The 57671-nt window shown below is 70.9% G+C and carries 46 protein-coding genes and 4 pseudogenes (1 of these 50 running past the window's edge); 33 read left to right on the top strand and 17 right to left on the bottom strand.

Annotated elements, in window-relative coordinates; genetic code table 11:
* On the bottom strand, nt 1–3566 hold the 5' portion of the coding sequence (locus AB0959_RS44370; RefSeq protein ID WP_366832564.1) for a hypothetical protein. Its footprint begins 928 nt before the window's first position; 3566 of the gene's 4494 nt are visible here — the first part of the coding sequence; its start codon is at nt 3564–3566; its stop codon lies off the left edge, out of view.
* A complete protein-coding gene (locus AB0959_RS44365) occupies nt 3563–3868 on the bottom strand; it encodes a hypothetical protein (RefSeq protein ID WP_366832563.1) in 306 nt (101 codons plus the stop codon). Before AB0959_RS44365 ends, AB0959_RS44370 begins: the two co-directional genes overlap by 4 nt.
* 240 nt (nt 3869–4108) lie before the next feature.
* Here AB0959_RS44365 and cyc2 point away from each other — a divergent pair, with 240 nt between their 5' ends.
* The 5 genes from cyc2 (at nt 4109) to AB0959_RS44340 (ending at nt 11493) form a co-directional block, all read left to right on the top strand.
* Complete coding sequence (gene cyc2 / locus AB0959_RS44360; RefSeq protein ID WP_366832562.1) at nt 4109–6319, top strand: germacradienol/geosmin synthase Cyc2; 2211 nt, start codon at nt 4109–4111, stop codon at nt 6317–6319.
* 152 nt (nt 6320–6471) lie between these two features.
* Entirely contained in the window at nt 6472–8355 is a 1884-nt protein-coding gene (gene phsA, locus AB0959_RS44355; RefSeq protein WP_366832561.1) for an O-aminophenol oxidase PhsA, read from the top strand.
* 172 nt (nt 8356–8527) lie between these two features.
* Entirely contained in the window at nt 8528–9178 is a 651-nt protein-coding gene (locus AB0959_RS44350; RefSeq protein WP_366832560.1) for a PDZ domain-containing protein, read from the top strand.
* Nucleotides 9179–9907: 729 nt separating this feature from the next.
* A complete protein-coding gene (locus AB0959_RS44345; RefSeq protein WP_366832559.1) occupies nt 9908–10336 on the top strand; it encodes a tyrosine-type recombinase/integrase in 429 nt (142 codons plus the stop codon).
* Between the two features lie 488 nt (nt 10337–10824).
* Nucleotides 10825–11493, top strand: coding sequence for a nucleotide-binding protein (locus AB0959_RS44340; RefSeq protein WP_366832558.1), 669 nt, complete (start codon nt 10825–10827; stop codon nt 11491–11493).
* A 769-nt stretch (nt 11494–12262) separates the two neighbouring features.
* On the opposite strand, the pseudogene AB0959_RS44335 reads toward AB0959_RS44340, so the two are convergent.
* Together AB0959_RS44335 and AB0959_RS44330 are read right to left on the bottom strand one after the other, a co-directional pair.
* Nucleotides 12263–13166, bottom strand: a pseudogene (locus AB0959_RS44335) (transposase family protein).
* Between the two features lie 921 nt (nt 13167–14087).
* On the bottom strand, nt 14088–15581 hold the full coding sequence (locus AB0959_RS44330) for a recombinase family protein (RefSeq protein ID WP_366832557.1): 1494 nt from the start codon (nt 15579–15581) through the stop codon (nt 14088–14090).
* A 36-nt stretch (nt 15582–15617) separates the two neighbouring features.
* Between AB0959_RS44330 and AB0959_RS44325 the strand changes: the two are divergent.
* From AB0959_RS44325 to AB0959_RS44315, 3 genes and pseudogenes are all read left to right on the top strand, one after another.
* Nucleotides 15618–15821 (top strand): annotated as a pseudogene (locus AB0959_RS44325) (LysE family translocator); the annotation flags it as partial.
* A 118-nt stretch (nt 15822–15939) separates the two neighbouring features.
* The gene (locus AB0959_RS44320; protein ID WP_366832556.1) at nt 15940–17091 is read left to right on the top strand and encodes an aminopeptidase P family protein; all 1152 of its coding nucleotides are present in this window, start codon (nt 15940–15942) and stop codon (nt 17089–17091) included.
* A gap of 90 nt (nt 17092–17181) precedes the next feature.
* Nucleotides 17182–18114 carry an aminoglycoside phosphotransferase family protein gene (locus AB0959_RS44315; protein WP_366832555.1) on the top strand — a complete coding sequence of 311 codons (933 nt, stop codon included), beginning with the start codon at nt 17182–17184 and terminating at the stop codon, nt 18112–18114.
* A gap of 83 nt (nt 18115–18197) precedes the next feature.
* Here the strand turns inward: AB0959_RS44315 and treZ are convergent, their stop codons facing one another.
* Nucleotides 18198–19952: a malto-oligosyltrehalose trehalohydrolase gene (gene treZ, locus AB0959_RS44310; protein ID WP_366832554.1), complete on the bottom strand. Its 1755-nt coding sequence runs from the start codon at nt 19950–19952 to the stop codon at nt 18198–18200.
* 178 nt (nt 19953–20130) lie between these two features.
* On the opposite strand from treZ, the gene AB0959_RS44305 reads away from it, so the two are divergent.
* From AB0959_RS44305 to AB0959_RS44295, 3 genes are all read left to right on the top strand, one after another.
* Complete coding sequence (locus AB0959_RS44305) at nt 20131–20682, top strand: DUF1707 and FHA domain-containing protein (protein WP_366832553.1); 552 nt, start codon at nt 20131–20133, stop codon at nt 20680–20682.
* Between the two features lie 208 nt (nt 20683–20890).
* On the top strand, nt 20891–22243 hold the full coding sequence (locus AB0959_RS44300; RefSeq protein ID WP_366832580.1) for a M14 family zinc carboxypeptidase: 1353 nt from the start codon (nt 20891–20893) through the stop codon (nt 22241–22243).
* Nucleotides 22240–22755, top strand: a complete 516-nt coding sequence (locus AB0959_RS44295; RefSeq protein WP_366832552.1) for an SSI family serine proteinase inhibitor — start codon at nt 22240–22242, stop codon at nt 22753–22755. Before AB0959_RS44300 ends, AB0959_RS44295 begins: the two co-directional genes overlap by 4 nt.
* A gap of 69 nt (nt 22756–22824) precedes the next feature.
* Here the strand turns inward: AB0959_RS44295 and AB0959_RS44290 are convergent, their stop codons facing one another.
* The 3 genes from AB0959_RS44290 to glgX form a co-directional block, all read right to left on the bottom strand.
* Nucleotides 22825–24075 (bottom strand): M14 family zinc carboxypeptidase, encoded by a 1251-nt coding sequence (locus tag AB0959_RS44290; RefSeq protein WP_366832579.1) that lies wholly within the window; start codon nt 24073–24075, stop codon nt 22825–22827.
* A gap of 153 nt (nt 24076–24228) precedes the next feature.
* Nucleotides 24229–26571, bottom strand: a complete 2343-nt coding sequence (gene treY / locus AB0959_RS44285) for a malto-oligosyltrehalose synthase (protein WP_366832551.1) — start codon at nt 26569–26571, stop codon at nt 24229–24231.
* A 357-nt stretch (nt 26572–26928) separates the two neighbouring features.
* Nucleotides 26929–29049 (bottom strand): glycogen debranching protein GlgX, encoded by a 2121-nt coding sequence (gene glgX / locus AB0959_RS44280; RefSeq protein ID WP_366832550.1) that lies wholly within the window; start codon nt 29047–29049, stop codon nt 26929–26931.
* 179 nt (nt 29050–29228) lie between these two features.
* On the opposite strand from glgX, the gene AB0959_RS44275 reads away from it, so the two are divergent.
* From AB0959_RS44275 to AB0959_RS44260, 4 genes are all read left to right on the top strand, one after another.
* Entirely contained in the window at nt 29229–30044 is an 816-nt protein-coding gene (locus AB0959_RS44275; protein WP_366832549.1) for a Tat pathway signal sequence domain protein, read from the top strand.
* Nucleotides 30045–30125: 81 nt separating this feature from the next.
* Entirely contained in the window at nt 30126–31436 is a 1311-nt protein-coding gene (locus AB0959_RS44270; protein ID WP_366832548.1) for a copper amine oxidase, read from the top strand.
* A 110-nt stretch (nt 31437–31546) separates the two neighbouring features.
* A complete protein-coding gene (locus AB0959_RS44265; RefSeq protein WP_366832547.1) occupies nt 31547–32785 on the top strand; it encodes an SAV2148 family HEPN domain-containing protein in 1239 nt (412 codons plus the stop codon).
* Nucleotides 32786–32912: 127 nt separating this feature from the next.
* Complete coding sequence (locus tag AB0959_RS44260; RefSeq protein ID WP_366832546.1) at nt 32913–33638, top strand: 3'-5' exonuclease; 726 nt, start codon at nt 32913–32915, stop codon at nt 33636–33638.
* On the opposite strand, the gene AB0959_RS44255 is transcribed toward AB0959_RS44260, so the two are convergent.
* On the bottom strand, nt 33635–34621 hold the full coding sequence (locus AB0959_RS44255) for a DMT family transporter (protein ID WP_366832545.1): 987 nt from the start codon (nt 34619–34621) through the stop codon (nt 33635–33637). The two genes, AB0959_RS44260 and AB0959_RS44255, sit on opposite strands and share 4 nt — an antisense overlap.
* Nucleotides 34622–34712: 91 nt before the next feature.
* On the opposite strand from AB0959_RS44255, the gene AB0959_RS44250 reads away from it, so the two are divergent.
* A complete protein-coding gene (locus AB0959_RS44250; RefSeq protein ID WP_366832544.1) occupies nt 34713–35627 on the top strand; it encodes a LysR family transcriptional regulator in 915 nt (304 codons plus the stop codon).
* Nucleotides 35628–35656: 29 nt separating this feature from the next.
* Here the strand turns inward: AB0959_RS44250 and AB0959_RS44245 are convergent, their stop codons facing one another.
* On the bottom strand, nt 35657–36508 hold the full coding sequence (locus tag AB0959_RS44245) for an aminoglycoside phosphotransferase family protein (RefSeq protein WP_366832543.1): 852 nt from the start codon (nt 36506–36508) through the stop codon (nt 35657–35659).
* Between the two features lie 347 nt (nt 36509–36855).
* Here AB0959_RS44245 and AB0959_RS44240 point away from each other — a divergent pair, with 347 nt between their 5' ends.
* From AB0959_RS44240 to AB0959_RS44220, 5 genes and pseudogenes are all read left to right on the top strand, one after another.
* Nucleotides 36856–37752 carry a sugar ABC transporter permease gene (locus AB0959_RS44240; protein ID WP_366832578.1) on the top strand — a complete coding sequence of 299 codons (897 nt, stop codon included), beginning with the start codon at nt 36856–36858 and terminating at the stop codon, nt 37750–37752.
* Nucleotides 37749–38582 (top strand): carbohydrate ABC transporter permease, encoded by an 834-nt coding sequence (locus AB0959_RS44235; RefSeq protein WP_366832542.1) that lies wholly within the window; start codon nt 37749–37751, stop codon nt 38580–38582. Before AB0959_RS44240 ends, AB0959_RS44235 begins: the two co-directional genes overlap by 4 nt.
* Nucleotides 38582–39886: a sugar ABC transporter substrate-binding protein gene (locus AB0959_RS44230; RefSeq protein ID WP_366832541.1), complete on the top strand. Its 1305-nt coding sequence runs from the start codon at nt 38582–38584 to the stop codon at nt 39884–39886. Before AB0959_RS44235 ends, AB0959_RS44230 begins: the two co-directional genes overlap by 1 nt.
* 37 nt (nt 39887–39923) lie before the next feature.
* Nucleotides 39924–41157: pseudogene (mgt, locus tag AB0959_RS44225) on the top strand (macrolide-inactivating glycosyltransferase).
* Between the two features lie 180 nt (nt 41158–41337).
* Nucleotides 41338–42327 carry a CDP-alcohol phosphatidyltransferase family protein gene (locus AB0959_RS44220; RefSeq protein WP_366832540.1) on the top strand — a complete coding sequence of 330 codons (990 nt, stop codon included), beginning with the start codon at nt 41338–41340 and terminating at the stop codon, nt 42325–42327.
* Between the two features lie 94 nt (nt 42328–42421).
* Here the strand turns inward: AB0959_RS44220 and AB0959_RS44215 are convergent, their stop codons facing one another.
* The gene (locus AB0959_RS44215; RefSeq protein ID WP_366832539.1) at nt 42422–44695 is read right to left on the bottom strand and encodes an MMPL family transporter; all 2274 of its coding nucleotides are present in this window, start codon (nt 44693–44695) and stop codon (nt 42422–42424) included.
* A gap of 279 nt (nt 44696–44974) precedes the next feature.
* Here AB0959_RS44215 and AB0959_RS44210 point away from each other — a divergent pair, with 279 nt between their 5' ends.
* From AB0959_RS44210 to AB0959_RS44170, 9 genes and pseudogenes are all read left to right on the top strand, one after another.
* Nucleotides 44975–45526: a DUF1697 domain-containing protein gene (locus AB0959_RS44210; protein WP_366832538.1), complete on the top strand. Its 552-nt coding sequence runs from the start codon at nt 44975–44977 to the stop codon at nt 45524–45526.
* Between the two features lie 236 nt (nt 45527–45762).
* Nucleotides 45763–46020: a gas vesicle protein gene (locus AB0959_RS44205; RefSeq protein ID WP_366832537.1), complete on the top strand. Its 258-nt coding sequence runs from the start codon at nt 45763–45765 to the stop codon at nt 46018–46020.
* A 198-nt stretch (nt 46021–46218) separates the two neighbouring features.
* Nucleotides 46219–46593 (top strand): gas vesicle protein GvpJ, encoded by a 375-nt coding sequence (gene gvpJ, locus AB0959_RS44200; protein ID WP_366832536.1) that lies wholly within the window; start codon nt 46219–46221, stop codon nt 46591–46593.
* Complete coding sequence (locus AB0959_RS44195; RefSeq protein WP_366832535.1) at nt 46590–47423, top strand: GvpL/GvpF family gas vesicle protein; 834 nt, start codon at nt 46590–46592, stop codon at nt 47421–47423. Before gvpJ ends, AB0959_RS44195 begins: the two co-directional genes overlap by 4 nt.
* 3 nt (nt 47424–47426) lie before the next feature.
* On the top strand, nt 47427–47678 hold the full coding sequence (locus tag AB0959_RS44190; RefSeq protein WP_366832534.1) for a gas vesicle protein GvpG: 252 nt from the start codon (nt 47427–47429) through the stop codon (nt 47676–47678).
* The gene (locus tag AB0959_RS44185; protein ID WP_366832533.1) at nt 47675–48067 is read left to right on the top strand and encodes a gas vesicle protein; all 393 of its coding nucleotides are present in this window, start codon (nt 47675–47677) and stop codon (nt 48065–48067) included. The genes AB0959_RS44190 and AB0959_RS44185 overlap by 4 nt, the downstream gene beginning before the upstream one ends.
* Nucleotides 48060–48989, top strand: a complete 930-nt coding sequence (locus tag AB0959_RS44180) for a GvpL/GvpF family gas vesicle protein (protein ID WP_366832532.1) — start codon at nt 48060–48062, stop codon at nt 48987–48989. The genes AB0959_RS44185 and AB0959_RS44180 overlap by 8 nt, the downstream gene beginning before the upstream one ends.
* Nucleotides 48986–49198, top strand: coding sequence for a gas vesicle protein (locus AB0959_RS44175; RefSeq protein ID WP_366832531.1), 213 nt, complete (start codon nt 48986–48988; stop codon nt 49196–49198). The genes AB0959_RS44180 and AB0959_RS44175 overlap by 4 nt, the downstream gene beginning before the upstream one ends.
* A gap of 37 nt (nt 49199–49235) precedes the next feature.
* Nucleotides 49236–49514, top strand: a pseudogene (locus tag AB0959_RS44170) (gas vesicle protein K); the annotation flags it as partial.
* On the opposite strand, the gene AB0959_RS44165 reads toward AB0959_RS44170, so the two are convergent.
* Complete coding sequence (locus tag AB0959_RS44165) at nt 49442–50344, bottom strand: transglutaminase domain-containing protein (RefSeq protein WP_366832530.1); 903 nt, start codon at nt 50342–50344, stop codon at nt 49442–49444. The pseudogene AB0959_RS44170 and the gene AB0959_RS44165 overlap by 73 nt on opposite strands.
* A 60-nt stretch (nt 50345–50404) precedes the next feature.
* On the opposite strand from AB0959_RS44165, the gene AB0959_RS44160 reads away from it, so the two are divergent.
* Genes AB0959_RS44160 through AB0959_RS44150 form a run of 3 tightly spaced genes read left to right on the top strand, consistent with a single transcriptional unit; the run spans nt 50405 to nt 52744 of the window.
* Nucleotides 50405–51427 carry a 2-dehydropantoate 2-reductase N-terminal domain-containing protein gene (locus AB0959_RS44160; protein ID WP_366832529.1) on the top strand — a complete coding sequence of 341 codons (1023 nt, stop codon included), beginning with the start codon at nt 50405–50407 and terminating at the stop codon, nt 51425–51427.
* Between the two features lie 26 nt (nt 51428–51453).
* The gene (locus AB0959_RS44155) at nt 51454–52071 is read left to right on the top strand and encodes a TIGR03086 family metal-binding protein (protein WP_366832528.1); all 618 of its coding nucleotides are present in this window, start codon (nt 51454–51456) and stop codon (nt 52069–52071) included.
* A 55-nt stretch (nt 52072–52126) separates the two neighbouring features.
* Nucleotides 52127–52744: a DsbA family protein gene (locus AB0959_RS44150; protein ID WP_366832527.1), complete on the top strand. Its 618-nt coding sequence runs from the start codon at nt 52127–52129 to the stop codon at nt 52742–52744.
* 77 nt (nt 52745–52821) lie between these two features.
* Here AB0959_RS44150 and AB0959_RS44145 read toward each other — a convergent pair whose 3' ends face one another.
* The 5 genes from AB0959_RS44145 to AB0959_RS44125 all read right to left on the bottom strand — a co-directional run.
* On the bottom strand, nt 52822–53559 hold the full coding sequence (locus AB0959_RS44145; protein WP_366832526.1) for a sirohydrochlorin chelatase: 738 nt from the start codon (nt 53557–53559) through the stop codon (nt 52822–52824).
* Between the two features lie 6 nt (nt 53560–53565).
* Complete coding sequence (locus tag AB0959_RS44140; RefSeq protein ID WP_366832525.1) at nt 53566–54444, bottom strand: ABC transporter permease; 879 nt, start codon at nt 54442–54444, stop codon at nt 53566–53568.
* The gene (locus AB0959_RS44135; protein WP_366832524.1) at nt 54431–55216 is read right to left on the bottom strand and encodes an ABC transporter ATP-binding protein; all 786 of its coding nucleotides are present in this window, start codon (nt 55214–55216) and stop codon (nt 54431–54433) included. Before AB0959_RS44135 ends, AB0959_RS44140 begins: the two co-directional genes overlap by 14 nt.
* Nucleotides 55217–55250: 34 nt before the next feature.
* Nucleotides 55251–56363 (bottom strand): aliphatic sulfonate ABC transporter substrate-binding protein, encoded by a 1113-nt coding sequence (locus AB0959_RS44130; protein WP_366832523.1) that lies wholly within the window; start codon nt 56361–56363, stop codon nt 55251–55253.
* A gap of 235 nt (nt 56364–56598) precedes the next feature.
* On the bottom strand, nt 56599–57671 hold a 1073-nt coding region (locus AB0959_RS44125; protein ID WP_366832522.1), incomplete at its 5' end, for a GTP-binding protein.

The raw sequence follows: 57671 nt of genomic DNA, 5'->3' as shown, positions 1-57671 counted from the left end.
TTCTCGGCTTCGGGGAGACGACGGCTCAGATACGCGAGGGCTTCTGCGCGGCGGGGCGGGCTGTCGCCGCGTGCCAGCAGGGCGTCCCGTGCGCGCCGCACCTGCTCCACCGAAGCCAGGTCCGCGAAACGGAGAAAGTGCGCCACATCGTTCTCGCTCGCCAGCGGCATGCATGCGGCAGCCGCGGGGAGTACGTCGTCGAGGAGTCCTCCCCACCCCGCGGAGATCAGCCGCGAAACGAGCCGGCGTGCGTAGAGACCGACTTGTGCGGGGCCCTCCTCCACGCCGCGTACGGCGACCGCCCACGCCTGCGGCAAGGCCTCATCGGGCAGCACCGCGCTGAGCGCCTCGACCGCCCGCGCACCGCCACCGAGCTCGTACACCGGCCGCGCGGTCATCCGCGCACTCACCGAGGCGTCCGACGACGGTGCGGAAGACGGCTCCCATGTCGGCCGGGACCGTATCCACAGCTGTGGGGTGTCCGGCGCGGACTCCAGGATCGCCAGCGCGCTCACGGCGGCGTCCGCCGACAGAGCGGGAGACAGCTCCGCCACCGCGTCGGCCCATGCCGACGGCGCCAGGGCGTCCCGTACGAACGCCAGGCTCCGCTCCTCGATGGGCGTGCGTCGCTCCGGAGGGAGAAGCCTTGCCAGCTCGGCCAGGGCGGAGAAAGCCTGGGCCTGCCCGCGGACTGAGCGGCGGGCGCTGTCGGCGACTGCTTGCGGCAGCAGGTGGTCGGGCAGATAAGCGGCGAGCACGTCGAGGGCCATCAGGCGGGCGCCCGCCTCCCACGCGTCCTCCGTGCTCACCGCTTCCAGCGCGATGCCGAGCTCCTCCTCGTTCAGATACGGACCGATCAGGTCGAGCGTGTGCCAGAGCAGGGCGTTGCCAAAAGAGCCGCCGTACCTTCCCCACCCGCGGCTGACCTCCTTCACGTAGCGACGGCGAGACTCGGGGGACAGGTACGCCACCAGGTGCGCCCGGGACTCCCAGGCCGACGGGATCTCCGGGACGGCCGACATCTCGGTCTCGGCGTAGGTGCGGGCCTCCTCGGGCGGCAGCCGCCGGAGCAGGGCACCGAGCAGGACATGCCGGCTCTCCGTGAACAGTCGGCGCCCTTGTCTTCCCTCCGGAGGGAACAGCGCGCTCAGCCAGTCACGTACCTCGGTGGTGGACAGCCGATCGACGAGCGCGTAGTACAGCGGGCCCGGGCCCACCTGTTGCAGCCTGAGCTGGAGCGCCATGTCCAGCAGGTCGGATACATGGGGCCTGCTGAAGTCGAGGCCGGCCGCCCGGTGGAGCACGAAGGCGGCCACCCTCATGTCAACGCCGGCGTCCAGCACGGACAACAGGCGCTCGACGCGGTCCGTGGCCCCGCGCGCGCCCGGCGTGCACGTCGTGCCCCGGCCCAGTCTGCTCTGCCTGGCCTCGAGCAGGGTGAGCACGTCGTCGAACGTCTCGTCGGCAGGCACGTGCGTGAGCAGGGCGATCAGCGGCTCCGGGGACGGTACATGCCTCACCGAGCGCAGAATCCGCAGCGCCTTCCGGGCCCCGGCCCTCCGGTCAGGGTGCAGGAACAGGGCGGCAGCGGCTCGTACGTATGCCTTGTTGCCCGGCTTGTCCGCCAGAAGGGGGTGATGGGCCAGACGTCTCAGCTCGTCGTGCGGCAGCCGGGCGGCCAGCGCGACCAGTGGCCCGGGCAGCGGCAGACCGCTGTCGGTGGCGAGGACCGGCTCGAGCGTGGCCGCGACCAGCCCGTCGTCCAACAGCGGAATGATCTCCTCCAGCACTGGGGCGCGGTCCTCGTCCCCGTACGCGGCGGCGAGCGTGAGCACATCCGGATGCAGCCGCTTCGGCAGATCCGGTACGAGCAGCAACAGCGCCCGTGCCTGAAGCATGGGGTCGCCCATGCGCTCGACACGGTGAAACGCCTGCTCCGCCGTCCATAAGCCGCGCGTGACCATCTCCCTCACCAGCCCGGGAGGCAGCGCCGTGACCGCCGAGGTCACACTCGCCCGGATGAGGCGGTAGCGCAGCCGCGTGCCGAGCCCCTCGGCCGCCGTCTCCGCCAGCTCGATGTCCCGCAGATAGGCGCCGATGCCACCGGCCCGCTCGTGCACCGCGTACCAGAGATTCCTCCCGCCCCGGCTCACCGCGAGCAGCCGGTGCACTTCTGATTCCCGGCCCGCCTCCAGCAGATGGGACACCATCTGTCGTACGGGATATCCGGCGTCCGCATCGGCGAGTTCCAGATGGCCCGCCAGCGCGTCGAGCCCCGAGTCGAGGCCTCCCCACGCCGTCAGGTACCGGTCGCAGATACGGGCGTGGGCCGCACGGGTGGCCCGCCTGAGGGCCGCGTCGGACGAACTGGACAGGTACTCGCGGAGACTGGGGTGGTGGGGTGTGTAACGGGGCGGCCCGTCCGGGTCGTCCTCGGGCGTGACGACCGTGCAGAACGGCCGCAGCCCGTCCCGCATCAGGGCGTCCACGAGCGACGGTTCGTCGATCCCGGCCAGCGAGCAGAGGGTGGGGCCGTCCACGGGCTCGGCGGCCGCGCCGAGAGCGGCGAGCAGCGCGATCCGCCGCTCGTCCCATTGTTTGTCCGGGGTGAGGCAAAGGGGCAGGACGCGGTTCTTGTAGTACTCGTCCAGGCCGCGGGGCAGCTCGGGAAGGCAGCGGACCATCTGTGGGGCCTCGCCGATGGACTTCAGTACGTAATGGGCGTAGACCCAGGAGCCCCCGCTGCGTTCCAGGACCTGGGCGGCGAAGGAGCCCTCATCGACGCCGTACCGGTCCAGGGCGTGGGCCAGGCCTGAGTCGTTCCGGGAGCGGGTGCGCAGAAACCCGTCCAGCGCCTTGAGGTTGCCGGGATCGTCCGGCGGGAGCGTGACGCGGTGCGTCTGGTCCGCCGGGGTGTTTCTCAACCGTCCGGTGCGTGCGGTGACGACCACGTACACCCCGCCCGGGAGGTGCTGCGGCAGCCCGAACGGCAGCTCCAGCGCGGGGTATTCGTGCACGGCTTCCAGCGCGTCGACGACGACAACGATCGGCCGCCCCGGCCGCTGCTCGTCCCGGCGCGCCGCTGCCCTCTCGATGACGAGGGCCAGCCACTCGGGCTCTCCACTGCCGTCGGACAACAACTCGTCGGGAGCCAGATCGTCCAGCCGCCAGGTGGTGATGAGCTGGGCGCCCAGGCTGCGCACGGCCGTCGGGGTCAGTCCCGCTCGGGCCCCGTTCTGCACGAAGTGCGCGGCGTCCGTCTCCTGGCGCGCCTCCACCCACGCCGCGAAGGCCGACTTGCCCATCCCCGGCTCGGCCTCCACCGCGAAGTATCCCCGGTCCCGCTCGCCCAGGAACCTGTGGAACTCCGCGACCAGCGGGTTGTGTTCGTAATAGGTCCGGGTCAGCGCATCGACGTACCCGCGGTACGCCTGTGGGGCGTTCCCCAGCCTGGACAGCTCTCTGCCCACGGTGATGGAGCCACTGTTGTTGGGGGCATAGATGATCGGGGAGTTGGGCCCGGACGTGCTGTACGACGGGGCGCCCTTCCTGAACAGCCGGCTCATGACGCCGTGTTGCCGTCGGCTTCAGGTTCCTCGGTGATGTGCGGCGGGGTGTTGATGCCGATGGTGCCGCTGTTGTTGTCGGCGTTGATGATGGGGCTGTTGGCCCCGTGCGTCTGCGCCGTCGGCGCCGTGGGCGGCGACGAGCCGGGCTGGTGGAGCGCGGTCAGCGCGACCCAGAGCACCGCCGCCACAACAAAGCCCACGACGAGCGGCACCGTGGGACCTGAGGTGACAAGATTGGTCAGGACGGCGACGACGATCCCCAGCCCGGCCGATGTGGCAGCACCCAGTCTCTGGTTCATCTGCCCGTGCCCTCCAGTACGACGGCGACCCCGAGGGCGATCGTAACGAAGCGAACGGGCCGGCACAGTGCATCGCTCGCTTCCGGCCGACGACTTGACAGCCAAGAGGATCTGAGCCAGGACAAGGTGTGAACAGTCGAGCATACAAGCTTGGCCGTTCACGGCCGAGAAGGTAACGCGATCGTGTGATCATGCGCTGCCCGGCGGATACCCGCGGGACGCCACGGGTAGGGCGCGGCCATGACGCAGCCGTTCCAACTCCCGCACTTCTACATGCCGTACCCCGCGAGGCTGAACCCGCATCTGGAGGAGGCCCGCGCCCACTCGACCGCGTGGGCGCGGGACATGGGCATGCTGGAGGGCTCCGGCATCTGGGAACAGTCCGACCTGGAGGCGCACGACTACGGGCTGCTCTGCGCGTACACGCACCCCGACTGCGACGGCCCGGCACTCTCGCTCATCACCGACTGGTACGTGTGGGTGTTCTTCTTCGACGACCACTTCCTGGAGACCTTCAAGCGCAGCCAGGACCGCGCCGGCGGCAAGGCCTACCTCGACCGGCTGCCGCTCTTCATGCCGCTCGACCTCACGGCGGACGTGCCGGAGCCGGAGAACCCCGTGGAGGCGGGTCTCGCGGACCTGTGGGCCCGCACCGTGCCCTCGATGTCCATGGGCTGGCGCAGGCGCTTCGCGGTGGCCACCGAGCACCTGCTGAACGAGTCGCTGTGGGAGCTGTCCAACATCAACGAGGGGCGGATCGCCAACCCCGTCGAGTACATCGAGATGCGCCGCAAGGTGGGCGGCGCCCCCTGGTCGGCGGGGCTCGTGGAGTACGCGACCGCCGAGGTCCCCGCGGTCGCGGCCCGGTCGAGGCCGCTCAGGGTGCTGATGGAGACGTTCTCCGACGCCGTCCACCTGCGCAACGACCTGTTCTCCTACCAGCGGGAGGTCGAGGACGAGGGCGAGCTCAGCAACGGCGTCCTCGTCCTGGAGACCTTCTTCGGCTGTACGACGCAGGAGGCGGCCGAGACCGTCAACGACGTCCTCACCTCCCGGCTCCACCAGTTCGAGCACACGGCGCTCACCGAAGTCCCCGCGCTGGCCCTGGAGAAGGGACTCACCCCGGCGGAGGTCGCCGCCGTCGCCGCATACACCAAGGGCCTGCAGGACTGGCAGTCGGGCGGCCACGAATGGCACATGAGGTCCAGCCGGTACATGAACGACGGCGTCACGCGCGGGCCCCTGGACCTCGGAGGAACAGTGCTCTCGGGCCCGGCGACGGCCCGCCGGGCGGGGTTCGCCACCTCCGCCTCCGACATGGGCGCGCTGCTCGCAGAGGCCGCGGCGCAGCGGCTGCGCGGCCACGCCCACGTACCGTTCCAGAAGGTCGGCCCGTCCCTGCTCCCCGACTTCCACATGCCGTTCCAGGCCCGCCTCAACCCCGGTCTGGACGGGGCCCGGCAGCGACTTCTCCCCTGGATGCACCGCATGGGCATGCTGAACGAGGGCGTCTGGGACGAGGACAAGCTGGCCGCCTGCGACCTGCCGCTGTGCGCGGCGGGCCTTGACCCGGACGGCACCCCCGAGGCGCTCGACCTCAGCTCCCAGTGGCTGGCATGGGGGACGTACGCCGACGACTACTACCCGCTCGTCTTCGGCTCCCGCCGCGACCTCGCCGCGGCCAAGCTGTGCACCGAGCGCCTGTCGGCCTGCATGCCCCTCGACGGCGAGCCGCCCTTCGTCCCGGTGGGCGGCATGGAGCGCGGTCTCACCGACCTCTGGCGGCGCACCGCCGCCGAGATGAGCGAGGCCGAGCGCCACGCCATGAAGCGGGCGGTGAACGTCATGACCGAGAGCTGGCTGTGGGAGCTGACCAACCAGATCCACCACCGCGTCCCGGACCCGGTCGACTACCTGGAGATGCGGCGCGCCACCTTCGGCTCCGACCTCACCCTCCGCCTGTGCCGCAGGGGCCACGGCCCCGCCGTCCCGCCGGAGGTCTACCGCAGCGGCCCGGTCCGCTCGCTGGAGACCGCGGCCATGGACTACGCGTGCCTGATGAACGACTGCTTCTCGTACCAGAAGGAGATCGAGTACGAGGGCGAGGTCCACAACGGCATCCTCGTCGTCCAGACCTTCTTCGGCTGCGACTACCCGACCGCCCTCGGTGTCGTCCACGACCTGATGACCCAGCGCATGCAGCAGTTCGAGCACGTGGCGAAGAACGAACTTCCCGTGGTCTACGAGGACTTCGACCTCTCGGACGAGGCCCGCGCCACCATGGACGGATATGTGACGGAGCTGCAGAACTGGCTGCCCGGCATCCTGCACTGGCACAGCAACGTCCGCCGCTACGACGCCGCCTCCCTCGCCCGCCGCGCCCACGGCTTCCTCCCGGACCGGGCCCCGGCGCTGCCGTTCACCTGGGAGCCGCAGCCCGTCGCGCTCTGACCGGGCCGCCACCGAGAACAGGATTTTCCGGTTCCTTTTGGAACTTTTGCAACTTCTTTCGCTGAATCGGATATTCAGGGAACTTCCGTGGGGTGCCGGGAGTCTTCTGATGTGAGGGGAACAGACAACGAGAACACGGGGGTGTTCAAGCCTTGACCGACATCATCGAGAGGATCACCGACCACATCGCCGAGGGGGAGGCGCTCGCCGCGGGGGAGCTGGCGCCGTATGTGACACCGCTGCCCGTCCCGCCCGTCCTGCGACCCGAGTCCGGCGACGTGCTGCGCGAGACCGAGATCGCGCTGCGCCCCACCTGGGTGCGGCTCCACCCGCAGCTGCCGCCGACCCTGATGTGGGGGTACGAGGGGCAGGTGCCGGGCCCGACCATCGAGGTGCGGCGCGGGCAGCGCGTCCGCATCGCCTGGACCAACCGCATCCCGAAGGGCAGCGAGTACCCGGTCACCGCCGTGGAGGTGTCCCCGGCCGCTCCGCCCCCCACCACGGAGCCCGGCCGCGGAGACGCCAAACCGAACGAGGACGTGGCAGCCCTGCCCGCCTGGTCGGTGACGCACCTGCACGGCGCCCAGACGGGCGGCGGCAACGACGGCTGGGCGGACAACGCGGTGGGCTTCGGCGACGCCCAGCTCGCCGAATACCCGAACGACCACCAGGCGGTCCAGTGGTGGTACCACGACCACGCCATGAACATCACCAGGTGGAACGTGTACACGGGCCTGTACGGCACGTACCTCGTCCGGGACGACGAGGAGGACGCCCTCCACCTGCCCTGCGGGGAGCGGGAGATCCCGCTGCTGCTCGCCGACCGGAACCTGGACACGGACGAGGACGGCCGCCTCAACGGCCGCCTGCTGCACAAAACGGTCCGGATCCAGGATCAGAACCCCGAGACGGGCAAGCCGGTCTCGCTGCCGTTCACCGGCCCGTACACGACGGTCAACGGCCGCATCTGGCCGTACGCCGACGTGGACGCCGCCTGGTACCGCTTCCGTCTCGTCAACGCGTCGAACGCGCGCATCTACAACCTGGTCCTGGTCGACGAGGACGACAACCCGGTGCCGGGTGTGGTGTACCAGATCGGCAGCGACGGAGGACTGCTGCCGCGGCCCGTGCCGATCGACTTCACCGGGGACCTGCCCGTGCTCAGCGCCGCCCCGGCCGAGCGGTTCGACCTGCTCGTCGACTTCCGCGCGCTCGCCGGCCGGACGCTGCGGCTGGTCAACAAGGGCCGCGGGCAGGCGCCCGGAGTGCCCGACCCGGCGAACGACGTGCGCTACCCGGAGGTCATGGAGTTCCGCGTCCGCGACACCTGCGAGGAGGAAACCGGCGAGGAGGACACCTTCGAACTGCCGGAGGTCCTCTCCGGCTCGTTCCGCCCGCTGACCCACGACACCAAGCACGGCCACCGCATGATCGTGCTCACCGCCCCCGGCACCAAGGGCGGCGGCGGGCACCTGGAGATCTGGGAGATGACCGAGGTCAAGGACCCCGGTGACATCCAGGTCCCCACGGACGGCATCATCCAGATCACCGGCGAGGACGGCACCACGAAGACGTACCGCCGCACGGCGCGCACCTTCAACGACGGACTCGGCTTCACCGTCGCCGAGGGATCCTACGAACAGTGGAGCTTCCTCAACCTGGCCCCGCCCGGCGTCGTGCACCCCATGCACATCCACCTGGCGGACTTCCAGCTGATGGGGCGCGACGCGTACGACGTCTCCGGCTTCGACCCGGCCATCGGCGGCACGGTGAGGCCGATCAGGTTCAGGCCGGACACGCGCATTCCCCTCGCACCCAACGAGCGCGGCCACAAGGACGTGTTCCAGGTGCCGGGGAACCAGATGCTGCGCGTGATGGGCCGCTTCGACGGGGCGTACGGCCGGTTCATGTACCACTGCCATCTGCTCGAACACGAGGACATGGGCATGATGCGGCCCTTCGTCGTCATGCCCGAGGAGGCCCTGAAGTTCGACCACGGCACGGGCCACGGCGGCCACGAGGGACACACGGGCTGACGCCCGTCCCCTGCCTGCCCGTTCGGCTGCCCGGGGCGCGCGTGTTCCATCGCGCTCAGGGCAGCCTCTGTTCAGGCGAATCGGACGGGCCGCCCCCACGTCAGTCTCACTCTTTCGTGGATCGTCGCGCCGTCGTGCGCCGGGTAGATCGCCTCCCGGAGGAGATCTACTGATGGAACAGACTGTGTTGCGACCCAAGCCCATGCCCGGCCAGGAGCCCGGCGGCGCCGATCCGACCGACCCGATCGACGCGTCCGGCCCCGCCCGGCGCCCGCACGCCGCACCCCGCCGGGGGAAACGGCTCACCACCCTGCTTCTCGCCGGGCTCGCCGCCATGGTCCTGGTCCTGACGGGTGTCGGACTCGGCACCGTCGGCACCGCCGTCATCGCCATGAACAAGAGGGCGGAGCCGCAGCAGCGGGCGGGCGTGCCCGGAGAGTCCGGCCCGCAGTCGGGCGCACCACCCCGGTCGAGCCGCTCCGCGCTTCTGGCCGAGGCCCCCAGGCCCGTGGCCCAGCAGGGCGGTTCGGCTCCCACCGCCGTCGGCACCCCCCTGCGGACCACCCTGGGCGTCGAGGTCGTCGACTCCACCGGGGGCGCGGGCGCGCTCGTCGTGGGGGTCCACGTCCCCGGGCCCGGCTACACCGCGGGCCTCGTCCGCGGTGACGTCCTGCTGGCCTTCGGCTCCACCCGCGTCGCGAGGGCCGCCGACCTCGCACGGGCCGTCGCGTCCGCGGCCCCCGGCAGACCGGTCAGGCTCACGGTGCGCCACGCCAACGGCACCCGGCACCTGCTGACCACGGTCCCCGGCGTCGTCACCTGACGCTCGTGCCGGAAGTGCTCTGGACCTGGAACGGCACCACCCTGGGATCGACAGCCTGCAGCTGATGCCACAGGTCGCGGCAGCCTGGAAGCAGAGTCCAAGTCAGCACCACCCGCCACGGCACTCGGCCCCGAGCTGCAGCGGTCAACTGCATCACCGTCGTGCGGGCCTTCTGCCAGGACATTGCGCACTGGGCGACCGCCGACCCGGCCCGCTGGGGCCCCTGGGTCGCGCCTTGCCCGATGCGGCTCGAAGAGGCATCCCACACGAAGTGCAAGCAACACCGCAAAGCGTGCATGGACCAGCGCACCCGAGAACGGATGCCCGTCCTCCCCGTTCTGGTGGTCATCGCCGACAAGGGCCGGCGCGAGACCGCCGAGCGCCTGGCCGCAGCTCAACAATCTGCCCCTGGCCAGGAGTTCACTGGCCTGGGCGAACGGCTCCGGCGACCAGTGCTCAGCCACCGTCGCGGCGGCACCTGCATCTGGGCCGGGGACCCCGATACCGGCGAACGACGCGACCTCACTCTCGAAGAGCATCACGGATTCTGGGCCTGGGCCACCGTCGAAGTCCTCTGGCACACCGGCATCCGGATCGAGGAGCTGACCGAACTCAGCCACCACAGCTTCATCCAGTACGCACTTCCGTCCACTGGCGGACTGGTTCCGCTGCTGCACGACGTCCCGTCGAAGACGGACACGGAACGTCTGTTGGTCATCTCCCCGGAACTTGCTGGCGTGCTCAGCGCCAAGTACGCGACGACCACGGAGCACTTCCACTGGTCACCGCCTACGGCGTCCAGGAACGGGTCTGGACCCGCCGCGGCCACTGCTGTTCCAGCGCCGGCTCCGGCTGGAAGACCGACCGATCACCGAAGCCTCGATTCGGACCTTCCTCAAACGAGCGGCCGCCGCGACCGGAATCACCGACGCCAGCGGGCAACCCCTGCAGTTCGCCCCGCACGACCTGCGGAGGATCTTCGGCACCGACTCCGTGATGAACGGAATGCCGCCCCACATCGCCCAACTCATCTGCGGGAACAAGGACATCAACACGACCATGGCTACAAGGCGGTCTATCCCGAGGAGGTCATCAACGGTCACCGGGCCTTCATTACCCGCCGTCGAGCCCTCCGTCCCGCCGAAGAGTACAGAGTGACGACCGACGAGGAGTGGGAGGAGTTCCTCGGCCACTTCGAGCGGCGGAAGGCCGCCCTGGGAACCTGCGGAAGAGCCTTCAGCACCCCTGCATCCATGAGCACTCCTGCCTGCGATGTTCCCTCCTGAGACCGGACCCCGAACAACGGCACCGCCTCGTGTAGATCCGCGACAAACCCCCTCACCCGCATCGACGAAGCCCACCGCGAGGGATCGCTTGGAGAAGTGGAGGGTCTCAAGGTCAGCCTCGCAGGGGCCCAGCAGAAGCTCGTACTGGTCGACGAACGCATCTGTCGGCCCAGCACCGTCAACCTCGGCATTCCAGTCCTGCCCAGCACCACGACGGACCCCAGCAGAGCAACGATTTCATAGTTGAGTGAGAGTAGTAATCGACACAAGCCGCACCTGAATGCATGATGACCGGTAGCGTTGGGCTCGACGCATCATGCTGGCTTTAGCGGTCGTCTGTTCGGTTCAAGGGGGAGCTTGATGATTCGTCCTGCCCTGTTCATCGGGTCATCGTCTGAGGGGCTCCGGATCGCGGAGGCTGCTCAGGTCGTTCTCGACAAAGTGTGCGAGGTGGAACTCTGGACCCAGGGGATCTTCGGTCTCACTCAGGGAACGCTTGAATCGCTCGTTACGGCTCTGCCGCGCTTCGATTTTGCCCTGCTCGTGCTTACTGCCGATGACCTGACGGTATCTCGGAATACGGAGAAGCCCACAGCCAGGGATAATGTGCTCTTTGAACTCGGGCTGTTCATTGGGGCATTGGGGCGCGATCGCACCTTCATGCTTTACGATCGCACGACTCCTCCCACCCTGCCTTCCGATCTGGCTGGGATTACCGCTGCGACCTTCGCGCCCCAAGCAAGTGGGAATCTGGAGGCTGCACTGGGCGCACCATGCACGAAGATCCGCGGAGCAGTGGAGCGACTAGGGGCCAGGGCCGACAGGCAATTTAAAGATCTGGAGAAGGCCACAAGCAGTGTTGAGGGCGTCGGAGTAACCATGCAATCTCTCCTCCATCTTCTAGCCAGGTCCCGCAAAGTGGAGCTCGATATCATTGCGACGCAGTTCGGACCAATGATCGACTCCCAGAAACTTCAACAGATGAAGCAAGATCTAGCTGATCTAGAGCGGACTCTGGAACAGGATTAGATCCAGAAACTGGACAAGCAAGCGCACATCGCCTAGTTCAGAAAAGACTCCCAGAGCGTCAAGGCGTCCGAGACCGTCAGCGGAGATGACACGACGACTCACCCGGCGCAAGACCCGTCCAGCCGAACGCCGTGACGTCGCCCACGGCTATGTCATGCCAGAGGCTGCCTGATCTTCCATGATCACTGTGGCAGACCTGGCTCGACCGCCCGGCGGAAGACGTCTCCGCAGGCGGGTGACGGCGTCGGCGAGCGTTCGGCGAAGACGATCAGCGCACAGTGCAGTTCCCTGCTCATCCGCAATAGCCGGTGATTTTACTGCCCGCTCTTGTAGGTACACAAGCGGAAGACGTTGACGGCCTGTGCATCACGGTCGCGAATGTGTCCGGGAGCCCGGCGAGCAGTTCGTTGTCACGCTTGCCGGTTGCCGCGTCGGTCACGACCTTGAGGGACAGAGCGTCGATTTCCGCGGCGGACAAAGAAGCATCGAGCGCGACGGCGTGGGCGCGGCCAGAGCCGCGAAGAGCTCGATCATTCGCTCGCCTGCCGCCGTGTCGATGCCTCGCGGCCGCCATCGATCCTCTCTGCGGCGAGTGGAGGGCTCTGTGGCCGAGGACAGACTCGACGACCACCAGGCCCTCCAACTTCCCACTACGGGCAGGGAACGTACAGAACGGGGCTGTTCGCCGCGCCGTTGCCCGCGGAGCCGCCCCAACGAGTTGGTGCGTGACAGCGGGTGAGGCGTGATGAGCCCGGCTCGGGGCCTGTTTTCAGGTGGTGGTGCGGTCGGAGACGAGGCCAGCGATGGCGCGGTAGGTGTCGGGCAGGCGGTCGCGGCGGTGGGTCCAGCGCGTCAGTTGCTTCCAGCGCTTGTGGTCGGCGAGGGCGTGTTCGACGGTGATGCGGTTGGAGGGGTGGCCATGTCGGTCGCGTTCCCCCTGCTGGACTCGGCCGGGCAGTGCTCCCGGACGCGGTTTTCTTGGCGGTGTGACCGCTTGCCCGCGATGGTCGCGGCTCAGGCCGAGGTAGCCGTCGTCCAGGAGGACCTCGGCGTCAGGGAAGTGCTGGAAGCAGACGGCGATGCCCTCCTTGCGGACGGCCGTGGCATCGTGCCAGGCCGCAGGGTGTCGGTCCATAACGTGCGGCCCCGCCAGTCAGCGATGACGGTGGCCCTCATGGTGTTCTGTTTCTTTTTGCCGGAAACGAATGCGCGCCGTCCGGCGCGGCCGGCCGGTGTCGGCGGACCTGGTTCTCGGTAGCATCCAGCCGCAACTCGATGCCTTCGGCCTGAGCGTAGGCGAACACGTCGGCCAGAGTCCGTAGTCGCAGGCCGGGGCGGTCGGGGACCGCGCACCCCCGCTCGGCCAGGAGCGTATGTATCTCTGCGATCGCACGGGTGATGGTGGAGCGGTCGACGCCGAACAGCAGCCCCAGTACCGAGTGCGGCAGGTCGTGCCGCAGATGGATCAGCGTGGCCACCAGCCCGTCGACGACGACCAGTTGGTGGCGGGCGCCGGCTCCCGCGGCCCGCTTCCGGATCCCGCCTCGTGCAGCATGACGACGACCCTCGACCCCGGCCTGCCACGGCACCGCCAACTCCTCGACCAGGCACGCGAGATGACGCCGAGAGATCCCCGTGAACAGTCGATGCGCCAGCACCGCCCGATTGACCATGATCGCCACAGACGGATCATGCCACCGGCCCATCACGCTTCACCCGCTATCACGCACCAACTCGTAAGGCAGCCATCAAGGACGTCGGGGCGGTGCTGGGGGTTCTGTGTATCGACGAGCTCGAGATGTTACCGCCGCCGCCAGGGCCGACGGAGCTGAGCCGATGCCTGTCCACTGCCGTCGTGGTGGGACTCATGCCAGCGACGACGTTCTCGGCGAAGACGGCGCCGTAATCGGTAACGGCTAATCCGCTTGACGCATACAATTCCTGCGCTCCGGACCAGCAGCAAAGCGAGAAGTGCAGCCAAGACTGCCTGAGACGCGCAGGCCGCCCGTAGGTCAGCCCAATAGAAGCCGTAGCTGATCGCCGCCAAGGAAGTCGGTCCCACGCTCATTACCAGGAAGAACCGGCTTGCCGCACCGGGAACGGGCCCTCCTTTGGCAGCCCAGCTATTCAGGCCTTCGACGAACCAGAAGGCAACCAGCGCCGCCACTTCGAGCCCTGAAATCAGGACCGCCAAGCCAAGGTCCACGACCCACTTCAACATGTTCACCATGCTCAAGCGACGGACAGCCGCACGCCTGAGTACAGCTACTCAAGTGGGGTGGCATTGATCGGGACTTCACAATGGGGCCGCCACAGGTCAGGACAGGTGTTGGCGTCCGGCCGCAGCCAGGGCGAGAGGTCTGCAGCCAGCACAATCGTCCTCCGCCCTCGGCAACGGCATGCCAGCCGGCGCGCCACGTAACCGTGAGACGTCGATCCGTCGGCCCGGCCCCGGGCGCCCTCGCGGTTCGAAAAACCGTCGCACGGCGACGCGTTACGACGTGGGCCGTGTGCTCGCCATCGGTGAGGCATACACACGCCCCGCACACCACAAGCAGGGCACGAAACCCCATCGAACCGCATAATCGAAAAGCTCAATCCGGGGCGATCCGTAGCGCGTCCAACTCTGGGTACAAGACCGTGACTGCCCCCCAATACGTCGTGGCCCGCTCCCCGAGCGGCGCCCTGGCGCGCTTCACGGCGGGCCGGGAGACATCCACGTGCACCCCCGATTCCCGGAGCCACGATCCCCGCTGCTCCGGTGTCCAGCGCGCCCACACGTCCGCGAAGCGGTCCTTCGTTGGTACGACTTGCCAGCCGGACTCAACGACCGGGCGGGTCCCCAGTTCCGCAATCTCCGCCTCCGTCTCCGCGTACTGGCGACGGAACCTCTGACGGCCCTCCGGCGTGGAGTAGAGGCCAGCCTTCCGATCCTGTTCCAGTTCCTTCAGAAAGGCCCGAAGTCGCTCCAGGTCTGCCTGGGGGTCCGTTCCGCCCACCCACTTCCGTTCGGCGTACAGGGCACCGCCCAGCGCCTCCAGGACCGTCTCGTGGACCAACGTCTCCACGTCCGTCGCACGAGCCGTGACGACGGGGTGACGGGCCTTGAGGCCACCATCGCACTTGAACGCGGGTGTCTCGCCGGAGGAACCGGACGTCCGGTGCATATTGGCCCCGCACGACCGGCACCGCAGGACACCGTAGAGCGGATGCCGGTGCTTGGTGGCGGCCCGTCCGGTGTGGGAGGGGAGGGAAGCCAGGGCGAGCTCCCGCTCCTCCGCGGACACGACGGGTTCCCAGAGCTCCACAGGGCGGCCGTTCTCCCGGACCAGTCGGCCGGTAAGGGGGTCGACCTGGTGGCCCACAACGTTCGGGTGGCCCAGAACATCCCGTACGGAAGCCGACGACCAGGCGGCGGGCTTGGGGTTGGCTTTGACGCTTGTGTGCACCCTCGGAGAAGGGACGCCGCGCTCCTGGAGGTCCCGCGCGATCACGGTAATGCCTTCCCCGTCGATGACCCTGCCGACGATTTCTCGGATCACCTTCGCGGCTACCGGATCACGGACCAGAGTTTTACCCTCCCCGTCCGGGTGCGGGGCCGTCATGAGCCCGTACGGAGCTCGCCCACCCGGCCAGCGGCCCGTCTTGTGGAGCTGGCGCCGGGTGGCTCCCACGCGGGCCCGGATCAGTTCACGTTCCCACTCTGCGAAGGTGGCCACGAGGTTGGCTTGCATTCGGCCGTCCGGCGTCGTCAGGTCGAAAGCGTCGTGGACGGAGACCAGCATCACCCCGGCGTCCTGCGCGGCGCGCATCGTGTCCGCGAAGCCCAGGAGAGAGCGGGCGAGCCGGTCCAGCCTCCAGAAAACCAGCGCGTCCCCGGGCCGCCACTCCGCTATGAGGTCCCTGAACCCGACCCGCTTGTGCGGGTCCACGGCGCCGGACACGCCGTTGTCCGTGAACTCCAGGACCGGTACGCCAGGCCACCGCTTCGCGGCGTGCTCCCGGCCCTCCGCCAACTGGCGACCGATGGACGTTGAGTTGTCCGTGGTGCGGGACACTCGCGCGTAAACGAGGACTCTGTCAGCCATGAAGGAAAAGCTAAGTTCTTTGTCGACGGAACGCGGTCATTCCTGCCGCAGTTCACTCGATGGTGTCCCGTGCCTGCCCACGACGATCGGACCCGCTGTGCCCTGGGCGGGCTACTACCGCCTGTACGTGTGGGCCGCATGAGGGCCGTACTGTCCCGCAGCGGTGTGCGCCGGCGTCTGGAGCAGGTCTCCGGGGGCGTCCTGCTGCTCCTCGGCGCGCGGCTGGCCATGGAGAGCTGACGCCAAGAGCTGACGCGGAGAGCCGACGCCACGCCGCAATTGGCTCGCGCACGCTGCGGCGGAGGGGCAGGATGCTGCCCGTGGAACCTGGGGAAACTCCGGACGCACGGAGGAATCGATGACCGGCACGCCCGCGCCCTTCACCGCCGACGACTACACGGCCCGCATGCGGCGCGCGGCCCGGGCCGCGGGGGAGGCCGGACTCGACGGCGTCCTGATCGCGCCCGGCCCCGATCTGGTGTGGCTGACCGGATACAGACCGCCGGAGACGGAGCGGCTGACCCTGCTGGTGCTGCGGCCCGGTGAGGACCCCGCGCTGGTCGTCCCGGCCCTGGAGGCGCCGGACGCGGCGAAGGCGGCGCCCATGCTGACCCTGCGCGACTGGACCGACGGCAACGACCCCTACGAGACGGCCGCCGACCTCCTCGGCCGAGCCGCCCGCACCGCCGGCACCGCCCGCACCGCCCGCACCGCCCGTTTCGGCGTCAGTGACAACGCCTGGGCCATGCACCTGCTCGGTCTGCAGAACCGGCTGCCGGACACGGCCTACGTGTCCCTCAGCGAGTCCCTGCCGATGCTGCGGGCCGTCAAGGACGCGGCGGAGCTCGAGCGGCTGGCCGCCGCGGGCGCGGCCGCGGACGCGGCGTACGAGGAGATCCGGAAGGTTCCCTTCGCCGGACGGCGGGAGACCGAGGTCGCCGCCGACCTCGCGGACCTGCTGCGGCAGTCCGGGCACTCGCAGGTCGACTTCACGATCGTCGCCTCGGGCCCGAACGGCGCCAACCCCCACCACGAGGCGGACGACCGCGTCATCGAGCGCGGCGACATGGTGGTCCTCGACTTCGGCGGCCTGAAGCACGGCTACGGCTCCGACACCTCCCGCACCGTCCACGTCGGCGAACCCGACACCGAGGAGCGCAGGGTGCACGACACCGTGCGCGCGGCCCAGGAGGAGGGCTTCCGGGCGGTCCGGCCGGGCGCCGCCTGCCAGGACGTCGACCGGGCGGCCCGAGCCGTGATCACCGAGGCCGGCTACGGCGAGTACTTCATCCACCGCACCGGCCACGGCATCGGCGTCACGACGCACGAGCCGCCCTACATGGTCGAGGGGGAGGAGCGGCCCCTGGTGCCCGGCATGTGCTTCTCGGTGGAGCCCGGGATCTACCTCCCGGGCCGGTTCGGGGTGCGCATCGAGGACATCGTGACGGTGACCGAGGACGGCGGACGCCGCCTCAACACCACGGCGCGCGAGATGGCCATAGTCGAATGACGTGTACGGCGTGCCGGTCTCCCGCCGGCCACGCCGTACCGAACGAGCAGCCAGGAGCCCCTGCCCCCACGGATGACGACGGCGCGACCCATGACCCAGGCACCGACTCCCACCGCGGACACCGTCCGCCGACTGGTCCGTTCCCTGCTGCCGGGCGGCGGCGGACCCGACGTGCGCCCCGTCGCCGAGGGCGGCGAGGGAGGAGAGCACTCCACCTGGTGGGTGGGCAACCGCCATGTGCTGCGGCTCGCCCCCGACCGCGACTCCGCCGTACGGCAGCGGCGGGAGCTGCGGCTGCGCGACCTGGTCCGCCCCCACCTCGGGGTCGCCGTCCCGGTGAGTATCGCCCACGGTGAGTGGGCGGCCGGCCTGACCTACACGCTCGACACACGGCTGACGGGCGGCACCGCCGAGGACCACGACATCTCCGCCGTCGGTGAGGACGACCTGGCCGGGCTCCTGACGGGACTGCGCGAGGTGCCCGCCCGGCAGGCCGAGGGGCTCGGAGCGCCGCGCACCCCGCCACGCTCCCTGGAGTCGCTGCGCAAGGCCGCCGTACGCGCCGCCCAGCACCTCGCACAGGCCGACGAGTTCGACCCCACGCGGCTCGCCCAGCTCACCCCGCCCGCCGCCGCGCAGCTCACCGCGCCCGCCCCCGTCCTCGTCCACCACACTCTTCGGGGCGACCACCTCGTGGTGACCGCCGACGGACGGGTACGCGGCGTCCTCGACTGGAGCGGCGCCGTGGTCGGCGACCCCGCCGAGGACATCGCCGGCCTCGCCCACGCCGTGGGCTCCCCGGCCGCGGTGCGCGCCGCCACGCTCGCCGGGTACGGCGCCCGCCCCTGTCTGCGCGGCCTGTGGCTGGCCCGCTGCGACACTCTGATCCGCCTCTCCGAAGGCGTGCGGGGCGCCGACGCGGGCCGCCTCCCGCCGCTGCGGGAGCAGGTGCGCAGGGCGTGGGAGGCGATCCTGCTGGAGCGGGTCACGGAGCTGCGGGACGGGGTGGACGAGACGCTGTAGCCGCTCCCGACACCGCTCCCGACACCGCTCCCAACACCGCTCCCGACAACCCACGTCCCCCAGGCACCCGGCCCCGCGTGGCCTCACTCCTGCGTCAGCACCACACACGACTCACCCGGCAAGCTCAGGACCCCGTCCGCGTCCGGCGTCCGCACCGGCTCCCACGCGGCCAGCACGCGCGCCTGGCGCACGCCGAGCGGGATCCCGGCCGGTTCCTTGCCGAGGTTGACCGCCACGCGGACGTCACCACGGCGGAACGCGAACCAGCGGGCGTCCTCGTCGCAGGCGACCTTGGTGTCGGCGAGATCGGGGTCCGTGAGGTCGGGCTGGGCGTGGCGCAGCGCGATGAGTTCCCGGTACCAGGCGAGCACACGCGCGTGGGGCTCGCTCTCCGGCTCGGACCAGTCGAGGCAGGAGCGGTCGCGGGTGGCGGGGTCCTGCGGGTCCGGGATGTCCTCCTCGGCCCAGCCGTGCGCCGCGAACTCACGACGCCTGCCGGCCCGTACCGCCTCGGCGAGCTCCGGGTCCGTGTGGTCGGTGAAGAACTGCCAGGGCGTGCCCGCCGCCCACTCCTCGCCCATGAACAGCATCGGCGTGAAGGGCCCCGTGAGCACCAGGGCGGCGGCGCAGGCCAGCAGCCCGGGAGACCCCGGCAACATCGCGGCGGCCAGGCGGTCGCCCTGGGCGCGGTTGCCGATCTGGTCGTGGGTCTGGGTGTAGCCGACCAGCCGGTGCCCCGCGACGCGCGCACGGTCCAGCGGACGGCCGTGCCGGCGGTCCCGGAACGTCGAGTACGTGCCGTCGTGGAAGAAGCCGCCCACGAGGGTCTTCGTCAGGGCCGCGAAGGGGGCGCGGGCGAAGTCCTCGTAGTAGCCCTGGGCCTCACCCGTGAGCGTCGTGTGCAGCGCGTGGTGGAAGTCGTCGTTCCACTGGGCGTGCACCCCGAGGCCGCCCTGCGTGCGAGGGGTGATGATCCGCGGGTCGTTCAGGTCGGACTCGGCGATCAGGAAGAGCGGCCGCTCCAGCTCGGCGGCGAGCGCGTCCACCGCCGTCGACAGCTCCTCAAGGAAGTGGCACGCGCGCGTGTCCTTCAGCGCGTGCACCGCGTCCAGGCGCAGCCCGTCCAGGCGGTAGTCCCGCAGCCACGCCAGCGCGCTGCCGAGCAGATACGCCCGTACCTCGTCCGAGCCCGGAGCGTCCAGGTTCACGGCGGCGCCCCAGGGCGTGTGGTGCGTCTCGGTGAAGTAGGGGCCGAAGGCGGGCAGGTAGTTGCCGGAGGGGCCCAAGTGGTTGTGCACGACGTCGAGGACGACGCCCAGGCCCAGTTCGTGCGCCCGGTCGACGAAGCGCTTGAGTGCCTCGGGCCCGCCGTACGGCTCGTGCACGGCCCACAGCGAGACCCCCTCGTACCCCCAGCCGTGCACTCCGGGGAACGGGCACAGCGGCATCAACTGCACGTGGGTGACGCCCAGTTCGGCCAGGTGCCCGAGCCGCTCGGCCGCCGCGTCCAGGGTGCCCTCGCGGGTGTACGTGCCCACGTGCAGCTCGTACAGCACGGCGCCCGGCAGGGCGCGCCCCGCCCACGGCACCCGCCACGCGTACCGTTCGTGGTCGACGACCGCGCTCCGCCCGTCGGGGCCGTCCGGCTGGCGGCGCGAGCGGGGATCGGGCAGCACGGGGCCGTCGTCGAGCGCGAATCCGTACCGTGTCCCGTCCGCCGCCCGCGCCTCGCCCGACCACCATCCCTCGCGCTCCGGATCGCGCTCCAACGCGCGCGTGGAGTCCTCGCAATGAAGCGTCACCCGGTCGGCCTGCGGTGCCCACACCTCGAACTGCACGGACGGCTCCCCTTCAGCGGCTGATCGTTGATCGTGAGGTAGCCCGTCCATGGTGCTCCAGACACGATCGTTTCGCTTTTGAATCGGCCCATTTGCCCTGCGGGACAACCCTGTTGCCCGCGGCGGCCGTTTCCCCGTTTTCTGGACACCCCGGCCGTGCTGCCCGACAATCACCAGCGTGACGTCGTCTTTCGAGTTCAACACGTACCCCGCGCGCCTGTCCGACGCGGAGCGCGACAGGGTGCTCAAGGTGCTGCGTGACGGCGTCGCCCTCGGACGTCTCTCCCACGACACGTTCGTGCGGCGCATGGAGCTGGCGCTCGTCGCCCGCCGCTCCGACGAACTCGCCGCGCTCACCGCCGACCTGCCCACCGAGAGCCGCTGGTCCCGGCTGGTGTTCGGCACCGTCGAGGCGGTCTCCGGTTTCACCGTGCGGCTGCGCCGGGCCTGGCAGGCGGAGCGGCTGCCCAAGCTGCTGCTGCCCCACTCCGAGGGCGGCCACCCTCTGCGCATAGGCCGCGACCCCGCCAACGGGCTGCGCCTGAGCCACGAGACCGTCTCCCGCGTGCACGCCGAACTCCGGCGTCAGGGCGGGCTGTGGGTGCTGCGCGACCTCGGCTCGACGAACGGCACGACGGTGAACGGACGCCGTGTCATCGGCGCGGCCGTCGTCCGTGACGGCGATCAGGTGAGCTTCGGACAGATGGCGTTCCGGCTCGCCTCGGAGTGATCCCTGAGGGATCCCTGAGTGATCGCCGAGGGCCCGCGCCGGACCGGTCGCGGACTCTCGATCAAAGCTCTGGCCTGGAGTTTACTCAGCGAGTTGCTGACATTCCCTTACCTTCCACGGTGTTGACGTACCTCCGGAAACCGTGACTGACTGTGCGTACACCATGCACAACAGGTGAAACGACGGCACCACACAGTGGAGGTGTGCCCTGCCGCCACTCCTCCGCTACCCGACCGTCGACGAACTGGCCGCCCGAGCCGCGGGCCTCGTCGCCCGCCACCCCCGGGACGCCAGACTGCGCCGCGTGGGAACCTCACGGGCGGGCACGCCAATGTGGCTGCTCTCCGTCGGCCACGGCAGCCGGCACGCCCTCGTCGTCGCCGGCCCCCACGCCAACGAACCCGTGGGCGGCGGCACGGTCCTGCGCCTGGCCGAGCGGGCCCTGGCCGATCCCCGACTGTGCGAGGGCGCCGACGCCACCTGGAACCTGCTGCTGTGCCTGGACCCGGACGGCGCCCGCCGCAACGAGGGCTGGCTGGCGGGCCCGTACACGCTGCGGAACTACTTCCGGAAGTTCTTCCGACCGGGTTTCCTGGAGCAGCCCGAGTGGCTCCCCGAGGGCGCTGACGGAGCCGTCCTGCCGGAGACCCGTGCCCTGCTCGACGTCCAGGACGAGCTCAGACCCTTCTTCCAGTGCTCCCTGCACGGCGTGGACGTCGGCGGCGCCTTCGTCGAGCTGACCCGCGACCTGCCCGGTCTCGCCCGGCGCGTCGCGCAGACCGCCGCACGCCTCGGCATCCCCCGCGAACTCGGCCCGTACGACACCCTGTACTGGCCGACGCTCGGTCCCGCCGTCTACCGCATCCCACCACCGCGCAGGGGCGACCTGGCCGCCGCCATAACGGAGGCGGCGGTCGAGTCGACCTGGTTCCACCCGCATCCGTACGGCACGGTCACCGCGGTCGTCGAGGCCCCCATGTGGGGCGTGACGGCCGTGGAGGACGACGCGCCGCCCGCGGACGCCGACGCGGTGCTGCGCGCCGTCAGCCGCACCCTGCGCCGCGACACGGCCCTCCTGGAAGCCGTCCTCGCGCGCGTACGCCCCTCGGTGAGCACCGGCCCCGACGCCGCCCGCCTCCTCGCCCCGGTGGACGACTATTTACTGGTCGGCCCCGGCATCGCCGACTCCTGGGACCCCGACACCTGCGGCGCCGCCCCGCGCCCGCTGCCGCCGCTCGACACGGCCCGCCTGACGGCCCTCGCCATCTCGGCCCGCCGGGTGGCCCTGCGGACGGCGGGACTGCTGCACCAGCTCGTGACGCGCGCCGGTCAGGACCCGGCCGATGCCCTGCCCGACCTCGACCGGCTCATCGACGAGTGGTGCGCCGACTACCGGGACGGCTACGGGGCACGGTGGATCCCGGTCGCACGCCAGGTGGAGTACCAGTCGCGCGTGGTCGTCGCCGCGTTCGAACTGGCCGGGCGGCACGCAGGCGTGGGTTCCCGTTCGGGTGAGCCGGGCTGGGGTTCGCAGCCCGCCGTGCCGATGCACAGGGAATGACGCACCACCACATCCCGCACGCGGTTCGCACCGCCCTGCCGGCCGCCCTCGCCCTCCTCGCGCTGGGCGCGGCCCCGGCCCAGCCCGCGCCCCGGGAGCACGTCCCCGGCAACTGGCTCTACGTCACGGTCACCAAGGGCGAGACAGCCCGGTCCTCGGAGACCCGAGACACGCTGCTGCTCTGCGGCCCGCCCCAGGGCCACCGGCACGCCGTCCGGGCCTGCCAGGAGCTGCGGGAGGCCGACGGCGACATCGCCCGCATCCCGCGCAAGGATGTCTACTGCCCGATGATGTACGCCCCGGTCACCGCGTCGGCGCACGGTCAGTGGGACGGCCGGACCGTCACGTACACGAAGACGTTCCCCAACGCCTGTGTGCTGGAGGCGACCACGGGCGCCGTCTTCGCGCTCTCGGAGCCCGGCCGGGGGACCCGCCCGCTGAAGGAGGTGCCCGCCACGCACGCACGGCCCGCCCTCGGGCGCCCGCACCCGCACGCGTACGACGCGGTGTGAACACGCGCGACCGCCGGCGGTGCACTCCTTCACACACCCGGTCCCGCGCGTGCCGGCGGCGTAGGTCCCTCACACACCCCGGCCCCGCGCGTGCAGGGCGGCCGCCACCACCGTGCGGGACTGGTGCTCGACCTGGTCCTCCAGCGGCACCCAACGGGCCTTGAAGCGCTCCGCGAAGGCCTCGCTCCAGAGGGCGACGATCCCCTCAAGGCGCGGCGCGGCACGGTCGTCGGCCTCCATCAGGACCCGCAGCAGCATCGCCGCCGCTCGCAGCGGCAGCCGGCGCCCGAACGCGTCCACGCTGCCCACGTACGCCACCGAGGTGTCCGGCGGCGACCCCCGCGTCCAGTCCGCCGCCAGCCCCGGCACCAGGTCCAGCGCCCACTTCGCGGCCCGCAGCAGCGGCCCGTCCGGGCCCGGCAGCCGGGGGAGCGCCTCGGCGAGGACCCGCTCCACCTGACGCGCGTCCAGCAGCAGCCGCCCGGCCAGGTCCCGCAGGGCCGCGGCCGGGGCCGGGTGCGGGCTGGGGTCGTCCACCAGGTCGCTCGCCCACATCGGCACCTCGACGACCGCGGTCAGCCCGCCGTAGCGGTGGGCGTGGTACCAGGTGCTGTGCCGGGCGTCGTCCGGCAGGCTCGGGTACGCCGAGTCCGCACCCGGGTCGGGCATCACGTGGATGCCCGGCCCCGAGGCGGGCCAGCCGGCCGCGTCGGAGGCGCTCGTCTCCACCGGGATGTTCAGCTCGGCCGCGGACTTGGCGAACGGCTCGGCGAGCCCCGGGATGTCCCTCGTGAGCTGCACCCAGCTGCCACCGAGATCGGTCCCGTGCAGGGTCACCTGGAGGTAGGGCCGCAGTTCGTCGATGAGCGCGGTGAGCGCGCGCGTCTCGGGCGGCAGCCGGTCGGGTGGCAGCAGCGACGGCGACCACTCGGGCTGCTCGGGCCCGGCGGGACGGAAGAAGCCGAGGTGGTAGTCGAAGAGGGTGCGCGGCGCCGGGGTGACGTGCAGACTCGCCCCGTCCGGGTCGGCGCACAGCAGCAGGTGCCAGGAGGTGTCGGCCCGTAACTCCGGCTCGTGCAGCACCCGCTCGGCCAGGGACAGCAGGGTCGGGCCGCCGGTCGGCTCGTTGGCGTGGGCGCCGGCGACGACCAGCACCGCGCGCGGCCCGTGGCCCACGGACAGCAGGTGTAAAGGTCGTCCCCCGCGCGAGAGGCCGACCTGTCTCACCGCGCACAGAGCGGGACGGCGGGCCGCCAGCTCCCGGGCGGACGATTCGAGTTCCCCCACGGTCGGGTAGCGCAGCTCCAGCAGCAGACTCACCCCCGTCCAGACTGCCTGATGTGGCATTCCGCAGTACTCCACGGACCTGAACAGGTGTCAAGGAGGTCAGCGGGGGCGGCTCCCGGGGGCGCCCGGGAGCACGGCCCGCTCGCGGGGAGTAGTAGTACCGGGGCGCGGGGCGTCGCCCCTGGCCTACCCGCGATCCTCCTCGTGAACACGTTCGAGCAGCGCCACGGGCAACCGTTCGAAGAGCTCCGCCACACGCGTGTGCCCCGTGAACTCCCGCCCCTCGGAGAGGACGTCGGCCCACCGCCCCGGAGGCAGCGCCAGCCGGGTGTCACGCCAGCCACCCGCGTCGGCCAGCCGCAACGACAGCCGGGTGACGGCGGTGACGACCTCTCCGGAGCGCGCGAACGCGACACAGTGCGCCGCCCCCGGCCCCTCGACGGTCAGCGGCTCGTACGCCGCCGTCTCCCCGAAGACGTCAGGGCGGCGCCCGCGCAGCCGCAGGGCCGCCGTCGTCAGGCCGGACTTCTCCGAGGGCCGCTCCCGCGGCGCGAACGGCTCCCGGTTGTCCGGGTCCACCAGTGCCCGGTACTCGCCCTCCGTGCCCTGGTAGACGTCCGGCACGCCCGGCATCGTCAGGTGGACCAGGGAGGCGCCCAGGACGTTCGCCCGCACGTGGGGCTCCAGGTCGCTCCTGAGGGCGTGCACGCGGGTGTCGGCGCCCGGGCCTCCCGCCACGAAGTCGGCCACCGCCGACTCGTAGGCGGGATCCTGCTCGGTCCAGGAGGTGTGCAGCCCGGCCTCCCGCACGTGCTTGAGCAGCGCCCCCTGGAGACGCTCCCCGGAGGCGGGTCCCAGCCCGAACGCGGTCTGCCAGGCGGCCCACGCCAGCTGCGGGTCGGGCATGCCGTGCCCCTCACGGGTCACCTCGGCCAGCGTGTCGGACCACCGCCCAGGGCACTCGGTGAGCACGGCGAGGGCGGCACGCACGTCGGCGCTGCGCTTGGTGTCGTGCGTCGACAGGACGGTGCCCGTGGTGGGCCAGTCGCGCTGCACGCGCGCGCAGTAGGCGTGGAAGACCTCCGGGGCGACGGCCGGGCTCCCCGGATTCCCGCCCACCTCGTTCGCCGACAGCAACGGCACGTAGCGGTAGAACGCCGTGTCCTCCACGGACTTGGCCCGCAGCGCGGACCCGGTCTGCGCGAACCGGGTCCGGAACTCCACGCCTTGCGACCCCTCACCGGCCCGCCCCAGCACCAGGTTCCGCACGGTGTCGACGGCCCGCGATTCCTCCGGCACCGTGAAGACCGCGCGTGCCTCGGCCGCCGCCTCCTCGGTGACGACCAGGGAGGCGTCCTGGGAGGCGTACGGCCGGTACACCTCCAGGCGCACCAGCAGCTCCACGAGCGCCGTGCGCAGCGCCCAGGGGGCGTGGTCGCGCAGGGCGGGGTCGGGCGAACGGTCGCACAGCCGGTGCGCGGCGCGCGTGAGACGCTCGACCTCCGTGGCCAGCTCGTGCGTGAGTACCTTGTACGCCGCGCGCCGCACCGTCGACTCCCAGTGGCCGCCCCGGTCGGCCTGCGGGGCCGCGAACCGCCGGTACTGGCCGAGGAGTTCACCGGCCCCCGCCGGGTCCGTGAACAGCCCGTCCACGTGCCGGAGCGCGTCGTACCCGGTGGTGCCCGCGACCGGCCAGGCGGCCGGCAGCGGCTCGCCCTCCGCGAGGATCTTCTCCACGACCGTCCAGCGCCCGCCGGTCGCCTCGTGCAGCCGCCGCAGATACCCGTCCGGATCGGCGAGCCCGTCGGGGTGGTCGACCCGCAGGCCCTCGACGACCCCCTCGTCGAGCAGCTGGAGGATCTTCGCGTGCGTCACGTCGAACACCTCCGGGTCCTCGACCCGCACCCCGATCAGCTCCGAAATACTGAAGAAACGCCGGTAGTTGAGCTCGGTACGAGCCAGCCGCCACCACACCGGCCGGTACCACTGCGCGTCCAGGAGCCGCGGCAGAGGCAGCTTCTCGGTCCCCTCACGCAGCGGGAACACATGGTCGTAGTAGCGCAGCTCCTTGCCGTCGACGACGAACCGGTCGATCTCCTGGCCCAGCGGACCGCCCAGCACCGGCAGCAGCACCTGCCCGCCCTGCGCCTCCCAGTCGATGTCGAACCACCGCGCGTACGGCGACTCGGGACCCTCCCGGAGCACCTCCCACAGCGGCCGGTTGTGCCGGGGCGCCATCGCCATGTGGTTCGGCACGATGTCCACGACCAGCCCGAGCCCGTGGGCCCGCGCGGCGCGCGCCAGCGAGCGCAGCCCCTCCTCGCCGCCCAGTTCGCCCCGCACGCGGGCGGGGTCCACCACGTCGTACCCGTGCGCCGAGCCGGGCACGGCCTCCAGCACCGGCGACAGATGCAGATGCGACACACCGAGCGAGGCCAGGTACGGCACGGCCGCCTCCGCCGCCGCGAAGGGAAACCCTGGTTGCAGCTGGAGGCGGTAGGTCGACAGGGGCGCGGTAGCTGACGTCATGGAAGCTACGTACCGTTCCTTTGGGTTGAGTAAAAGTGAGACTACTCAGCCGCACGCCCCGAACGGTCTTGGGCGCACTGGTCCCCGGCGTACTCGACCCCGGGGCGGTGACACGCATCCTGTGCATGGTCCGATCCCGGGAGGCCAGTTCCCTGCGCGACCTGGCCATGTGGATAAGGCCAGTGGCGACGGGGAGGCCCCGAACCATCTCGCTGGTGGAGCGGGGGCCCCGCACGCTGGCGCCGTACCCGGCGTCCCAGATCGCACGATCACCGTAGCCCGAACGGCCCACAACACCGCAAGCCCGGCAGCCGACCATCACCCGATCGAGCTAAGTTGAAGGGCGTACCCACCGGCCTACGCAGGCCGCCGCAGCACCGTCAGGCTGCGGTCCACCAGGGTCAGACTGTCTCCCGCCCGCACCTTGTCCCCCGACTCGGGGGAGACGCCGTCGGGACGGGACGTGTCGACGACGACCTGCCACTGGCGGCCGTGGTTGACCGGGATCACGAAGTCCAGCGCCTTGGGGGAGGCGTTGAACATCAGCAGGAACGAGTCGTCGCTGATGCGCTCGCCACGCGCGTCGGGCTCGGAGATCGCGTTGCCGTTGAGGAAGACGGTCAGCGCCGACGCCTGGGCCGAGTCCCAGTCGGCCTGCGTCATCTCCTCGCCCGCCGGGGTGAACCACGCGATGTCCGAGAGGTCGTCGTGGGTGCCCTCCACCGGGCGCCCGTGGAAGAAGCGGCGCCGCCGGAACACCGGGTGGTCCCTGCGCAGCCACACCATCGCGCGGGTGAAGGCGAGCAGCTCACCGGGGACGCCGCTCTCCTCCTCCGGCCACGGCACCCAGGACAGCTCGTTGTCCTGGCAGTACGCGTTGTTGTTGCCGCTCTGCGTGCGCGCGAACTCGTCGCCGTGGCTGAGCATCGGCACACCCTGCGACAGCATCAGCGTGGCGATGAAGTTGCGCATCTGGCGGGCGCGCAGCTCCAGCACCGCCGGGTCGTCCGTCTCGCCCTCCGCTCCGCAGTTCCAGGAGCGGTTGTGGCTCTCCCCGTCGCGGTTGTCCTCGCCGTTGGCGTGGTTGCGCTTGTCGTTGTAGGCGACCAGGTCGTGCAGCGTGAAACCGTCGTGGCAGGTCACGAAGTTGATCGAGGCCAGCGGGCGGCGGCCGTCGTCCTGGTACAGGTCCGAGGAGCCCGTGAGACGGCCCGCGAACTCCGCCAGCGTGCGCGGCTCGCCCCGCCACAGGTCCCGCACCGTGTCCCGGTACTTGCCGTTCCACTCCGTCCACAGCGGCGGGAAGTTGCCCACCTGGTAGCCGCCCTCGCCGACGTCCCACGGCTCGGCGATCAGCTTCACCTGCGAGACCACCGGGTCCTGCTGCACGAGGTCGAAGAACGACGACAGCCGGTCCACCTCGTGGAACTGCCGGGCCAGCGTCGCCGCCAGGTCGAAGCGGAAGCCGTCCACGTGCATCTCGGTCACCCAGTACCGCAGCGAGTCCATGATCAGCTGAAGTACGTGGGGCGAGCGCATGAGCAGGGAGTTCCCCGTGCCCGTGGTGTCCATGTAGTACTGCGGATCGTCCGTGAGCCGGTAGTACGACGGGTTGTCCAGGCCCTTGAAGGACAGCGTCGGGCCCAGGTGGTTTCCCTCGGCGGTGTGGTTGTAGACGACGTCGAGGATGACCTCGATCCCGGCCTCGTGCAGCGCCCGCACCGCCGACTTGAACTCCAGCACCTGCTGCCCGCGGTCGCCCCAGGACGCGTACGCGTTGTGCGGGGCGAAGAAACCGATCGTGTTGTAGCCCCAGTAGTTGTTCAGGCCCATGTCCACCAGCCGGTGGTCGTTCACGAACTGGTGCACCGGCATCAGCTCCAGCGCCGTGACCCCCAGCTCGGTCAGGTGCTCGATGACCGCCGGGTGCGCCAGCGCCGCGTACGTGCCGCGCAGCTCCTCCGGCAGCCCCGGGTGCCGCATGGTCAGGCCCTTCACATGGGCCTCGTAGATCACCGTGTGGTGGTACTCGGTGCGCGGCCTCCGGTCGTCGCCCCAGTCGAAGTACGGGTTGACCACGACCGACGCCATCGTGTGGGGCGCCGAGTCGAGGTCGTTGCGCCGGTCGGGTTCGTCGAAGTGGTAGCCGTACACCTCCTCGCCCCACGTGACCGCGCCGCTGATCGCGCGCGCGTACGGGTCGAGGAGCAGCTTCGCCGAGTTGCAGCGCAAGCCCCGCTCCGGGGCGTACGGCCCGTGCACACGGAAGCCGTACCGCTGCCCGGGCATGATCCCGGGCAGGTACGCGTGCCGTACGAACGCGTCCGTCTCCCGCAGCTCGACCGCCGTCTCCGAGCCGTCGTCGTGCACAAGGCACAGCTCGACTCGGTCGGCGGCCTCCGAGAAGACCGCGAAGTTGGTGCCGGCGCCGTCGTACGTGGCACCGAGCGGATACGCCTGTCCAGGCCAGACCTGCATGGATACGACTCTTCCAGTTGCGCCGCGCCCTGGGGGGCGACTCCCAGACGAGTCTCCCCCAAACTGATGGAACCACCCATGACTTACGTCCCTCTTACCGAGCGACCAGCGCATACGCGGTATGCCGAACCAGCGGTACCCAGGAGTTTTCTGGTGAGACAAGGGGAGTGGGGGGAATTGTGCGGAAGATAGTGCGCCGCCATCTGGGCAAGGTGGTGGCGGGCGCGGGCATCGCGGTGGCCGGGACCGCCGTGATGGTCGGGATCACCCTGCCGGGGTCGGTCTCGGCCGACGAGTCCGGCGGCACCGGGCAGCAGAACGCCCAGCAGGCGGCGGGACAGGGACAGGCCGAGGGCCAGGGGGCCGTGCGGCCCGGCACGGTCGAGGAGGCTCCGGCCGAGGGCGACAAGGGCACCGGTCTCGACCCGCTCACCGACGACGAGATGAAGCGCGTCGAGCAGATCGCGCTGAACCGGACGCTGCTCAACAGCAGCGAGAACGCCGAGGGCAAGCGTGGCCCGGAGCGCCTCAACGTCGAGCTCGCCGAGCCGAGCGAGGACGAACTGGACGACGCGAGCGCGCCCCGCCGTGCGGACGTCAGGTTCTACGACTACAAGAACGACACGGTCGTCACCAAGACCGTCAACCTCGACACCGGCAAGGTCGAGACGACCGACACCCAGCGCGGGGTGCAGCCGCCGTTCAGCCCCGCCGAGTCGGCGGAGGCCGCGAAGCTGCTGATCGCCGACCCGGTCGGAGCCGGTCTGAAGGCCGACTACAAGGACGCCACCGGCAAGGAACTCACCTCGCCCGACCAGCTGGTCGTCGCCGGCATGGTCTTCCGCGCGGACGCGGGCACCAAGCCCGAGACCCTCGCCAAGTGCGGCGAGCAGCGGTGCGTGCGGCTGTTCACCAAGGTCAAGAACGGGCCCTGGATCGACACCCGCAACCTGATCATCGACCTGAGCACCCGCAAGGTCGCCAAGCTCGGCTGACCCGGGCCCGCCCACCCCCTCTTCTCGCTTTCCTTCACTTCCCTGCTCTGTGCAGGCTCATCGCAAGGGGATCACTTCTTCATGCGCGTCAACAGAATCAACCGTGCCCGCACCGGGGCGGCGGTCGGCCTGACCGCGACGGCCCTGGCCGCCGGACTCACCACGGCCGCGGGCCCGGCCACCGCCCAGCCCAAGGCCGCGCCGGCCGTGACCTGGGACTGCAGCGCGTCCTACCGGATCGAGAAGAAGCTCGCCTCCGGCACCACCTGGCGGATGTGCTGGCGCCACGACGCCGAGGCCGGGATCATCCTGGAGGACATCTCCTACCAGCCGCCCGGCGAGACCAAGCCGATCAAGGTCCTCACCAACGCCAGGCTCGGCCAGATCCACGTCCCGTACGACGACGGCAAGGCCGAGTACGACGACCTGACGGGCTTCAACTTCGGCCAGGGCCAGGTGAACCTGAAGGCGTCCGAGTGCCCCGGCGGCACCATCAAGACCGTGAAGGTCCCGGGCGCCATGTGGTCGGACTCCGAGAACGTCAAGGGTCTGTGCACCACGACCCGTTCGCGCGGTCACGCCTACCGCCTGCAGGCCGACAACAACAAGGTCTACCAGGCGGAGGGCACGGACCTGCTCGTCTACGGCGTGAACAAGGTCGGCTGGTACGAGTACATGACCGAGTGGCGCTTCACGGACGACGGCACGATCCACATGAACGTCGGCGCGACCGGCAGCCTCGCGCCCGGCGACTACGACGCGGGTGACGGCCGCGGCTGGCCGATCGGCAACGGCAGCGCGGCGAAGGCCACCAGCCACAGTCACAACGTCTTCTGGCGGCTCAACTTCGGCCTGGACGGCTCCTCCAAGAACCGGGTCGAGCAGTACGACTCCGTGGTCAGCGCGCCCTCGGGCCCCAACGAGGGACCCACCAACAAGACCACCCGCACCAAGGTCACCAAGGAACTCGCCGGTGACGCCAAGAACATGCGCTGGTGGCGCGTGGTCAGCGCGACCGGAAAGAACAAGGACGGCCACGCCCGCTCCTACGAGATCGTCCCCGGCGCCACCCAGAAGTACCCGGGCCGCAGCTTCACCAAGAACGACATCTACTTCACCGAGTACAAGAAGTGCGAGCAGTTCGCCAGCAACAACCTCGGCAACTGCGCCGCCGGAGCCGGCAAGTCCGTCGACAAGTGGGTGAACGGAGAGACCCTCACGCACCCGATCACCTGGGTCAACGTGGGCTTCCACCACATCGCGCGCGACGAGGACCAGGAGCCCATGCCGGTCCACTGGCAGGGCTTCTCGATCGTTCCGCGTGACGTCACGGCCCAGAACCCGCTCACTCCGGCCGACCTCGCGGGCGTGAACGGCATCCCGCGGGGTTAGCAGTTCAGAAAACGACCTGTCCATCAGGCTGCACCGCCCGACGCTCCCGGAGTACCCTTCCTTGATCGTTGAGTAGGGGAGAGCTCGGGGGAGCGGAAGGCGGTGCACGGGTGGGCTCGGGAGGGCTGGAGCTGCCTCCTGGTGACGAGGGTCACGAGGGGGGCTCCACAGATGTCCCACCCGGCGCGGTGTCCCTGGCACGGCCGATGGAGATGGGTTCCATCGGACCGGAACTGGACTGGAACGCCGACGCCTGGCGTGAGGTGCGCACGCGCGCCCAGCGGGCCGGTCGCGCCTACATCTGGCTGAACCTCGTCGAACAGCGGCTGCGCGCGGTCGTGGCCGCTGTTCTGCGTCCCATCTACGAACCCGTCCACGGCGACGAGTGGGTGGTCGCCGCCGCCGGCCCCGCCGGTCAGGAGTGGGTGCAGCGCGCGGTCGCCGTACGCGAGGTCAGCCGCCGCAAGGGCTACCTGCTGGACCCCGCCGACGACAACGTCCTCAGCTTCCTCACCCTGCCCCAGCTGCGCGAGCTGATGGTCCAGCACTGGCCGTGCTTCGAGCCGTACGTCGACGAGCGACGCGACGTGGAACTGGCCCTGGACGAGCTGGAGGTCACCCGCAACGTCGTCTCCCGCAACCGCGCGCTGTCCGAGGCGGTGCTGGCCCAGGCCGAACGCGCCTCCGCCCGGCTGCTGGAGACCCTCGGCGCGGGCAGCGACGTACCGTCCGCGCGCAGGCTGCCCGTCGACGCCGTGGAGTCCCTCGTCGGCGACCGGTACGCGGACGTCGTGGCCGTGCACTCCGACCGCGTGCGGCTGCTGCGGCAGTTCCCGGCGGAGGACCTGTTCGGCGGTGCCCGCCGGCTGGACGCCATAGGAATAGGGCTCAATCTGCTGGTGCAGAACTTCTCCGGGCGACGGCTCGTACGGCTCGCCGAGTCCGGGTGCCGGGTGCGGCTGCTGTTCCTGAACCCGGCGTCCAGCGCGGTCAAGCGGCACGAGCGTGAACTCGGCATCAAGCGGGGCGAGTTGAGCCGCGCGGTCGAGATGAACATCCTGCACATGCGCCGCGTGCGCTCCAAGCTGCGCGACCCGGGCGCCTTCGAGATCCAGGTCTTCGACGAGACACCGCGCTTCACCGCGTACCTCGTGGACGGCGACGGCTCGGACGGCATAGCGGTCGTCCAGACGTATCTGCGCCGCACCCGCGGCATGGAGGCGCCGGTGCTCGTCCTGCGCGGGGGCCAGCGGCTCCTCAAGCCGGACGAGGCGGGCGAGGGCGGGCTTTTCGAGACGTACCGCGAGGAGTTCGAACTGGCCTGGGCGGACTCGCGGCCGGTGTCGTGACGCGGCCCGCCGGCCCTGGCCGTTCCCGTCGGCATGCCCACAAGCGGAATGCGGTCCTCGGATTGTCAGTGGCCCATGGGATGGTGGAGGCCACTGGGGGAAAGCACCACTGAGAAGGGGGGCCACGATGGCTTGGCACCGGGAGCTGCTGATCGGCTTCGACCTGGAGACGACCGGCACGGACCCGCGCGAGGCGCGCATCGTCACGGCGGCGGTCGTCGAACTCAGGGACGGCAGTGAGCTCGGCCGCAGGGAGTGGCTCGCCGACCCGGGCGTGGAGATCCCCGCCGACGCGGTCGCGGTGCACGGCATCAGCAACGAGCGCGCGGCGGCCGAGGGCAGGCCCGCCGACCAGGTCGCCGACGCGGTCGCGGACGTCCTCGTCACGTACTGGAGGACGGGAGTGCCGGTCGTCGCGTACAACGCGGCCTTCGACCTCACCCTGCTCTCCGCCGAGCTCCGCCGCCACGGCCTGCCGTCGCTGCGCGAGCGCCTCGATGGCGTCGACCCCGCGCCCGTCATCGACCCGTACACGATCGACCGCTCCGTGGACCGCTACCGCCGCGGCAAGCGGAACCTCGAAGCGGTCTGCACGGAGTACGGGGTCGCGCTGACCTCCGCCCACGACGCCACGGCCGACGCCCTCGCCGCGGCCCGGCTCGCCCGCGCCATAGCCGAGCGCCACCCCAAGGTCGCCGCCCTCGGCCCGGCGGAGCTGCACCGCCGCCAGATCGAGTGGTACGCGGCCTGGGCGGCGGACTTCCAGAACTTCCTGCGCCGCAAGGGCGACGCGGACGCGGTGGTGGACGCGTCCTGGCCGCTGCGTGAACTGGCGGACGAGCCGGCCGTCTAGGCGCTGGTACGTGTGGTGTTCGGGCACACGGGTTCCTGTTCCGGTTCCTGTTCCTGTTCGGTGAGGTGGGTCGGGGCGGAGGCGCGAGGGGACGCGGCGCGAGACGCCGCGGCGCGTGCCCGGCGTTCGACGGCCTGGCCCCAGTAGGTGCCGGTGACCATCAGGGCCGCGCCCAGCCCGGTGAGGAGGGTGAAGCGCTCGCCGCCGAGGGCGACACCCAGGGCGGCGGCCCAGATCGGTTCCGTGCCCAGGAGCAGGCTGGCGCGGCTGGCGGAGGTGCGCTGCACCGCCCAGGTCTGCGCGAGGAAGGCGAACACGCTGCAGAACAGGGCGAGGTAGAGCAACTGGAGCCAGAGGGCCGAGTCGGCGCGCGCCAGAGCCGGCAGGTCGCGGGCGGCGAGCGGCAGGAACAGCGCCGTGCCGACGACGGTCTGCACCGTCGTCAGGTGCAGTGGCCGGACCCCCCGGCGCATCGTCAGCCGCCCGACGAGCGCCACGTGCGCCGCCCGCACCACCGCGGCGCCGAGCATCAGCAGGTCACCGCTGCGGGGCGCGTGAAAGCCGTTGCCGGTCATGAGGAGCCCGACGGCCACCACACACACCCCGGCGGCCAGGAAGAACCGGGGAGGCAGACCGCCGGGGTGGCCCGAGCGGTCCAGGAGCGGGGTGAGGACGATGGTCAGGCTGATGATCAGCCCGGCGTTGGCCGCGCTCGTGTGGGCGACGCCGTACGTCTCGACGAGCAGGACGGCGGCCTGGGTGATGCCGAGCGGGACACCGGCCCGGAGCTCGTCACGGGTCCACAGTGGCCCACGGCGGACGGATACCAGACCGGCACAGGCGAGCGCGGACAGCGCGTATCGCGCGAACAGGACGAGCAGCACGGGCAGGGCGGCGGTGGCCGTCTGGGCGGAGAGGTAACTGGAACCCCAGACGAGCGCGACCAGGAGGAGTACCGCGTCGGTACGGCGGGCATCGGGCATGCGCCCACGGTGCATCGCCGGTGTCCCTGAAGCCCAGTACCAACTTCTAAAACGATCCTTTAGCGTCCCTACACTTTCCTACACTGGGACGGTGGACGAACGACAGTTGCGGATCCTGCGGGAGCTGGGCGAACTCGGCAGTGTCACCGCGGTCGCCGAGGCGCTGCTCGTGACGCCGTCGGCGATCTCCCAGCAACTGCGGTTGCTGCAGCGCTCGATCCCCGTGCCGCTCACCGAGCGGGACGGGCGGCGGCTGGTGCTCACCGACGCCGGACAGGCCCTGGCGGGCGCGGCCATCGAGGTGGAGAGCGCGCTGGCGCGGGCCCGGCACACGGTCGACGAGTTCGTGGACCGACCGGACGGTGAGGTCTCGGTGGCCGCCTTCCACAGCGCGGGCGCCGCCTTCTTCCCGCTGCTCCTGCGCGGCCTCGCCGGACCGGACGGGCCGCGGGTCGCGCTCGCCGACGCGGACGTGGCGCAGGACGACTTCCCCCTGCTCACCCGCGCGTACGACCTGGTGCTGGCGCACCGCCTCGACCACGCCCCGCCGTGGCCGCCCACGGTGACCGCGACCACGTTGCTGCTCGAGCCGCTCGACGTGGCGATGCCCGCCGACCACCCGCTGGCCGCGAAGCGGCGGCTGACCCCGCGGGACGTGGCCGACGAGCCCTGGATCGCGGCGCACGACGGTTTCCCGATCCTGGCCACCCTGGAGGCCGTCGCCACCGCGGCCGGACGGCGGCTCCGCCTCGCCCACCGCATCAACGAGTTCGCGGTGGCCTGCGAGGCCGTGGCCGCCGGGGGCGGCCTCGCCCTCATGCCGCGCTGGACCATGCGCCCGCACCCGGCGCTCGTCCTCAGACCACTGAGCGGTGTGCGGGCCCGACGTCACATCGACGCCCTGCACCGCCCGGAACGCACCGCGCGCAGGGCCGTCCGCACGGTCCTCACGGAACTGCGCCGCGCTGCCGCGACGATCCGCGACGGGGACACCGCGACGCCCTGACGGGTGTCACCACTGAGAGGAGCGCCGGCTCAGAACGGATACCACCGCACCGTCTCGTCCCCGTCCCTGAGCGACGCGACCCGCCGCTCGAACTCGGCCAGCGCCTTGGGGTTGCTCGGCGCGTGCTGTGCCACCCACGCACAGCTCGCCGTCTCCCTGGCACCCCGCAGCACCGAACAGCCCTCCCACTCGCGCACGTCCCAGCCGTAGGCAGCCGTGAACGAGTCGTACGCCTCGGCCCCGAGCCCGTAGCGGTCGCGGGAGAGGGCCATGACGACCAGGTCGTGCTCGCGCAGATCGGCGGAGAAGGTCTCCAGGTCGACCAGGACGGGACCGTCGGGGCCCACGTGGACGTTGCGGGGGAGGGCGTCGCCGTGGATCGGACCGGACGGCAGGTGGGGGGCGAGCGCGGCGGCGGACGCGGCGAAGCCGTCGCGGCGCGCGCGCAGGTAGTCGGCGTCCGCCGGGTCGATCGCGTCGCCCGCGAGACGCAGCCAGCGCTCCACGCCGCCCAGCAGTTCGCGGCGGGGAAGGGCGAAGGGCGCCCCGGGCAGCGCGTGCACCAACCGCAGCAGTTCGGCCAGATCACGCGGCTCGGCGGGGCGTACGGCGTCGGGCAGCCGCTGCCACAGCGTCACCGGATGACCCTCCACCGACAGCGGCTCGGGCTCGGCGGCGCGCACGGCGGGGACGCCCGCCTCGGCGAGCCAGAGCGCGACGTCCAGTTCACGGCGCGCGCGGTCGAGGAGTTCGGCGTCGCGGCCCACCTTGACCACCAGGTCACCGGTGGCGAACACCGCGTTCTCACCCAGCGCGAGCAGCTCCGGGTCCTGCCCCAGCCCCGCCTCGGCGAGTACCGCCCGCGCCCGTGCCTCGTCCATCCGTCGCCTCCGTCGTGTCCGTCGCGTCCGTGGTGCGCGTCGTGCTCGTCATGTCCGGCGTGCCCGTGCCGCCCGCCGCGTCCGTCCGTACGCGGCTCGCGCGGCGCCTGTCGCGGGCGTTCGGGCCGTCGTGTTTGCGCCATCCCCCGGCCAGTGTCGCATTCGCACAGGTCGGAACGTCTGCGCGGTCCCTTGACGACCTGACCCTCCCTCAGCACCATGACGGAGGCCGCCCGGTCGGCCAGACCCCCCTGGGGGTGTGTCGTCCCCAGCCGCCCAGAGGAGCCGATTCCGTGGCATTGGCGACCGAGCCGAGGCGACCACCGCGACCCCGCCCGACGAAGGGCGTGCGCCGCCCGGGCCGGGACGGTCGCGCCCTCGACCGCGGCGCCTGGTTCCTCGTCCTGCCCGCGCTGCTGCCCATCCTGGTGCTCAGCGTCGGACCCCTGCTGTACGGGATCGCGCTGGCGTTCACCGACGCCCAGTCCGGGAGGACCGAGCCCACGCGGTGGATCGGGACGCTCAACTTCCAGGACCTGCTCCACGACACGCTGTTCTGGGAGTCGTTCCGCATCGGCCTGCTGTGGGCGGTGGGCGTGACCGTGCCGCAGTTCCTGCTGGCGCTCGGGCTCGCCCTGCTGCTGAACCAGGACCTCCGGATGCGCTGGCCGGCACGGGCCCTCGCGATCGTCCCGTGGGCGATGCCCGAGGTGGTCGTCGGCGTCATGTGGCGGCTCGTCTACAACCCGGACGCGGGCATCCTCAACGAGACCCTCCGCGACCTGGGTCTCGGCGACGGCCGCGACTGGCTGAGCGGACTGGCCACCGCCCTGCCCGCGGTGATCGTGGTCGGCGTCTGGGCGGGCATGCCCCAGACCACGGTCGCCCTGCTCGCCGGACTGCAGAACACCCCGCGCGAACTCCACGAGGCGGCGGCCATGGACGGCGCCGGAGCCTGGCGCCGCTTCCGCACGGTCACCTGGCCCGCGCTCAAGCCGGTGGCGCTCGCCATCACCGCGCTGAATTTTATTTGGAACTTCAATTCGTTCGCCCTCGTGTACGTGCTCACGAACGGCGGACCCGGTGGCCGCACCCGGCTGCCGATGCTGTTCGCATACGAAGAGGCCTTCCGCTACGGGCAGTTCGGGTACGCGGCGGCGATGGGATGCGTGATGGTGGCGGTGATCTCGGTGGTCCTCGCGGTGCGTCTCGTCGGCCGGCTGAGGGAAGGTGAGGAGCGTTGAGGACCCGGAGGGCCGCGCGTGCGGGCCAGTACGCCGCCCTGCTCGCCTATCTGCTGTTCCTCGCCTTCCCGTTCCTCTGGCTGGTCTCCACCGCCTTCAAGCCGCCGCGCGAACTGGGCAGCCTGCACCCCACCTGGATCCCGAAGGACCCCACCCTCGCCAACTTCCGGCAGGCCTTCGACGAGCAACCACTGCTGGACGCCCTGCTGAACTCCCTGGTCGCGGCGGTCGGGGCGGCGGTCGTCGCGGTGCTGATCGCGACGCCGATGGCGTACGTCATGGCCCGGCACCGGGGCCCGCTCTCGCGGGCGGCCACCGGCTGGGTGGTGGTCAGCCAGGCGTTCCCGTTCGTGCTGGTGATCATCCCGCTGTTCCTGGTGCTGAAGAACCTCCGGCTGATCAACTCCGTCCCGGGACTGGTCATGGTGTACGTCGTGTGGGCGCTGCCGTTCGCGCTGTGGATGCTCGTCGGGTACGTACGGGCCGTGCCGCCCGAACTGGAGGAGGCGGCGGCGGTCGACGGCGCCGGGCGGCTGCGGACGCTGGTGTCGGTCATGGCGCCGCTGCTCGCGCCGGGCATCGTGGCTACGGCCCTGTTCGCCTTCATCACCGCCTGGAACGAGTTCTTCTTCGCGCTCGTGCTGCTCAAGAGCCCGGAGAAACAGACCCTCCCTGTCGTCCTCACCCACTTCATCGGCGCCGAGGGCACCGCGGACCTCGGACCGCTCGCTGCCGCGGCCCTCCTCGCGACCCTGCCCTCCCTGCTGATCTTCGCGGTCATCCAGAAGCGGATCACGGGCGGCATGCTCGCCGGGGCGGTGAAGAGCTGATGCGCACACGCCTGCCGACCACCCGTCTGCCGACCGCACGCCTGCTGACCGTGGTCCTCCTGCTGCTCCTCGCGGGCTGCTCGTCGGGCGGCACACGGGACGACGGCCGGATCACCCTCCGCTTCCAGTCCCTCGCCTGGCAGCAGGAGTCCGTGGAGGCCAACAAGGAACTGGTGAAGGAGTGGAACGCCACCCACCCGGACATCCAGGTCGAGTACGTCCAGGGCAGCTGGGACGGTGTCCACGACCAGCTGCTCACCTCCTTCGAGGGCGGTGAGGCACCCGACGTCATCCACGACGCCTCCGACGACCTGGCCGACTTCGCGTACGGCGGCTACCTCGCCGACCTGACCGACCTGCTGCCCGAGCGGCTGAAGGCCGACATCCCGCGGCGGACCTGGGAGACGACGACGTTCGGCGACGGCGTCTACGGCGTGCCGTTCCTCCAGGAGCCGCGCGTGCTCGTCGCCAACGCCACCTGGCTGAAGGACGCGGGCGTACGCGTCCCGACTCCCGAGGAGCCGTGGACCTGGGACGAGTTCCGCGCCGTGACCGAGGAGTTGAGCGGCGACGGGAAGTACGGCGTCGCCTGGCCGCTCAAGGAGCCCGTCTCGGCCACCTTGAACCTCTCCCTCTCCTCCGGCGGCCGGATGTTCCAGCGGGACGCCGACGGCAAGGTGGAGATCCGCTTCGACGACGCCGACGCGGTCGTCCCGCGGACCGTGCACGACCAGGTGAACACCGACCGCAGCGCGGCGGGCAGCACGCTCGGCATGGGCGGCTCCGACACGCTGCCCGGCTTCTTCGGCGGCCGGTACGCGATGGTCCCGCTCGGGTTCTCCTACCGCCAGCAGATCGTGCAGCAGGCGCCCAAGGGCTTCGACTGGCAGGTGCTGCCCGCCCCGGCCGGTGCCGACGGGCTCGCCCAGGGCGTCAGCCCGCAGACGCTCTCGATCGCCGAGGACAGCCCGCACCAGCGTCAGGCCGCCGCGTTCGTCGACTTCCTGCTCCGGCCCGGGAACATGGTCCGTCTCGCGCTCGGCGACTGGATGCTGCCCACGGGCACCAAGGCGCTGAAGGATCCGGCGCTGCGCACGCGGAAGTACGACTGGGCCACCGGGACGGCCCTCGCCGCCCATCTCCGCTCGGCGCCCGCCCAGTCCGTGCGCGGCTACCCGGAGTGGAAGGACAAGGTCGCGACCCCCGCCCTCCAGGAGTACTACAGCGGGGCGATCGGCTTGGACGAGCTGCGGGAACGGCTCGTCGATGACGGCAACCTGGTGCTGGCGCGCTATCAGCGCTGAGGGACGGTGACCGGCCCTGGGCGAGGGCCGGTGAGTAATCGCATTGCACGAGACGTCTCGTCTCGCATACGGTTCGGATCATGACCTCCCACATCGCCATGTTCTCCATCGCCGCCCACGGCCACGTGAACCCCAGCCTCGAAGTGATCCGCGAACTCGTCGCGCGCGGCCACCGGGTGACGTACGCGATCCCGCCGGTCTTCGCGGAGAAGGTCGCCGCGACGGGTGCCGAGCCCGTGCTGTGGCACTCGACGCTGCCGTCCCCCGACGACGACCCCTCGGCGTGGGGCAGCACACTCCTGGACAACGTGGAGCCGTTCCTGAACGACGCCATCCAGGCCCTGCCCCAGCTGATCAAGACGTACGAGGGTGACGAGCCGGACCTCGTCCTGCATGACATCGCGTCCTACCCTGCCCGCGTCCTCGCCCACCGCTGGGGGGTCAGGGCGGTCTCGCTCTCGCCGAACCTGGTCGCCTGGGAGGGCTACGAGGAGGAGGCCCTCGAACCGCTGTGGGCCGAACCGAGGAAGACCGAGCGCGGCCGGGCCTACTACGCCCGCTTCCATGCGTGGCTGGAGGAGAACGGGATCACGGAGCACCCCGACCACTTCGGCGGCCGTCCCGCCCGATCGATCGTCCTGATCCCGAAGGCTCTCCAGCCGAACGCCGACCGGGTCGACGAGACCGTGTACAGCTTCGTCGGCGCCTGTCAGGGGGACCGTACGGCGGAGGGCGACTGGCGGCGGCCGGCCGGAGCGGAGAAGGTCCTCCTCGTCTCCCTCGGCTCGGCCTTCACCAAGCAGCCCGACTTCTACCGCGAGTGCGTGAAGGCCTTCGGTGACCTGCCCGGCTGGCACATGGTGCTTCAAGTGGGCAAGCACGTGGGCGCGGCCGAGCTCGGCCCGGTCCCGGGGAACGTCGAAGTGCGGCACTGGGTACCGCAGTTGGCGGTCCTGCGGCAGGCCGACGCGTTCATCACGCACGCGGGCGCGGGCGGCAGCCAGGAGGGGCTCGCCACGGGGACGCCGATGGTCGCCGTACCGCAGGCCGTCGACCAGTTCGGCAACGCGGACATGCTCCAGTCGCTGGGGGTCGCCCGGCACGTGCCGATGGAGGAGGCCACGGCGGACACGCTGCGTGAGACCGTGCTGTCCCTCGTGGGCGACCCCGAGGTGGCCCGGCGGCTGGCGGACATCCGGGAGCGGATGGCGGGGGAGGGGGGTACGAAGCGAGCGGCGAACCTGATCGAGACGGAACTCGCACGGCGGTGAGCCGGAAGAGCGCGCCGTAGGGTTCACAGCCCCGCGCCCCTTACGGGGCGCGGCCATGGACTCGGTTGCATGGTTCGACCGTTACCCCCTGTGAAAGGTTGCACCGACCGCTTCTTGTTCCTTTGGTGAACGGTTCCCAAGCTGGGCGTGAACTCTCACCGAACGCCAGGAAGCTGACGCATGCGCCGAGACATACCCGACCTCGCCGAGGTACGCCGTATCACCCAGAAGAAGCGTGACGCGTGGTGGACCGTGCTGCTCGTCGACCCTGTCGCCACACCGTTGGTGAGGCTCACCGCGAAGTACACGAGGATCACGCCCAACCAGCTGACCTGGGGCGCCTTCCTGCTGGGTCTGGCCTCGGCCGCCTGCTTCGCGGTCGGCGACTGGCGCTGGCTGGTCGGCGGCGCCGTCGTCTACCACCTGAGCTTCGTCCTGGACTGCATGGACGGCAAGGTCGCCCGGCTCACGGGACAGGGCTCCCTGTTCGGCGCCTGGCTGGACTTCGTCTTCGACCGCATCAGGGTGGCCGTGTGCGCCGTGGCGTTGATGGCCGGCCAGTACCAGCGCACCGATGACGAGCTCTACATCTGGCTGGCCGCCGCCGTCATCGGCCTGGACGCGCTCCGCTACATCAACTCCCTGGAGACGTTCAAGATCCGCCACTCCATGCGCAAGCAGATCAAGGCCCGGCTGCGGGAGGCCCGCCACGCGGAAGACGACCGCGAACTCGCCTTCATGGAAGACCTGTTGCGCAAGAATCCCGAGGCCGACATCGAGCAGGATCTGCGCAAGGCGGTCGGCGCGGGTTCGGAAGGTGCGGGTTCGGAGGACGCGGGTTCGCAAGAAGTGGCGAACGGTCCGCAGAAGCAGCCCCAGGTCATCGATCTGCACCAGGAGTTCCGCCGGCGCTTCCCCACGTACCTGCGCGTACGGTCCTTCCTGCTGCGCCACCGCGTCCGCGCCCATCTGATCAGCGGCATCGAGTTCCAGATGGGCGTCTTCATCGTCGGCCCCCTGCTCGACGCGGTGGCCGGGGCGGCGATCGTCTCCGGCGGTCTGTTGCTGGTCTTCGAACTCGCCCTCGTCTACAAGCTGTTGCTCTCCACCCGTGACTTCACCCGCACCATCGACTCCTTCACCCGCGACGAGGTGACCAGGGCTGCCTAGGGCCCTGGGGCCGGCCCCAGGACATACGGCAGTGGCCGGGGCGCGTGGTGCGCCCCGGCCACGTACGGACGTCCAGGTCCTCGGCGGCGGACGGTCAGACGCCGACCTTCCGGCCCTTCACCGCCGGCGGCGGAGGCGGGGACACGGGCTCCGGGGACTCGTCGTGTGTGAGGTCCGGCAGCCGGTTCAGCCACTTCGGCAGGTACCAGTTGCGCTCACCGAGCAGGGCCATCACGGCCGGGAGCAGCACGCCCCGGATGATCGTCGCGTCGATGAGGACCGCGGCCGCGAGGCCCACGCCCATCTGCTTCATGGACTGCATGGACAGCGTTCCGAAGATCGCGAACACGGCGACCATGATGACCGCGGCACTGGTGACGACCCCGGCCGTGGTGACCACACCGTGCTGGATCGCGTCCTTCGTCGAACGGCCCTTCAGGCGCGCCTCACGGATCCGCGAGACCACGAACACGTGGTAGTCCATCGACAGGCCGAACAGGATCACGAACAGGAACAGCGGAAGCCAGGTGATGATGGCGCCGACGCCCTCCGCCCCCACCAGTGAGGCGCCCCAGCCGTGCTGGAAGACGGCGACGAGGATGCCGTACGCGGCGCCGACCGACAGCAGGTTCAGCACGATCGACGTGACGGCGATCGTCAGCGAGCGGAACGACAGCAGCATCAGGAGGAACGCGAAGACCACGACGAACGCGAAGACCGGGACGACGGCCCCGCCGAGCTGGTCGTTGAAGTCCTTCGAGCTCGCGACGTCGCCGGTGATCGGCGCCTGGACACCGTCGACCTCGCCGAGCGTGGCGGGCCGTACCTCGTCCCGCAGCTTCTCCAGACTCGCGCCCGCCTTGTCCAGGTCCGAGCCGCCCACCAGCGGCACGTACACCAGGGCGAGGTCCTGCGCGTCGTGCACCTTGACCTCGACCGGTCCGCGCGAGGCGCCCGAACTCACCGCACGCTCACGGAAGTCGGCGATCGCGGACCGCACGTCGGAGGCGTTGATGTCCTTGGCCCTGACGACCACCTCGGCCGGTCCGGAGCCGCCGGGGAAGGCCTCGTTGACGCGGTTGTACGTCTGCACGATCGGCAGCGAGTCGCCGAACTCCTGGTCCAGCGTGAGGTTCTGCGTCTTCATGCCCAGCGCGGGCGCCGCGATCGCGAGCAGCGCTCCGGCGGCGACCACCAGCGAGACGGCCGGCTTGGCGAGGACGACGCGCAGGACGCCCGTCCAGAAGCGGCTCCCCTCCGTGGCCGCCTTGCCCGCGCCGCCCCTCTTCCGCCGCTTGTCCGGGTGCAGGAACGGGATGCGGCCCTTCTCCACCCGCTCGCCCAGCATCGACAGCAGCGCGGGCAGCACGGTCACCGACCCCACCATCGCGACCGCGACGACCATCAGCGAGGCCAGGCCCATCGCCTGGAAGTCGGCGAGCCCGGTGAACAGCATGCCCGCCATCGCCACGCACACCGTGACGCCGGAGACGATGATGGCGCGGCCACTGGTCGCGGCGGCCACCCGCAGAGCGGTCTGCGGGTCCCGTCCGGCGGCCCGCTCCTCGCGCTCGCGCCGCACGTAGAACAGGCAGTAGTCGACGCCGACGGCCAGACCCACCAGCAGCATCACGGAGTTCGCGACATCGCCCATCGGCATCCAGTGGCTGACGATGGCCATCAGCCCCATCGTCGCCATGATCGCGGTGAGCGCCAGCGCCACCGGCAGCAGCGCCGCGACCACAGCGCCGAACGCGATCAGCAGAATCCCGAGGGCCACGGGCACCGCGGAGTACTCGGCCTGCTGGAAGTCGTTCCCGAAGGCGTCGTCGAACGTCTTCTTCATGCTGGCGCTGCCGATCTCCTCGATCCGCAGCCGCTCGTGGTCGCCCTGGACGCCCTCGACGGCCTTCAGTACGGGCGCGACGCGCTCACCCGCCGTCTCCGCCTCGCCGCGCATGTCGAACTGCACGAGCGCGCTGCGGCCGTCCTTGGAGATGGTGCGGGTGTCGTACGGGGAGGTCACGTCCGTGACGCGGCCGGTGCCCTCGACGGCCTTCACGACGTCGTCGACGGCGGCCCGGAACGCCGCGTCCGTCGCCTTGATCCCGCCGCCCTTCGCCTGGATCAGGACGGTCTCACCGGCCGGCTCCTCGATCCCCGCGTCCTCGATGATGTGGGCGGCCGTGCTCGTCTCCCCCTTGAGCTCGTCGCTGCCCTTGACGTCGACCTGGCCCACCGCCGAGCCGATCCCCATCGTCAGCACGACGAACAGCACCCACACACCCACGGCCGCCCAGCGATGCCGGGCGCTCCAGCCGCCTGCCCGGGCGGCGATCCCCCGCACCCGTGTCTCTCCGTTCCCCATGACGGGCCAGCCCCCTCGTCCCCGGTGACGGCCCCCTGCCGTCACCTTTCGATTCGAAGGTATGGGGCGGATAAGAGCATCTCTTCCTGCTGTCCGGTGACCCCGCGACCCGGCCACTCATCCCTCCGGACCCCGCCGCCTCCCCATCCGGGAGGACCGTGGGCCCCTACACCTACTTCGAGTTGTCAGGGTGGTGACTCAGGGACCGGCGATCCGGAGGCCGTCGCACGAAGGCGTTGGCTCGGCGGCCGGGCGGGCCCGCGGCCTTAAGGTGTGCGGATGACGACGACGTACGCGGCACTGCTGCGCGGCATCAACGTGGGCGGCAGCAAGAAGGTTCCGATGGCCGACCTGCGCACCCTTCTGACGGGTCTCGGTCACACCGGTGTGGCCACCTACCTGCAGAGCGGCAACGCCGTCTTCACCACGGACGCCGGCGACGAGGACACCCTCGCGGCGGACCTCACGCAGGCCCTGGAGAAGCACTTCGGGTTCACCGTCGACGTCCTGGTGCGCGACCACACCTATCTGAAGGCCGTACGGGACGCGTGCCCCTTCCCGGCCGCCGACCTGCAGCCCAAGCAGCTCCACGTGACGTACTTCTCGACCCCGGTCGACGCGGACCGCTTCGCCTCGATCGACCAACAGGCCTTCCTCCCCGAGGAGTTCCGCCTCGGCGACCGCGCCCTCTACCTCTACGCGCCCGAGGGTCTCGGCCGCTCCAAGCTGGCCGAGACCCTGTCGAAGCCGCGACTGCTCAAGGGCCTGACGGCGACCAGCCGCAACTGGAACACGGTCGTCAAGCTCGTGGAGATGACCGCGCAGGGCTGACGTCGGCCGTGGCTCGTGGTGCGGGCCGTTGGCCGATTCGCTTCCCACGCCGACGGCCGGCTTGGCACGGTAGGACCATGACAAGCACTGACCCCCGCATCCCGGGGACTGCCAACTCCCCTGACGGCAACCCGCATTCGGCAGGACAGCCGGTAGGACAGCCGGTAGGACAGCCGACAGGGAAGGCGGCAGCCCAGCCGGAGCCGGCTGGGCAACCGACGGCGCCTTCCGGCCGTGTGAGTGCCGCGCAGGCGATGCGCGGCGCGGCGGCCCAGCTCGCCGAGCTGCTCGGCACCACGCCCGATTCCGTCTCCGCCCTCCGGCCGGCGCAGGACGGCTGGACGGCCGACGTGGAGGTCGTCGAGCTGGAACGGGTCCCGGACACCATGACGGTCATGGCGACCTACCGCGTCACCCTGGACCTCCAGGGCCAACTCCTCGGCTACGAAAGGGTGCGCCGCTACGCCCGCGGCCAACTCGACCGCACCCGATAGGCCTTCACATTTCCTTCACGTAAACGTTGCCCTGTGGTCTGACACGGATCGCTGCCCCTCCCGTACCTCACAGTGGCACGGCGCCCCTCCCGTGGCCGGTGCCGTACCGAAACCGCGTACGGCACCACCAGGGCAACCACGGCGCCCTGTGCCAGTCCGAGAACGAAGCGCTGCGAGAGGACCCGGACCGTGACCGTGATGACGCAGACAGGCGGGGTACAACCCGCCGTCACCTCGAGCGGTTCGGGGACCGCCGGCCTCTTCGACATCCTCGAACTCATCCTGGACCGAGGGCTCGTCATCGACGTGTTCGTCCGGGTCTCCCTCGTCGGCATCGAGATCCTCAAGATCGACGTACGGATCGTCATCGCGAGCGTGGACACCTACCTCCGCTTCGCCGAGGCCTGCAACCGCCTCGACCTGGAGGCCGGCCGCAAGGCCCCCGCCCGGCTCACCGACCTCGTCGGCGACATGGTCGAAAGCGGTGCCAGGGGCAAGACCAGCGGCGTGATCGGCGGCGCCATCGACGCGATCGGCGACGTCTTCGACCGCGACAAGGACGACGAGCGGTGAGCGACGCCCCGACCACCGACGCCCCGGCCACCGACGCCCCGGCCACCGACGCCCCGGCCACCGACGCCCCGACCACCGACGCCCCGGGTTCCCCGGAGGGGACGGAGCCGACAGCCCCCCTCTACGTCTACGCCATCACCGGCTCCGACCACCCCCTGCGACTCGACGGCCTGCGGGCCGTGGGCGCCGCGGGTGGCACCCCCACCGCGCTGGTCCACAGCGGACTCGCCGTCGTCGTCAGCCCCGCGCCCCCGGACCTGCGTCCCAAGCGCCGTGACCTCGCCGCCCACCAGGCCGTGCAGGAACGGCTGATGGCCGACGGCGCGGTCCTGCCGATGAGGTTCGGCCTGCTCGCCCCCGACGACACGGCCCTCAGGACGGCCCTGGAGCAGCAGGGCGAGGGGTACGCCCGCAGGCTCGTCGAGCTGCACGGCACCACCGAGTTCAACCTCAAGGCCGCACGCTCCCAGGACGACCTGCTGCATGAGGTGCTCACCGAGTCCGACGACGCCCGCCGCCTCAACGAGCTCACCCGCGACGGCAACGGCACCTACGAGGACCGTGTCGCCCTCGGGGAGCTGGTGGCCCGGCAGGTCGAGGCCCGGCAGCGGCTGCTGGCCGACCAGGTCGTCGGGCAGCTGTCCGGCCTGGCCCGCGCCAGCGTCATCGCCGCCCCGGCGCAGGACGACTTCCTCAACGTCTCGTTCCTCGTCGAACGCGCCCGCGCCCACGAGTTCACCGAGGCCGGACAGCGCCTGGCCCAGGACTACGGAGAGGCCTACGACTTCCGGCTGCGCGGGCCCCTGCCCCCCTACAGCTTCGCCGCCTGACCCATGGGCCTGCTGACCGGCATCCTCACCCTCCCCCTCGCACCGGTGCGCGCCACCCTCTGGGCCGCCGAGCAGCTGCAGTACGCCGCCGAAGAGCAGTACTACGACCCTGCCCCCGTCCGACGGGCCCTCACCGAGCTGGAGCGCGACCTGCTGGAGGGCCGCATCGGCGAGGACGAGTACGACCGCCGTGAGGACGAACTGCTCAACCAGCTCGACGAGATCACCGCGCGGAGACGAGCCCCACGACCATGACACAACCGGTAACAGGCGGACTCACCGGAGCAGCCCGCCTTCCCTCCCCCTACGAACCGCCCGGCGGCCAGGCGCCCTCCCTCGCCGACATCCTCGAACGGGTCCTCGACAAGGGCGTGGTGATCGCGGGCGACATCCGGATCAACCTGCTCGACATCGAGCTGCTCACCATCAAGCTGCGGCTGCTGGTGGCCTCCGTCGACAAGGCGAAGGAGATGGGCATCGACTGGTGGGAACACGACCCCTCCCTCTCGTCCCGGGCCACCGCCCCGGACCGCTCCCTCGCGAACAAGCCGGACGAGTCCCTCTCCCTCGCCGAGGAGAACGAACGCCTGCGCGCCGAGATCGCCGCGCTGCGGGCCGCCGACAGGAGCCTGCCCCATGACTGACACTGACACTGACACAGACACAGACACAGACACAGACACAGACACAGACACACGGACGGACCCGCGCACGCACCCTGACCCCGACGCGGAGAAGTCCGCTGACACGGACATCGTCTACGCCTACGCCGTGCTGCGCCGCACCCCGGAGGCCGCCCGCGCGGTCGCGGACCTGCGGGGGGTAGCGGGCGAGCCCATACACCTGCTGGACTTCGCGGACGGCACAAGCGACAGCACGGACGACGGCACCCCGGTGCTCGCCGCGGCCGTGGGCCCCGTTCCGGCCGCGGACTTCGACGAGGCGCCCCTCAAGACCAACCTGGAGGACCTCAGCTGGCTGGAGGCCACGGCCCGGGCCCACCACGCCGTGGTCGCCCCGCTCACCGGGCGCGGCATCGCCGTGCTGCCGCTGCGCCTGGTCACCGTCTACCGCGACGAGGACCGCGTCCGGCAGGCCCTGGACGCCCGCCGGGACGACTTCCTGCCCCTGCTGGACCGCGTCACGGGCCACGTCGAACTCGGCGTCAAGATCTACGCCGCTCCCGACAACGCGCCACCCGAGCAGGAGGCGGCCCAGGGCAAGCGCCTCGGCGCGGGCCGCGCCTACCTGGCCGGACGCCGTCGGCACAAGCGCACGGCCGAGGACGCGTGGCAGGCGGCCACCCAGGCCGCCGCCCACATCTCCGAGACGGCCGGGGCCCTGGCCGTCGACCGCGTCGTCCACCGCCCCCAGAGCGGCGACCTCGCCGGCCCGGCACCCGGCCCGAACGTCAGCAACGACGCCTACCTGGTCCCCGAGGACCACGTCGACGACTTCCGCACCCGCGTCCTCGCGGCGGCCGAGGAGTTCCCCGGCGCCCACGTGGACGTGACCGGCCCCTGGGCGCCGTACTCCTTCGCCCTTCCCTCGGAGCCCGTCGCGTGAGTTCCCTGACCGCCACCCCACAGGCCGCCACCCCGTACGCATCCACCCCGCACGCCGACCGCCCGGTCGCCCTCATCGACCTCCTCGACCGGCTCCTCCAGGGCGGAGTCGTCCTCACCGGAGACCTCGTCCTGTCCATCGCCGACGTCGACCTCGTCCGCATCGACCTCCGCGCGGTCATCGCCCCCGTGGCCGCCCGACTGTTGTGAGGCCCCCATGCCCCCGCCACCGTCCACCCAGGCCCTCCCGGCCCAGCGTCTGTCGGCCGACCCCGACACTGTCGAGCGCGACCTGGTCAAACTCGTCCTGACCGTCGTCGAACTCCTCCGCCAGCTCATGGAGCGCCAGGCACTCCACCGCGTCGACCAGGGCGACCTGACGGAGGACCAGGAGGAGCGCGTCGGCCTGACGCTGATGCTCCTGCACGACCGCATGGGTGAACTCTGCGCGCGCTACGACCTGAGGCTGGAGGACCTCAACCTCGACCTGGGGCCCCTGGGGACGCTGCTGCCGCCGGCCAGCTGAATGGTGCGTACCCCGTCCAGGGTGTAGGAACGGACCTCGTCCGGAGCCCTGAGCCGCGGGTCGGCGTACAGCCGCCGCCACTCCTCCTCGCAGCCGGCGGCGGCGACGGCGTCGGCCAGGGCGAGGTCCTCCCCGGTGAGCACCGAGTCGCTCTCGGGCAGCGCGTCCACGCCCCACTCGTCCCAGGGGAGCACCTCGACCCCGTTGAGCGCGGCCAGGTCCCGCAGGAGATTGCCGCGGACGTACCACAGCCCCCGCAGGCCGTCGATCCAGCTCACCCCGAACGTCCGGGGATCGGCCCGCCCCTCCCGGCACATCCGCCAGGCGTCCCCGGCGACCAGGAAGCGGTCGCGGGGGACGTCCAGCGGGTCGAAGGGCACGTCGTACACATCGACGAGCTGAGGGTCGACCAGGCGCCAGTTCCCGTCCGGCAGGCGGTACTCGGTGACCCAGTGATCCTCGTGCAGGCCCTCGTCGAAGTACGTGGCGAAGCCGCACCGGATGCGCGCCGGGGTGCCCGTGGCCCGCAGCAGCGCACACAGCAGCAGCGCGAAGTCCCGGCAGGTGCCGACGAACCGCTCACCGGGCTCACGGCGGTCGGTGAGCTGCCGGTCGGCCCGCTCGCGCACGATGCGCAGCAGCTCGGTCATGTAGCGGGACTCGGCGTCCTGGTGCTCCCGGTCCCGAGGGACGGCGTAGCCGAACCGCTCGCCCTCTCCCCGATGGATGATCAGGTTCCGTGCCACGGCGGCCAGTTGAGCGAGGTCGCCGGACAGCCCGTCGAGGGGCCCCGGGTCACTGAACGGCGTCTGCCTCAGGTAGAAGTCCATGCCCGGCACGCTCGACCCTCCCCCTGGGACAAGGTCAACCGGCTGTGCGAGGCTCGTCCCATGCGCTACATCATCATCGGAGCGGGGGCCGTCGGCGGCGCCGTCGGCGGGCGGCTCGCGGGCTCCGGACACGAGGTCGTCCTGGTCGCGCGCGGCTCGCAGTACGCGGCGCTGCGGGACGGCGGGCTGCGGCTCAGGGTGCCGGACGGCGAGTTCACCCACCACCTGCCCACCGTCGACGGACCGGACGCGCTCGGCGAACTACGGGCGGACGACGTGCTCGTCCTCGCCGTGAAGACCCAGGACAGCGAGGCCGCGCTGGAGGTGTGGGGCCCCGCGCCGGTGGCGGGCGGGGGCACCGCCGCCGAGCGGCTGCCGCTGGTGTGCGCGCAGAACGGCGTGGAGAGCCAGCGCCTCGCCCTTCGCCGCTTCCGGCGGGTGTACGGGATGTGCGTGTGGCTGCCGGCGACCCACGTCGAACCGGGCGTCGTCTCCGCCGCGGGCACTCCGCTCACCGGCATCCTGCACCTCGGCCGTTTCCCGCACGGCACGGACGAGACCGCCCGGCTGATCGCCGCCGACCTGGAGAAGTCGCACTTCGAGGCACCGGTCGTGCCCGACGTGACGCGCTGGCAGTACGCCAAGCTGCTGGCCAACCTCGGCAACGCGCTGGAGGCCGTCGCCCGGCCCGCCGAGGGCGAGGAGGCCGTCGCGCTGCTGGAGCGGGTGCGGGCCGAGGGCGCGGCCGTGCTCGACGCGGCCGGGATCGCGTACACGGGCGCGCAGGAGCAGCGGGAGGTCCGCGGGGACAAGATCACCCTGGTGCCGCTCGACGGCTCACCGCGCGGCGGCGGCTCCTCCTGGCAGTCCCTGATCCGCGGCACCGGAACCATCGAGGCGGACTACCTCAACGGCGAGATCGCGCTGCTGGGGCGCCTGCACGGCGTACCGACGCCGCTGAACGACCTGTTGCAGCGACTGGCGAACACGTTCGCGCGCGAGCGCCGGGAGGCGGGCTCGATGCCGGTCGCGGAGCTCGTCCGTCTCGCCGACGAGGCTGTCGCGTTTGTTCAAGAGGACTGACGGCGCGGTTCCCTAGCGTGGAGCACATGAGTGATGCGCAGGGGAACAACCCGTACAAGAACGTGCACCCGTACATGGCCGAGTGCGCCGCCGAGGCCGCCCGCGTGGCCCGGGGCGTCACGGCGGCGCACCTGACGGCACCCACGCACTGCCCCGGCTGGGACGTCCGCGCCCTGGTCAACCACTGGGTCCTCTACACCTCGCACGGCCTGGAGCACCGCGCCCGGCGCAAGCCGCTCCCCGAGGAGCTGACCTCGCACGACTTCACCGCCGAACCCGACTGGGCCCGGGCGTACGCCGACCAGCTCGACCGCGCCGTCGCCGCCTGGGACGACCCGGCCGTGTGGGAGGGCGAGATCGACCTCGGGATGGCCACTGTGCCCGCCGCCGACATCGCCCAGATGGTGGTGAAGGAGATGGCGGTCCACGGCTGGGACGTCGCCACCGCCACGGGCCAGGAGATCCACCTCTCCGACGGCGCGGCCCGCCTGATCCTGGACGTGGTCGAGACCCACGCCGAGCTGTACCGCCAGTACGACGGCTTCGCCGACCCGGTGCCGGTGCCGGACGACGCGCCCGTGTTCGAGCGGGCCCTGGCGGCGAGTGGACGGGACCCACGGCAGGGTGCCCAAGTGGACCACTGAAAAGTGATCGGATTGGGTCGGGACCGTGGCCCATCGGGCGCCTAGCGTCGGCGCCATGAGCAACGCAGCACCCATCCGCGTCGACTTCTGGTTCGACCCCGCCTGCCCCTTCGCCTGGATCACCTCCCGCTGGCTTCTGGAGGTCGAGCGTGAACGCCCACTCGACCTGCGATTCCGTGCGATGAGCCTGTACCTGCACAACCTGGGGAACGAACTCCCGGACTGGTACCGGGAGTTGGTGGACAAGTCGATCGGCCCGGTGCGGGTCGCCGTGGCCGCCGCCGAACGGCACGGTGAGAAGGTCCTGCGCGACCTGTACACGGCCTTCGGCACCCGGATCCATGAACGTGAGGCCGAGGACTTCGACGCCGTGACAGCCGAGTCGCTGGACGAAGCCGGGCTGCCGGGCGATCTCGCGGCGGCCGCGCACGATCCGTCGTACGACGAGGCCGTACGCCGCAGCCACGACGCCGGTGTCGAGCCGGACTCGGGCGGCTATGTGGGGACGCCCACGCTTCACGTGGACGGAACGGTGTGGTTCGGGCCCGTGCTGCGGGCGATCCCGCGGGGTGCGCGGGCGGCCGAAATCTTCGACGCTTTCCGGACCCTGGCCACGCACCCCGACTTCTTCGAGCTCAAGCGCACCCGCACGGGAGGTCTGGCCTTCGGCTGAGCGGACGGCCCATGAGGGGCGCGGTTCAGCCCCTCCCACCGGCCTGGGAGTTCATCACCGTGTTTCCAGCGGAGCGCTCAGGCCCCCACAGCGGCCGGCAGCGGGGTACGCGCCGCCTCGTACCGCTCCAGCAGCACCCGCGCCACCTCCGGCGAGGGCCCCAGCACATCCGCCAGGACGTCCGCCTCCGCCGCGCCCCGCGCGATGCGGTCCGGCAGGAAGCCCGGGGCCAGGACGTACGGAGCGACAGCGACCCGCCGGCAGCCCAGCGCCCGCAGCTCCCGCACGGCGTCCTCCGTGCGGGGAAGGGACGCGGAGGCGAACGCAGGCCGCACGGCGCACCAACCGGTGTGCCGCCACTCCCGCGCGATTTCTGCGATCACTGCGATCGCCTCCGGGTCGGTGGACCCCGCCGAGGCCAGCACGACCCCGGTCGAGGACTTGTCGGCGGGGGCCAGCCCCGCCTCGTACAGCCGGCGTTCCAGCCCCGCCAGCAGCAGGGGCGACGGACCGAGCACCTCCGCCTGGCGGATACGGAGCTGCGCCGGAGCCTCCCGCAGAACGGCGGGGATGTCCGCCTTCGCGTGGAAGGCGCGCGTCAGCAGCAGCGGCAGGGCGACCACATCGCGCACTCCCTCCGCCGCCAGGGACTCCAGCACCCCGTGCACCGACGGGATGTTGAAGTCCAGGAAGCCGGTCTCCACGCGCAGTCCGGGTCGCATCGCGCGCACGCGCCGCACGAGGGCGTGCACGGTCGCGGCGTGCCGCGGATCGCGGCTGCCGTGGGCGATGACGAGAAGTACCGGGCTGCGCATGGGAGTTCAGCTTTTCACGAGGAGGCCGCGGCTGCGCAGGACCCGCCGCTCCAGCGGGCTGAAGATCAGCAGGTCGATGGCGATGCCGACGAACAGGATGAGCAGGATGGCCTCGAACACCATGGCCATGTCGCTGGCGGTGCGGGCGTTCTCCAGCAGCTGGCCGAGGCCCACGCCCAGGTCGGGGAACGAGGCGATGATCTCCGCGGCCATCAGCGAGCGCCACGAGAACGCCCAGCCCTGCTTGAGGCCCGCCACATAACCGGGCAGCGCGGCCGGCAGGGTGATGTGCCAGACGCCCTTGATCCCCGTCGCGCCCATCGTGCGGCCCGCCCGCAGGAACAGCGGCGGCACCTGGTCGACACCGGAGACCAGACCGTTGGCGATGGACGGGACCGCGCCGAGCAGGATCACCGCGTACATCATCGAGTTGTTCAGGCCCAGCCAGATCACGGCCGGCGGCACCCACGCCACCGACGGCAGCGACTGCAGACCGGACAGGATCGGCCCGATGGCCGCCCGCACGAACCTCACCCGCGCCACCAGCAGACCCAGCGGGGTGCCGATGAGCAGGGCGAAGAAGAAGCCCAGCAGACCGCGCGAGACGCTGGTCCAGATGTAGCCGAGCAGGTCACCCTTCAGCCAGGCGTCCTGGAACGCCGCTGCCACGGCTCCCGGAGAGGGCAGCTTGGTCGGGTCGTCGACGACCGGGTAGAGCGCGAACCAGGCCACGAGGACCACCGCGATCGCGGTGATCGGCGGCAGGATCTTGTTGACGAGGGTCTGCCGGAACGGGGGACGGCCGGTGGCCGTGGTCTCCAGCGCGTCGAGGCCCGCCTCGATGCTCCCGGCGTCCTGGCCCGGCTTCGTCTCAGTGCTGGCCATGACGGCGGATCTCCCCACGCAGTACATCGGTGATCTCAAGGGACAGTTCGGCCACGGGCGCGTCCTCGATGCGGCGCGGCTGCGGGATGTCCACCGTCCACTCGCGCGCGATCCGGCCCGGGCGCGACGACAGCAGGATGACCCGCTGGGCGAGCCGCACCGCCTCGCGCACGTTGTGCGTGACGAACAGGACGGACACACCGGTCTCCGCCCAGATACGGGTCAGCTCGTCGTGCAGCACGTCCCGCGTGATGGCGTCCAGCGCCGCGAACGGCTCGTCCATCAGCAGCAGGTTGCTCTCCTGCGCCAGTGCGCGGGCCAGCGCCACCCGCTGCCGCATACCGCCCGACAGCTCGTGGACCCGCTTGCCGTACGCGCCCTTCAGCCGGACCAGCTCCAGCAGCTCCTCGGCCTTGCCGCGCCGATCGGGCTTGGGAACGCCCCTGAGTTTCAGGGCGAGTTCGATGTTCTTGCCCGCGGTCAGCCACGGGAACAGGGCGTGCTCCTGGAACATCAGGGCGGGGCGCCCGTCCGTCGTGATGGAGCCCGCGGTGGGCTGGTCGAGCCCCGCCACCAGGTTCAGCAGCGTGGACTTGCCGCAGCCCGAGGCCCCCAGGAGGGTGACGAACTCGCCCGGTGCGACATCGATGGTGATGTCGTCCAGGACGAGCTGCTGCCCGCCCGGTGTCGCGAAGGACTTCGAGACATGCTCAAGGCGTGCCGCGTGCTCGACCGTCTCGGCGGCCTTGACGAGAGTTGTGGTCGTGGCCATGGTCGTCACCTCCTGGGAACTCGTCGGGTCCTGATCAGCTGGTGCCGAGACCGGCGGCGTCGACCGGGCTCTCGCCCTCGGCCTTGAGGACCTTGTTGAGGAGCGTGAGGTCGTAGATGCCCTTCAGGTCCGGCTTCTGCAGCAGACCGGCCTTGACCGCGTGCTCCGCCTCGGTGTTGAGGGTGGAGGCCAGCGGGTCGTTGGTGATCTGGATCGACTTCCACGCCGGGTCCAGGACGTTGGCCGGGAGCGCCTTGCCCGAGTCCGTCTCCAGCTGCGCGTTCGCCGCGGCCTTCGCCTCGTCGGGGTTGGCGTTGATCCACTTGTTGGTCTCGACCGACGCCTTCAGGACCGCCTCGACGGCCTTCGGGTGCTCCTTGAGGAAGCTCTGCCGCACGATGATGTTCGTGATCACGAACTTCTTGTCCGGCCACAGCGACGCCTCGTCGAGCAGCACCTTGCCGCCCTCGGCGACCAGCTTGGACGCGGTCGGCTCCGGCACCCAGGCGCCGTCGACGGAGCCGGACTTGTAGGCGTCGGGGGTGATCTTGTTGTCCGTGCGGACGACGGTGACGTCACCCTTGCCGCTCTGCGGGTCGACCTTCCAGCCCTGGTCGGCGGCCCAGTTGAGGAACGCCACGTCCTGCGTGTTGCCCAGCTGCGGCGTCGCGATCTTCTTGCCCTTGACGTCCTTCAGGGACTTGATCTTCTTCGGGTTGACGACCAGCTTCACGCCACCCGACGCCGAACCGCCGATGATCTTCAGGCTCTTGCCGTCGGACTTCGTGTAGCCGTTGATCGACGGGGACGGGCCGATCCAGCCGATGTCGATGGAGCCCGAGTTGAGGGCCTCGATCTCGGAGGGGCCGGCGTTGAAGATGGCGTACTTGGCCTGGGTGGCGCCGAGCTCCTTCTGGAAGAAGCCCTTCTGGTTGCCCACGAGCGCGGTGGCGTGGGTCAGGTTACCGAAGTAGCCGATCTTCACGGTGTCGAGACCGTCGATCTTCTTGGCGCCGGCGGCGACCTTCTCGGTGTTGGTGTTGTCCTTCGACTCGGAACCGTAACCGCAGGCGGCGAGCGCCAGCAGGGGGAGAGCTGCGGCAGCGGCGATGCCGCGGCGGAGAAGCGTTGAGCGGTTGGCAGGCACGGGAGGGGTTCCTCTCGTTGGCCCGGCGGTCACGGTGGTTCAGGTCGTGGCCGGGAGGTCAGAAAAAGGGACTTCGTCTCAACCGGGACGTCGGGTGGGGGGACGGGGCGCGCAGGCAGTGCGCGTACGTCATCGCACACATCGGGCGACTCCGCCCTGTCCGCTGCCGAGGGCGCCGCTGCCGACACGGCCGCCCTCCTTCGCGAACGTCGCGTAGAAATCGGTGGAGTTCATGTCAGAAGTCCCACCCGTCGTCCTCGGCCTCGTCCTTGACGGGCTCCGGGGCCGCGAATGACTCGCCGACCATGCCCGCGGTGAGCGTGGTGCCGTCGTTCGGGTCGATGAGGATGAACGAGCCGGTGCGCCGGGAGTCGGCGTACGAGTCGACGGGCAGCGGCTCCGCGGTGCGGATCTTCACCCGGCCGATGTCATTGGCGACGAGGTGTCCCGGGTGCGGGTGCAGGGACAGGTCGTCGAGCGTGAGACGGGAGGGGATGTCCTTGACGATCGCCTTGACCGTGCGGGTGCCGTGCTTGAGCAGCACGCGGTGGCCGACGGTCAGCGGGGCGTCGGCCACGTGGCAGACGGTCGCCTCGATGTCCTGGGTGGTCGCCGGAGCGTCCTTGCTCGGCACGATGAGATCACCGCGCGAGATGTCGATGTCGTCCTGAAGCAGGAGGGTCACCGACTGCGGCGTCCACGCCACGTCGACCGGCTTGCCCAGCAGGTCGATGCCCGCGACCTTGGTCGTACGGCCGGAGGGGAGCACCGTCACCGGGTCGCCCACCCGGAACGAACCGGCCGCGATCTGCCCCGCGTACCCCCGGTAGTCCGGGAGCTCGGCGGTCTGCGGGCGGATCACGAACTGCACGGGCAGCCGGGCGTGGCAGTGCGCCAGGTCGTGGCTGACCGGCACGGTCTCCAGGTGCTCCAGCACCGTCGGGCCGCCGTACCAGTCCATGTTCGCCGACGGCTCCACCACGTTGTCACCGGCCAGCGCCGAGATCGGGATGGCGGTGATCTCGGGGACGCCCAGCTCGGAGGCGTACGCCGTGAACTCCTCGGCGATCTTCGCGAACACCCGCTCCTCGTAGGCGACGAGGTCCATCTTGTTCACGGCCAGGACCACGTGCGGGACCCGGAGGAGCGCGGCGATCGCGGCGTGGCGGCGGGTCTGCTCGACGACACCGTTGCGGGCGTCCACGAGGATCACCGTCAGCTCGGCGGTGGAGGCGCCGGTGACCATGTTGCGGGTGTACTGCACGTGGCCGGGGGTGTCGGCGAGGATGAAGCGGCGGCGGGGTGTGG

The organism is Streptomyces sp. NPDC046862, assembly GCF_040704615.1.
In the GTDB taxonomy this organism is placed as follows: Bacteria; Actinomycetota; Actinomycetes; order Streptomycetales; family Streptomycetaceae; genus Streptomyces.
This window is presented reverse-complemented; position numbering and strand designations above follow the sequence as displayed.

Bases quoted from the DNA above. Each gene is read 5' to 3' on its own strand.
- AB0959_RS44210 (WP_366832538.1), top strand. From the start codon at position 44,975: ATGACGACGACGTACGCGGCACTGCTGCGCGGCATCAACGTGGGCGGC.
- AB0959_RS44295 (WP_366832552.1), top strand. From the start codon at position 22,240: ATGACGCACCACCACATCCCGCACGCGGTTCGCACCGCCCTGCCGGCC.
- AB0959_RS44145 (WP_366832526.1), bottom strand. From the start codon at position 53,559: ATGCGCAGCCCGGTACTTCTCGTCATCGCCCACGGCAGCCGCGATCCG.
- AB0959_RS44150 (WP_366832527.1), top strand. From the start codon at position 52,127: ATGAGCAACGCAGCACCCATCCGCGTCGACTTCTGGTTCGACCCCGCC.
- AB0959_RS44330 (WP_366832557.1), bottom strand. From the start codon at position 15,581: ATGGCTGACAGAGTCCTCGTTTACGCGCGAGTGTCCCGCACCACGGAC.
- cyc2 (WP_366832562.1), top strand. From the start codon at position 4,109: ATGACGCAGCCGTTCCAACTCCCGCACTTCTACATGCCGTACCCCGCG.
- AB0959_RS44140 (WP_366832525.1), bottom strand. From the start codon at position 54,444: ATGGCCAGCACTGAGACGAAGCCGGGCCAGGACGCCGGGAGCATCGAG.
- AB0959_RS44320 (WP_366832556.1), top strand. From the start codon at position 15,940: ATGACCGGCACGCCCGCGCCCTTCACCGCCGACGACTACACGGCCCGC.
- AB0959_RS44155 (WP_366832528.1), top strand. From the start codon at position 51,454: ATGAGTGATGCGCAGGGGAACAACCCGTACAAGAACGTGCACCCGTAC.
- AB0959_RS44230 (WP_366832541.1), top strand. From the start codon at position 38,582: ATGCGCACACGCCTGCCGACCACCCGTCTGCCGACCGCACGCCTGCTG.
- AB0959_RS44160 (WP_366832529.1), top strand. From the start codon at position 50,405: ATGCGCTACATCATCATCGGAGCGGGGGCCGTCGGCGGCGCCGTCGGC.
- AB0959_RS44350 (WP_366832560.1), top strand. From the start codon at position 8,528: ATGGAACAGACTGTGTTGCGACCCAAGCCCATGCCCGGCCAGGAGCCC.
- AB0959_RS44255 (WP_366832545.1), bottom strand. From the start codon at position 34,621: ATGCCCGATGCCCGCCGTACCGACGCGGTACTCCTCCTGGTCGCGCTC.
- AB0959_RS44340 (WP_366832558.1), top strand. From the start codon at position 10,825: ATGATTCGTCCTGCCCTGTTCATCGGGTCATCGTCTGAGGGGCTCCGG.
- AB0959_RS44365 (WP_366832563.1), bottom strand. From the start codon at position 3,868: ATGAACCAGAGACTGGGTGCTGCCACATCGGCCGGGCTGGGGATCGTC.
- gvpJ (WP_366832536.1), top strand. From the start codon at position 46,219: ATGACGCAGACAGGCGGGGTACAACCCGCCGTCACCTCGAGCGGTTCG.
- AB0959_RS44135 (WP_366832524.1), bottom strand. From the start codon at position 55,216: ATGGCCACGACCACAACTCTCGTCAAGGCCGCCGAGACGGTCGAGCAC.
- treY (WP_366832551.1), bottom strand. From the start codon at position 26,571: ATGACGTCAGCTACCGCGCCCCTGTCGACCTACCGCCTCCAGCTGCAA.
- AB0959_RS44190 (WP_366832534.1), top strand. From the start codon at position 47,427: ATGGGCCTGCTGACCGGCATCCTCACCCTCCCCCTCGCACCGGTGCGC.
- AB0959_RS44165 (WP_366832530.1), bottom strand. From the start codon at position 50,344: ATGGACTTCTACCTGAGGCAGACGCCGTTCAGTGACCCGGGGCCCCTC.
- glgX (WP_366832550.1), bottom strand. From the start codon at position 29,049: ATGCAGGTCTGGCCTGGACAGGCGTATCCGCTCGGTGCCACGTACGAC.
- AB0959_RS44260 (WP_366832546.1), top strand. From the start codon at position 32,913: ATGGCTTGGCACCGGGAGCTGCTGATCGGCTTCGACCTGGAGACGACC.
- AB0959_RS44180 (WP_366832532.1), top strand. From the start codon at position 48,060: ATGACTGACACTGACACTGACACAGACACAGACACAGACACAGACACA.
- AB0959_RS44315 (WP_366832555.1), top strand. From the start codon at position 17,182: ATGACCCAGGCACCGACTCCCACCGCGGACACCGTCCGCCGACTGGTC.
- AB0959_RS44270 (WP_366832548.1), top strand. From the start codon at position 30,126: ATGCGCGTCAACAGAATCAACCGTGCCCGCACCGGGGCGGCGGTCGGC.
- AB0959_RS44220 (WP_366832540.1), top strand. From the start codon at position 41,338: ATGCGCCGAGACATACCCGACCTCGCCGAGGTACGCCGTATCACCCAG.
- AB0959_RS44185 (WP_366832533.1), top strand. From the start codon at position 47,675: ATGACACAACCGGTAACAGGCGGACTCACCGGAGCAGCCCGCCTTCCC.
- AB0959_RS44245 (WP_366832543.1), bottom strand. From the start codon at position 36,508: ATGGACGAGGCACGGGCGCGGGCGGTACTCGCCGAGGCGGGGCTGGGG.
- AB0959_RS44215 (WP_366832539.1), bottom strand. From the start codon at position 44,695: ATGGGGAACGGAGAGACACGGGTGCGGGGGATCGCCGCCCGGGCAGGC.